Raw genomic sequence first — 41,779 nt, forward strand, 5'->3', positions numbered from 1 at the left:
AAAACGTTCATTACACATGCGCAGCTTTTAGCAGGTGGACAGATGGAAATCGAGATGAGTGCTACGCCACACAAAAACTTTGGTAAAAACAAAGCCGATTGGCCTTCAAGCATTGACAATAATTAACTGAAAAATTGTCAGTAAAACATTACTGGATTAATATTTGTTAATACCTTAATAACATATTTAAGGAGAAACAAAACATGGCAGATTACAAAAACATCAATATACAAGATATCCCTGATGGAGGTGATAATCCAAAAGACTTCTATGAAACTTTTAAAGAGCGTTTGGAAGACTTAGAAACATTTCCAAAGGACTATACGTATAAATTTATCTTACCAAAAGATCAGGACCACTTCAATCAGATCCAGAGCGTATTTGATGACACAGGTGCACAGTTTGATTTTAAGGATTCCAAAACAGGTAAGTATACTTCAATTACGGTAAACTTGAACGTAAAAGACGCCGATCAGGTAATCTACTTCTACAAAGAAGTAGCGAAGATAAAAGGTGTTATCATGTTATAGGTGTTATCATGTTATAAAAGAATAAATCAGGCTGTCGAATTGACAGCCTGATTTGTTTTCTGATCTACATATTAACCTAACTCCTCCCTATTTCAGCATAACGACATCAAGCCAATAATCGCCGCTAAATCTTTTACTAGCATAGTGCAGCTTGAATAGATTAACAGCAGTCTCCTCATTTAAAAAATCCAAAATTCGTTTGACATCCCGCCGGGCAGCAAACAGTTCCTAACAGCATTTTCCATAAAAAAAGCCCGCGTAAAGCGAGCTTTTCATATCATTTAAAGAATAAACTTATTCTTGACCAGCACCAGCTACAGGAGCTTCGCCAGCAGGTTTATCCTGCTTTGGTTTGTCTTCTTTCGGCGGACGAGGCAATAAAGCTTTACGGGAAAGCTTCATTTTACCTTGTTTGTCGATATCCAACAATTTAACCGTTACTTTATCACCTTCTTTGAAGATACCGTCCATTGTTTCAAGACGTTTCCAGTCGATTTCAGAGATGTGCAATAAACCGTCTTTACCAGGCATGATTTCAACGAAAGCACCGAATGGCATAATTGATTTCACTTTACCTTCGTAAGTTTCACCAATCTCTGGTTTAGAAGCAATCGCTTTGATACGACCTACTGCATCATCAATAGCCGCTTTATTATCTGCGAATACTTGAACAACACCTTTATTATCAACTTCTTCGATCGAAATTGTAGCACCGGTCTCACGTTGCATTTCTTGGATAATTTTACCACCTGGTCCGATTACAGCGCCAATAAATTCTTTATCGATCAACAATTGAACGATACGTGGTGCATGTGGTTTGTAATCTTCGCGAGGAGCAGAAATTGTTTTCTTCATCTCACCCAAGATGTGTAAACGCGCTTCTTTTGCTTGATCCAAAGCTTGCGTCAATACTTCCCATTTCAAACCATTGATTTTTAAGTCCATTTGACAAGCAACGATACCTTTTTCTGTACCCGTTACTTTAAAGTCCATATCACCTAAATGATCTTCATCACCTAGGATATCCGATAAGATCGCATATTTACCTGTTTTCTCATCAGAAATCAATCCCATGGCAATACCTGAAACTGGCGCTTTCAATTTCACACCGGCATCCAAAAGTGCTAATGTACCAGCACATACAGTTGCCATAGAAGAAGAACCATTTGACTCCAGAATATCAGAAACAACACGGATAGTATATGGATTTTCACTGTCTGCAGGAAGTACCTGTTTCAATGAACGCATTGCTAAGTTACCGTGACCAACTTCACGACGGCCTGGACCTCTGTTAGGTCTTACCTCACCTGTAGAGAATGCAGGGAAGTTGTAGTGAAGAATAAACTTGTTATAACCGTTGATAAAAGCACCATCGATCATTTGCTCATCGTCTTTAGCACCTAAAGTAACCGAAGTCAATGATTGTGTTTCACCACGTGTGAATACAGCTGAACCGTGTGCAGCAGGCAAGTAATCTATTTCTGACCAGATTGGGCGAACTGTACGTACGTTACGGCCATCTAAGCGAATTCCTTCATCTAAGACAAGATTACGAACAGCATCATACTGAACATCGTGGAAATATTTTTTAAATAAGAATGCGGTATCATCATCCAATTCCTCTGGCATTGTTGCTCTGTACTCTTCCGCGATTTTTGCGAAGTTTTCAGAACGGTCATGTTTTGCAGAAGCAGATTTTGCAATAGCGTAAACCTTATCGTAAGTAGCTGCAAAAATAGCATCTCTCAATTCAAGGTTTTCAGGCTCATGGTTATACTCACGTTTAACCGTTTTACCAACTAAGTTAGCCAGTTCTACTTGAGCAGCAACTTGTTTTTTGATCGCTTCATGAGCAAAAGCAATTGCTTCTACCATTTCAGCTTCAGAAATCTCTTTCGCTTCACCTTCAACCATACCGATATCTTGTGCAGAACCAGCAACAATAAACTCTAAAGTTGCATTTTCAAGCTCAGACAATTTTGGGTTGATGACCAACTGACCGTCAATTTTCGCAACACGCACTTCAGAAATCGGTCCATTGAAAGGAATATCAGAAACAGCAATAGCTGCAGAAGCAGCCAAGCCCGCTAAAGCATCAGGCATAATATCTTTATCTGCAGAGATCAAGCTGATTGCAACTTGTGTATCTGCGTGATAATTTTCAGGGAACAAAGGACGTAATGCACGATCTACCAAACGTGAGATCAATACCTCATAATCTGACAATCTAGCCTCACGACGTAAGAAACCACCTGGAATACGGCCAGTTGCCGCATATTTTTCTTGATAATCTACAGAAAGGGGTAAAAAATCAACACCAGATTTCGCTTCTTTAGCTGAAACAACTGTTGCAAGCAACATCGTATCACCTTGTTTTAATACTACAGCCCCATCAGCCTGTTTTGCCAATTTACCTGTAGACAATTCGATCTGGGTGCCATTACCCATATCGATGGTCGTTTTAATTTCGTTGTAATTCATTTAATCTTGTTTGCGACATGCTTTTCATCTTGTTGGCAGCATGCCAATATTTTAAATACATTAGATTTCAGCACAAAGGTAAATTAAAATATTAAGATTAGTGCAATTAACAGCAGGCTAAATCATCAAACCATCGTAATACGGCAGCAACCGCCTTAATCTGTCAAGCAATGAATCAATTGAAGTCTTCTCAAGTTCTCTTATTTCTCGAAAAAGGCTTCCAAAGGCTTATCAATTATAACGAGGAATCTAGCCTGTCGCGTAGTATAAAACAATATAAGACAAGTATAAAACATGGCTATCATTTTCGGAGATTCCTCGGTGCTTCTTCGGTACTTGTTCGGAGCTTGTTCGGTACTTCTTCGGTTGGAAGCGAAGAAATAGCGAGCAAGCTCCGAGGAAAAAGCGATTAAATAAAGACTAAATAGTGAAACTGAAGTAAGGGATAAATAGGCCAATGTCGTCCGCTAACCTAAGAAAGTCCTGAACAACTACAAAAGGCCATGACGAACAGAAAACGACCATGCTGACGCGAAAAATACAATAACAATTCGGGCACGATAAACACAATAAAAAAAGCCATCCAAAAATTGGATGGCTTTCTTAACACCTTTGTATTAAAGCTTATTTGATAATATCACGTAAACCTAGACCTTTAATGATCGCACGGTAACGGTTGATATCTTTTTTGTAAAGATAAGCTAATAATGAACGACGTTTACCTACTAACATTTGTAGGGCACGTTGTGTACCGAAATCTTTTCTGTTTTTTTTCAAGTGCTCAGTTAAGTGAGCAATTCTCTTAGTGAATAAAGCAACTTGACCTTCAGTAGATCCTGTGTTTGTAGCTGATCCAGCAAATTCTGCGAAGATATCAGCTTTGTACTCTTTACTTAAATACATTTCCTGAATAATATTAAAGCGTTAAAAATTTTATTAATTGGCTGCAAAGATAGCAAAAATCTTCGGTTGCCAAAATAATTTAATAAGCAAAGGTTCAGCCACTATTAAACCTTTACGTAGATTTTCTTCTTATCCAACCAATAGCAGATTACCCACATCAACGTTAAGAAACATAGTGAATAAACAAAAGAACCAACTTCTGGTATCCCAGGCACTTTCGCGCAAACATATTTATAAAACCAGGCAAAAGCGTCGAGGTATTTTTGTGTACCATCCTCTTTTACGCCATCAGGAATGCGGAACAATCCCAAAAAGCGTGGTAGAACACCGCTCAAGACAAAGATGAATAACGGATTTTTACCAAAAACATCAAAAAACTGTGTCAATTTATTTTTCACCCCCTGCACTTCAATAAACCAGATCATACCACCTAGTGTCATGGTTGCCAAACCTGTTGTATAGAGCACATAGGAACTCGTCCATATTTTTTTATTGATCGGAAAACCCAAGGCCCATATCCAAGCCAATACGACCAAAATAAATCCGGTCACAAACATTCCCGCCAGCAATTTAAAATGAGGCTCATTAGAGGGCGGTACTTTAGACCACAACCAATCCACCTGACCTTGTTTTTTTATAAATACACCAACTAAATACCCAAAGACGACCTGAACAATCGTCGGTAATGTGCTCATCAGTCCTTCGGGATCGAAGGGTACCCCCTCCCCTTTGTAAACATGCGGTAAACCTAAAATGGCAATATCATATTGTGTACCGAACCAACCTTCTAAGCTATAGGGATCTGGTCCTCCGGCTATTGCACAAATTGCCCAATATAACAACAGAATAATCGTCGAGATCCAGATTATCGTTTTTTCCTTAAAATAATAGGCGAGAATTGACGCAAAGCAGTAGGCTACGGCAATGCGCTGCAGTACTCCGAAAATCCGAATTCCACGGCTCGGGTCCGCTCCGTCTACCCATTGCTTCAACACAAGGGCTGCGCCATCCCATTTCACGAAAGGCCACCAGTTTATAAAAAGTCCGATCGCAAAAATTAAGACCGTCCGTTTAATTACTTTTTGCCAAAATATCGCCGGACCAGCTTCCTGTAATCGTGGGATAACAAAAGACATGGCATTACCCACTGCGAAAAGAAAAAAAGGAAAAACCAGGTCTGTAGGCGAGCAACCATGCCATTCTGCATGTTTTAGCGGCGCAAACATATGAGCCCATGTCCCCGGATTATTCACCATAATCATCAGTGCCACAGTAGCCCCACGAAAGACATCCAAGGAGTAATAGCGTTGTTTCATAATCAGATTGTATAATTAAAAGGTAAATATAAGCTATTTGATATTCATTTTTATGCATAATCTATGATTTAATGGCACAAACAGGAATACAAATTGTTACACAAAAACAAAAAAAACAAAGCATAGCCGCAACTTTTTAAATTTTTTTAAAAAGTATTTTGATCTTACATGCGATTTAACATATCTTTAACAAAAGTTTAATCAACTTTTAGAAACCACACGAACTAATGGAAAAAGAAATATTGAAAAACCTTTATTTTGATTCTGCGCTTTCTATTGCAGAGTTGGTCAAAAAACTCGCTAAGAGTACACCTTCCATTACAAAAATAATCAATCGTTTACTTGAAGAAAAAATAATTGTTGAATGTGGTTTTGCAGAATCTACCGGCGGAAGACGTCCTTTGCAGTTCGCAATTAATCCAGCACTGAATTTTTATATCTTGACGATTTCAACCGATCAGCATTTTTCCACATTTACATTAACAGATCTTAATCAACAGACGATTATCGAACACCGTGATGTTCCCCTAGAATTGAAGTCCAGCAACTCTGCTGATTTACTATTGGACGAAATTGAATCGATTTTGGAACTATCGGGAATCCAAAGGGACAAAATAATTGGTATTGGTCTAAGTATACCAGGATTTGTCAATTCTGAATTGGGTGTCAATGAATCTTATCCCCATAATCATCCTTTATACCGTATCAAAAGTAGCATAGAAGCAAAATACCAAATATCAACTGTGATAGAGAATGACTCCAGATGTATTGCTATCGCAGAAAAAGAGTTTGGATCAGCAAAAGATATTGATCATTCACTCATCATCAATTTAAATTGGGGTGTCGGATTGGGCATTATTATCAATGGCTCTGTTTTTAAAGGCGAATCAGGTTTTGCTGGAGAATTTAGTCATATCCCACTTTCGGATGACAACACGTTATGTTCTTGCGGAAAAAGGGGATGCCTGGAGGTAGAAGCCTCCTTAGACGCAGCCATTCGAAGTACGGAAACTGATATCCAAAACAACGAATATTCGATTTATAGCACCTTTGTAAAAAGTAAACTCAACAAAATAGACGCCTTAATTGAAGCTTCGAATGTGGGCGATCAAATCGCTATCAATAATTTAGGAAAAATAGGTTATATGCTAGGTAAAGGCATATCAACACTTATCCATATTCTGAATCCAAAACAGATCATCGTTAGCGGAAGAGGTGCAGAACTGGGACGAATTTTGAATCCACAAATACAAATTGCCATCAATGAATTTTGCATTCCTGAAATTGCAAAAACAACGAATGTTCAAATGTCATCTTTAAACAAACATGCACAAATCAAAGGTACTGCAGCGATTGTAGTCGAAAATCACATTAATAAAATTTTAACAAAATAATAACCACACTAATCATTTACTTATTGTAATTCATACTAATCATTAAAAAATGAGTCTATTTTACAAAAAAGCAGCGGGTATAGCATTGTGTACGCTATTTAGCGCCACTTCGCTTTACGCACAACAAACCATTACTGGTACAGTAACTGACGCCAAAGGTCCAGTTTCAGGAGCGACAGTTTCTGTTAAGGGTACTGCCAAAGGAACGCAAACAAATGCAAGCGGAACCTTTACGATTCAAGCCGCTCCAGGAGAAGTATTACGTGTTTCTATTGTCGGTTACCACACGCAAGAAATTACGGTTACTTCCGCTAAATCGATTAAAGTCTCCTTAACTGAGGACGCTTCAGCTTTAGATGAAGTTGTTGTAACTGCGATGGGTATCAAGCGCGAATCTAAGGCGCTAGGATATGCAGTTAGCAATATCAAAGCAGAAGAAATTACCAAAGCGGGTAACACCAACTTTGGATCAGCACTATACGGTAAAGCCCCAGGTGTGAAAATTACCACTGCTCCGGGTGGTTCTGCCAGTGCGGTTAACGTTCAAATCCGTGGTATCAATTCATTAAACTATCAACGCCAGCCCCTCTATGTTGTCGATGGTATCATCATCCGTAACGATCAACAAGGTGGTGCGACTGGTGCAAACAATAATAATTATTGGGACGATCAACGTATTAGAGGTAATGGTATGCTGGACATCAACCCAGCTGATATCGACAATATTTCCATCTTAAAAGGTGCCGCAGCCAGTGCACTATACGGCTCGGACGCTGCAAGTGGGGTAATTGTTATTACAACAAAGAAAGGCACAAAAGGAAGAGGTCTAGGAATTGACTTCAACTATAATGGATCAATCGAAAGAGCAGCCTTTTTACCGAAGTTCCAAAATATTTATGGACCCGGTTACGACGCAGCGACAAACATCGCTAACGGCGCATCTGCCGAAGGTTGGTTTACAGATGCTAATTCTCCATCAGGAAGAAGACCATACTATAGATCCTACGGAAGTTTTGGTCCAAAATTCACTGGCGAAGATGTTATGTGGTGGGACGGACAGGTACGTCAATACAAAGCACGTGAAAATAACTACTACGACGTATTTGACAAAGGCTACAATTCCAATATTAACGTTGGTATCTCAAACCAAACAGAGAAAATTAACTACCGTTTGAGTGCGACCAGAATGGACTATAAAAGTACGAGCCCTGGTAGTAAACAAAACAGAAATACCTTCAACCTTAATAGCACGCTAAAACTTAGCGACAAATTGTCGACCGATATCGTCGCTAACTTTATCAATACCAATACCCACAACAGAACCTATCTGTTGGGTCAGGTACTTGGAAGTTTCGACGGGTTTTTCAGCAGAACAGAAGATATGTCTGCCATGAAAAATGCGTATCAAACCACTGACGGCTACAAATATTCCAAATTTGGAACAGGACGTCCTGAAGACTTCAAATACACGATGAGGGCTTCCAACCTCTTAGATTATTTTTGGAATCAATACAAAAACAGTTATGATGAGACCGAAAATAGGATTTTAACAAGTGCCACATTAAACTGGGATGTTGTAAATCACTTGAAACTCCGCGGAAGAATCGGTAATGACTTAACTTCTGCAACGAGCATCAACAAGCAATACAACGAATATGCAACGGCTTACAATTCAACTACCAGCAGTTCTGGAGGCTTCGCAACTTCAAAAGGAGTCTATTCGATCCTGTATGGTGATGTAATGGCAACCTATAGCAACAAAATCAATGCAGATTTCGACTATTCAGCGAGCGTGGGTTTCCAATCGAGATCAGAGCGTTATGATGATCAATCGTCAAGTACAGCAGGTGGTCTTGTCACAGAAAACTGGTTTAGCTTAAGCAACAGTTACGCGCAGGCAACAACTTCAAATAGCAGAAAGGAAATGCTAAAATATGCCTACTTTGGTTCCTTAAATATTGGCTATAAAGGATTCGCTTACTTAGACGGTACTTATCGTTCTGAATATTCTTCTACACTACCTTCATCGAACAATAATTATCGCTATGGTTCGGTTAGTGGTAGCTTTATTTTCAGCGATGCTTTCGATATAAAGTCTGATAAGTTCTCCTACGGTAAACTTCGCGCTTCCTACGGTATTGTTGGTAATGATGCAGCAATCTACGAAGCAAATATCGCTTACAACCAGAATCCATTATTGACGATCAATGGCGCTGTTCCATCATTGACCTACAGAAACAATTATGGAAATCTCAATCTACGTCCTGAGCGTAAATATGAGGTTGAGGTCGGTATGGAATTGAAGTTTCTAAAAAATAGATTAGGATTGGATGTTAGTTACTACAACAACTATATCGACGACCAGATCTTAGGACTTACAACACCAGCCTCTACAGGGGCTACTTCCCAAATTTTGAATATAGGAAAAATTGCCAATAACGGTTTGGAGCTTTCTATCAACGGTACCCCAATTCAAAATGAAAACTTTACCTGGAATTCTAGACTAAACTATTCATTTAATAAGTCGACAGTTAAAACCCTAGCACCGGGCGTTGAAGAATTGGTATTCTACTCTGCCGATGAAAACTCTTTGAAGATTACGGCAAAAGAAGGTGAGAAATTAGGAAATATTTACGTTTATGACATTGCCAAAGATCAAAACGGCAATAATTTGATCTCTGACGATGGACTCTATGTGATCGACAAAACCAAGTACAAATATGCTGGCAACATTATGCCAAAAGCGATAGGCGGTTGGACCAATACATTTACCTATAAAAACTTTATGTTAGACTTTACTGCTGATTATCGTTTTGGAGGTAAAATGGTATCCGAAAACCTCAAATACGGCATGAGTGCTGGTCTATATGAAAACACCTTACCATATCGCGAAAATGGAGTGACTTTGCAAGGTGTTAACGCCAATACAGGAAAAGCAAACGATGTACATTTGAGTGCTGCAGAATATTACATGAACACATTCGGATGGGGTGCAGATTCTTGGACTGAAAAAGGTGCCGTTTACGACAACAACTTTATCAAATTAAGAGAATTGTCTATTGGTTACCGTATTCCAGACAGTTTCACCAAAAGACTTAAAATTAACAACTTAAAGGTTTCTTTATTGGGCAGAAATCTATTCTACTTCTACCGTACATTGAAAAATCTTGACCCTGAAGCTCCAGTAGGTAACAAATGGTGGGCACAAGGTGTAGACGTTGGTTCATCTGCTGCTACCCGAAGTTTCGGTTTTTCATTGAATGCTAATTTTTAATTTTTTACCCACGAGAATCATGAAAAAAACTTTTCTTTCTATATTAACTTTGGTTTCGGCCCTATCGACGATGGTCGGCTGTAAATCACAACTTGACGACAAGTTTCAAAACCCAGATGCATCGACAAAAGCAAATATTCCGGCGTTCTTTGCCGAAATGCTAAATAATGATCGTGTAAGACCAGCTTATTACCACTACCGTACATTTATTCTGTCCAATCAGGCAGTATATACGCAGACAGCGTCTTTTTATCCGTCAAATACCATGTATCAGCCGAACGATAGCTACTCTTATGCATATTGGACGGATTTTTATGCTCCTGGTGTACTGGGTATCACAAGAAGCATGGAAAAAGCATACGCTGAACTTCCTGAAGCGGAGAAAGCAAGTAAAGAGATCTTTATCCAAACGGGCAAAATTGTATTGTTTGACGAAGCATCTAAACTTGTTGACAACTTTGGAGATATCCCTTTCAGTGAAGCCGGTAGTCTACCAACAACAAGTACGATTATTAAGCCAAAGTTTGATGCGCAAAAAGAATTATACAATCAGTTCATCAGCGAATTGAAAAATATCAACACGTATTTATCAACAGCAACGACCAATCCCGATTTTTCAAAATACGATATCTTGAATAGCGGGAATGTTGCGAAATGGCGTAAGTATGCCAATTCACTTCGCCTGCGTCTATTGATGCGCATTTCTTTTGTTGATGAGGCAAAAGCAAGAACTGAAGTACTTGAAATGCTGAATAACCCAACACAATATCCATTGGCAGATGGTGGCGCAACGGCAAACTATAACCCCAGAAATGAAGACATCTTATTGCAGCCGCTAACCAACTATACCGGAACATTGAGACAGGCTTTGATTGAAGGTCCTAACCAATTCGCAACAGATCATATGTTGAACAAAGTGATGTTACCAGCGAATGATCCACGTATTCCGGTACTTTATGATAAATTCGGAAAAACAGTAGACGGTAAGTTTGTTCAGAACAAAGAGTATAGAGCAATGCCAATTTCCTTTACTTCAGCGGATATGGAGAAGAATTATCAAGACTACGCTGTGTTGGATTCGGCAACTATCTTCGACAACAATGCTTTGCCGGGAATTGTCATTACCGCTTCTGAAACCAATTTCAATAAAGCTGAAGCGTTATTAAGATGGGGAGCAAGTAATGCAGCCAAAGATGCTTACGATGTCGCTGTTAAACAATCCGTTTCTTTCTATTATTATTTAAATAATTTAAATACTTCAGGACTGAAAACAGAGAAAAAACCTACCGATGACGTCATCAATGACTTTGTAGACAAATCGACTATCAGCTTTTCAACAACTCAAGCAAAGAACCTAGAATTAATATGGACTCAAAAATGGTTACATTATGGTTTTTTACAGGCACAACAAGCTTGGGCTGAATTGAGACGTACAGGATATCCAATATTGACATATCCTGTGGCTGGATTGGCTAATTACGCAAATCCTCCTAAACGTTTATTATATCCTACCCAAGAGATTTCAAATAATAGTTCTAATTACGATGCTGTTAAAGCAAATGATACAAGAACAACTAAAATCTTCTGGGACGTCAAATAGATGATCACACATTAAACGAATGAAATCTCGCGAGCAATTGTCCTGAGATTTTGAAAGAGCCTGGTAATACCAGGCTCTTTTTGTTTTGCTATATCATAAATAATCGAAGATAGAGTCGGTTATAATATTACAATCTCCCCTAAAAAAACGGATAATTTCGAGATACCATTCGGAGCTTCTCCCCAAAAAACCTTTTAATATTATAGCAATTTCGTTACAATACTGACCCAACCTTTCTTTAATCGATAAAAAAAAGAGCCTTCTTTTGAGCAAAAACACATTATCATCAAATTCTTTTTAAAAATTTTAAAAAGAATTTTGAACTTAACACAAAGTGTGTTTATCTTTAACATACAATGCTTATGAGAATCTAAACATATTGATGATCTATAAGCAAGTTACTATGAAAAACCAAGGCGCGATGAAATGATTTTTATCAGCCATTATGAAACTTAGAGAAAACCAATAGTTATACTAATACAATTGAACTAAATTATGGGCGGCGAAATTTTGAGAATTTTGTATTACAGGCCGATGCAACCGATTGCAGACATTGCAAACTCTTTATCGAAAAGCATCCCCTCTGTCACCAAGCAGATCAATGATCTTTTGACACGAAATGTTGTTGTCGAAAAAGGTTATGCAGCATCCACAGGTGGAAGAAAAGCTATACAATACATGCTTAATGAAAATTTACAGCAAAGTATTATTAGCGTGTCTATTGATCAATTCTATACATCCATATCTTCCTCAAATCTCAAGGCTGAAACAATTTCGTCGCAAAATAATATTCCAATCGACCTTAGAGATAAGAAGGCAACGGAGTCCATTCTGGAAGCATTGAACAATTTCATCATTTCCAACCAGATCAACATTACACAAGTAATCGGTATTGGAATTAGTATGCCTGGTTTTGTTGATTCGGAAACAGGTCTCAATGAATCGTACAATGAAGATTCGCCCTTATATAACATTCGAAAACTATTTGAGCAAAAATTTAAGGTTCCGGCCATCATTGACAATGACTCACGTTGTATCGCCCTAGCGGAACGGAAATTTGGTGAAGCAAAAGATTCATCCCACTCGCTCGTGATCAATCTAAACTGGGGTGTAGGCTTAGGAATACTCATCAATGATGATATCTTCAAGGGAACATCAGGTTATGCCGGCGAATTCAGCCATATTCCACTTTCCGATACATTAACCTTATGCTCATGTGGCAAACGCGGCTGTCTTGAAGTCGAAGCTTCCATTAGTGCAGCCATTCGAAATACCGAGCGGGATATAAAGAATGGAGAATATTCCATTTATGATAAACTAGCCCATGAACACATCAATAAAATCGACGCATTAATTGAAGCTGTCCAAATCGGAGATCAGGTAGCAATCAACAACATTGGGAAAGTTGGCTATTTACTTGGCAAGGGAATTTCGACGTTAATACACATCCTCAATCCGGATAAAATAATCATCAGTGGCCGGGGAGCCGAAATCGGGGACATTTTGGCGCCTCATATTCAAGTAGCCATTAATGAATATAGCATTCCGAAGATTTCAAGGAAGACAACATTGGCAATTTCCACACTGCATAAAAGGGCGCAACAAAAGGGGACAACTGCCTTAGTCATCGAAAAATATATTACTAACATAATTAACTAACGTTTTACACAAACACCTAAAACATGAGTCTATTTTACAAAAAAACTGCAGGATTGGCGCTATGTACACTTTTCAGTGCTACATCGCTCTACGCGCAGCAAAGCATTTCTGGAATAGTTTCAGATGCTAATGGACCAATTTCTGGCGCCACTGTCTCCGTAAAAGGAACCAGCAGAGGCACCCAAACTGGCGGCAATGGATCTTTCACAATCCAAGCTTCAACAGGTGAAACTTTGCGCATCTCCATGGTGGGCTACAAATCCCAAGAAGTTGTGGTTGGTTCCAACAAAACAATCAACGTAAGCTTAACCAGCGACCAATCCAACCTGGAAGAAGTTGTTGTTACTGCCATGGGTATCAAAAAAGCCCCGAGAGAGCTTGGTTATGCCATGAGTACGATTGATTCCAAAGAACTAACAAAAACCGGTTCACCAAACTTTGCGGGGGCATTATATGGTAAAGCACCGGGCGTACGCATCACAACTGCTCCAGGGGGAGCAACCTCAGGGGTAAATATCAATATTCGTGGTATTAACTCTATCACAGGAGGTTCACAACCGTTAGTCATTATTGATGGGGTACCTATGCGCCAAAATAAATTTGATAACTCCAATTATTGGGGCGACCAACGTGCTCGCGGTAATGGCCTTGAGGATTTAAACCCTGAGGATATCGAAACAGTATCCATTTTAAAAGGAGCTTCAGCTGCTGCATTATATGGATCTGAAGCGATGAATGGTGTTGTCCTTATCACAACAAAATCAAATAAGGGGGGGACAGGCTTTTCAATTGATTTTAATGCAAACTATACGCATGATCAAATTGCATACCTACCCAAATTCCAAAATGTACGGGGGCCAGGCTATAGCTTAGCTTATGCAAATGGAGGACAGGCTGAAGATAAATTTTTCTATTATGGCGCTGATAGGGCTGTTGATGGAGTTACAAGAGGTGTTCTACCCGCAACGGTAAACTTCGGGCCTAAATTTGATGGACTACCAACGGTAACATGGGATGGTAAGGTGCGTCCTTATGAAGCTCAGAATGCTTACGGAAAGTTTTTCAACAATCCCAACAATACATCCCTTAATCTCGCGTTAGGCCACGCAACAGAAACGTCAAATGTTCGTTTCTCCCTTACTCGTCAAGATAATCAGATGACGTCGTTCGATTCATATAACAAAAAGAACATTGTCAATTTTAACTCAACATTTAAATTGTGGAATAAACTAACAACCGATGTTGTCGTTAATTATATCAATCAGCATACGCATAACAGACCATTTATGACGGATCGCTTGATTAACAATTTTACGGGGATGATTTCCACGTTTGATAACCCAGACTGGTATGCAGATCGCTATCAAACGAGCCTAGGGTATAAATATGTAACTGGAACGAATCAAAGTCTTACCCCAGGTGAAAATCTAATACACAACGGATATAAAGTCGATGTATTAGATTACTATTGGAATACTCGAGCTAAAACAAGTGATGAATATTCAAACCGTCTAATTGGTTCATTTACGAATACTTATCAAATAACAGACGATTTATCTGTTCGCGCTAGATTCTCTGCTGACGTTACATCAGCACGATTTGAAGATCGCAGCCCTAATCGCTTCCCATTACTTTACGGTTTTGACACCGAATCAGGATTTACGACAAAAAATCAAAATCAAAACATTTATTACACCGACCTTCTTGCCTCCTATAAAAAACAAATTAATAAGGACATTAAGTTAGGAGCTGCAGTAGGCTATACTGCGACAAAAAATCAGGACTTTTCGGTTAGTGGCTGGACTAACGGTGGATTATCTCAACGCAATTGGTATGATCTATCAGCCTCCGTTAATGATTCCAGAAGCTCACAAGCTAGGGTTTGGTCATTAAGAGATGCAACTTTTGGAACTTTAAATTTTAGTTTTAAAGACTATTGGTATGTAGAAGGGACATTACGTCGTGAGCTTATTTCACAGATGCACCCAGATAACAATGTTTTGTATTATCCATCGGTCAATTCAAGTTTAATCTTATCTGATGCGTTTAAACTTCCGGAAATCTTCGATTATGCGAAATTAAGAGGCTCATGGGGAATTGTGGGAAATTATCCTAATATTTTCCAAAGCGCCTTGAGCTTCTCTCAAAAAACACTGGGCGATCAAGGAACAGGATCTGTGATTTATACACAGGTTCCAACCTCCGGCTTCGGAAATGAGCGCATTAAACCTGAGACCAAGCATGAGATCGAATTTGGTTTAGAAACTAGATTGTTAAAAGGCCGATTAGGATTTGACATTACTTATTACAATGGCCAGATCAAAGATCAGATCTTAGATTTCTCTTTACCAATGACGACAGGTGCTAGCTCTATTGTTGCAAACGTAGGTACATTACGTAACAAAGGATGGGAATTTGTTGTTAACGGTACACCAGTTCAAAGTGAAAACTTCAAGTGGAATACAACCGTTAACCTTGCGTTCAACAGAAACAAGGTCGAGCAATTAGCAGGCGGTGCGACCGAATTAGAGCACCGATTTATTGATGGTGATGCAGCTAAGATTATTTCGAGAGTTGGAGAACCATTGGGTGATATCTACGCTCGGCCGGTAAAAACAGATGATCAAGGACGAATGATTGTTGACGCAAATGGTTTATATCAATTGGACAACACAACGTACAAAAAAGTTGGTAATGCCATGCCTAAAGCAATTGGTGGGTTCATCAACTCCTTTAGTTACAAAAATTTCACTTTGGACGCTCTAATTGACTTCCGCTGGGGAGGACATATTATGCCTACCGGTATCAACTGGATGAAAAGTAGAGGTTTGCTAGAAGAAACCTTAGAGGGTATGGACGCCGAACATGGTGGATTGAGTTACTACTTGTTTGGAGGAAAAGGAATTGCTACTACTGGTTCCACTGGACCTAATGGAGAAACGGTTTATCATGATGGTATGTTATTGGACGGGGTTTTATTAGATGGTACTAAAAACGCGAATATCATCTCCCAAGCGACCTACTTCAATTCAACCTATAACTGGGGTGGCCCACAATATGGCGGAAACTCTCGTTATGAACTTTATGTAGAGAAAAACAACTATATCAAGATGCGTGAACTTTCGCTCGCTTATAGACTTCCGAAAGATTTCGCTCGCAAGTTAAAAGCGAAAAACATCAGTTTATCGGCCTTTGGAAGAAACTTGTTCTTCATCTACAGAACCGCCAAACACCTCGATCCTGAACAAATGACAGGTGGTTCACACTGGTCACAACAAATTACCAATGCTGGTTCAGGTCCAGCAACAAGAACTTATGGTTTAATGTTACGCGCAAGTTTCTAAAATTATGAAAATCAAAAAACACATCTTACTTGCTGGTCTATGTGCCGCGGGTATTACAGCAATAACCTCTTGTAGTAAATCATCTTTTGATGAGTTATATAGAGATCCAGGAAAAATAAGTGAAGTGTCAGCCGACAAACAGTTCGCAGGAATTACCTATTCCTACAGAGAACTGGTTGTACCAAGTTACTGGAATTACTTTGTTATCCTCCGATCGACTGCTAATCGCTATGTTCAAGCTACGGGATGGGCAAACGAGAATAATCAATTGATACCTGGAGGTGCTTCTATCCAGGATCGTTGGAATACTTATTATGCAGGTCTTGCACAATATCGAGAATTTGAAAAAGTATACACAGCTTTGCCAGAAGCAGAGCGAACTCAGCTACGCATATTTTACCTTGCAGCGAAAATTTTCTTTTATGATCAAACGCAACAAGTTGTTGATTTACATGGAGACATCCCTTGGTCGCAAGCAGGCATGTTGAGTACCAATGGCGGAAATTATCCGAGCTCGTATGCTAAATATGATACTGCAGAAGAAATATATAAAGCTATGCTGGATGACCTAAAATCCATCAGTACCGAGCTTAATACGTTGCCAGCACTAACTTCAGGTGTTTCCACGTCTTTTAAAACCCAGGATTTAATAAACAAAGGTGATATTACACTATGGAAAAAATATTGTAATTCCCTTCGCCTACGTATGTTGACTCGCGTCAGTGCTGCCTCTACTTTTACAGCAAGAGCAAACCAAGAGCTGGCCGACATTGTTGGAAATCAATCAACTTATCCTTTAACTCTCACCAATGCAGATAATATCGACATCAGTGTCTTCAATTCAGGATCTGATATCAATGCGAGAGGATTTAGAGATGGTTTAGAAAGCTGGAACGCCAATATTGCCGGGAAAGTAATGATCGACAACATGGTGTCAAAGGCAGACCCGAGATTACCATTTATTTTTGAACCTGGACAAGGTGCAAATGGGGCTTATATTGGGCTAGATCAGTCTCTAACGAGTGCAGAACAAACTGCTTTGATTTCCGGAACACCAGCTAATCCAAGTAAGATTGCCATCTATAATCGTTCTACTTACTCGAGAAATGAATATTTCCCAGGGTTACTGATCACGGCATCGGAAGTCAATTATTTACTTGCTGAGTATTACAACAGGACTGGAAATAATGCTGCTGCAAAATCAGCCTTCGAACAGGGTATAAAACAATCCATCGCACTATTCCCTGCAATCAGAGCATTGAGCAAAGATAATACGACTACTGCCGCAACTCAACCAACAGAAGATCAGATTAATACCTATATTTCAAATATTGGTTGGGGAACAAATAACATTCAATTAATCGCTACTCAAAAATGGCTACATTTCAATGTTATTCAACCTTTACAATCCTGGGCGGAAGTAAGAAGATTAAATTACCCTGTATTTACTTTTAGAACAGAAGTATCTGATATTCAAAAAACTGTCCCTGCGAGATGGAATATCCCCGCAACAGAAGTGAATTTAAATGGCGCAAATTATGACGCTGTAAAAAGCAAAGATAAGCTTGACACCAAACTTTTCTGGGACGTTAATTAACGCGTAAACTACATCTATCTATAAGAAGGCCACCTAAGGTGGCCTTCTTTTTATCATTTTCATTATCTTTAGAAATGCAAACACTAAAAACCATTATATCCACTGCGCTGATCGCTTCAAGCGCAACACTAGCGTTTGGTCAAGCGCACAACGTATCTAATGGCTATCAAAAACCGACAGATCCCTTAGTAATTGAAAACCTCGAACAATGGCAAGATATGAAGTTTGGTCTTTTCATGCACTGGGGTACCTATAGTCAATGGGGAATCGTTGAAAGCTGGAGTATCTGTCCTGAAGACGAAGGCTGGACCCAACGCAAACCCGAACATGGTAAAACTTATTTTGAATACCTCAAGAACTACGAAAATCTACAGACCACCTTTAACCCTACGGATTTCAATCCACAAAAATGGGCCGATGCCGCAAAAGCTGCCGGCATGAAATATGTTGTCTTTACAACAAAACATCACGATGGATTTGCCATGTTCGATACCAAAGAGTCGGATTATAAAATCACCTCCGCTAAAACGCCATTTTCGACAAATCCAAAGGCCAATGTAACCAAAGAAATCTTTAACACATTTCGCAATGACGGCTTCAAAATTGGCGCCTATTTCTCCAAACCGGACTGGCACTCCGATTACTACTGGTGGTCCTACTTTCCACCAAAAGACAGAAATGTAAATTACGATCCTAAAAAATATCCGGATCGTTGGCAAAAATTCAAAGACTTTACCTACAATCAAATCAACGAGCTGACCTCAGCATATGGCAAAGTCGACATTCTTTGGTTGGATGGTGGTCAGGTGCGCCCCTTAGAAACCGTTGACAAATCTGTTGACTGGCAACAGACAATCAAAATGGATCAGAATATTGACATGGACCGCATTGGGGGCATGGCAAGGAAAAATCAACCCGGCATTATCGTTGTCGACCGTACAGTACCTGGAAACTGGGAAAATTATGTCACGCCTGAACAAGCGATTCCTGAACATCCCTTGGATATTCCATGGGAAAGTTGTATCACCATGGGAAATTCGTTCAGCTATGTGCCCAACGACCAATACAAACCGACCAAAAAGATTGTTGAAACATTGGTGAAAATTATTTCCCGCGGTGGAAACTACCTATTGAACATAGCCCCTGGCCCAACAGGAGATTATGACCAGGCAGCATACGATCGCTTGAACGAACTGGCAGCCTGGATGAAAATCAATCAAACTGCAGTGTTTGCAACACGTACGATTGCTCCATATCACCAAGGTGACTATTACTACACTAGAAGCAAAGACAGTAAAGTGGTCAATGTATTCCATCTTTCTGAAGGTGATACTTACCAGCAGCCAAATGAATACGTCTTTCAAGTACCTGATAATTTTAGCGTAAAGAAAATCGCTATTTTGGGTCATAAAGGTAAATTAGACTGGTCTCAACGTGGTAACCAAATTACCTTGAGAAGCCCTAGTACACGATTTAGTTATGCGACTGCAATTCAATTACAAAGCAAATAATATAAAATTCCGTTGGATATAATCTAACGGAATTTTATCATTTAACAAGGTCATTGTTTACCGATCACCGCCTGAACATCTCAATATTCCCAGAGCCTCTGCTCAGGAATAAGAAAATAAGTCATCAACAAACTATGGGGTTTTTAGAACCTTAAATTCCAATGAAAAAAATCAACCTATTTCCACTATTTATCCTTTTTTTTCTATCCTCGTGTGCAACGTATAAACCTCAGATCCTGGTATCAGAGCAAATTTTTAAAACAGGCCAGGTTCCATTCCAACAATGCCATGCTTCCACGATTCAAGTCATCGGAAAAGACAGTTTATTGGCAGCCTGGTTTGGTGGTACACATGAATCTAACCCCGATGTTGTCATATGGAGTTCACTGTATAGCCATGGACAATGGCAGCGTCCTGTACAGATTGCAGACGGTATCCTTGGTGACAACCGCTTTCCAACATGGAATCCTGTCTTCTATCAATACCCGCACAGTGACACCCTATCTTTGTATTATAAAATAGGGCCCAATCCCAGAGAATGGAAAGGCTATGTCAAACATTCACTGGATAAAGGAACGACCTGGTCTGCAGAGCAGCAGTTGCCTGAAGGTATTTTGGGGCCCATCAAGAATAAACCGCTCACCTTGACAAACGGACTGCTTCTCTCCCCTTCCAGCACGGAGTCCAAAGAAGAAATCTGGAAAGCACACCTGGAAATCAGCCGCGATCATGGCCGCTCCTGGTCCGTCAGCGCAATACGCCCCGATACCAGTATCCAGGTTATTCAGCCAAGTGTGATCCAACATACAGATGGACGCATTCAGGTGCTCTGTCGAAGTAAAGAAAATAAAGTGATGGCAGCATTCTCAGCAGATGAAGGCCTTACCTGGGGCCCCTGGCAATCCACAAACCTGCTCAATCCCAATTCTGCCACCGACGCCATCCGTTTAAATAATGGTTTATTGATGATCGTCTTCAATCCGGCTATCGCTGGCAACGACTGGTGGGAAGGACGCACAAAACTGCATGTCGCCATATCAAAGGATGGCTTACAGTGGAAAGATGTTCTAACCCTTGAAGATGGGGTAAAGAACGATGAGTATTCTTATCCGACAATTATTCAGGACACAAATGGTCTTATCCACATCACCTATACCTGGAACAGGAAAAGTATCAAACATATTGTGCTCAAATAAAAAAAAGGACTGTCCAAAATTGGGCAGCCCTATAGTATTGTTTGCGGTTTAGGATTAATAATCTCTCGTTAATTCCATTTCGCCCTTCAGTCGGATATCATCAGAAGATGCTCCAACCAAGAATTTAAATTTTCCCTTTTCTGTCTTCCATGCGTTGCTTGAACTCCAAAGTTTGAGGTCTTCCTTAGTCAATTGAAACGAATAACGTTCTTTCTTTCCTGCGGCAATGTTTTTGCGTTCAAATCGCTTCAATTGCATAACCGGTGTCACTACCGAACTTACTTCATCCACAACATACAACTGAGCGACTTCATCGCCAGCCAATTTACCGTTATTGACGACATCGAATGACACTGTGCAAGCAAAATCATTGCCATTCTCCTTCAAAGAGATCTGTAAATTGGAGTAATCGAAGCTACTATAACTCAACCCATAACCAAATGCATACAATGGCTTAGCCGACATCTCCACATAATCGTGATGTTTGGGTTTTGTATGGTTGTAATGTACAGGAAGCTGGCCGACCGAACGAGGTACCGAAATCGGTAATCTTCCAGCGGGATTATAGTCACCGAACAATACATCGGCAACTGCCAAGCCTCCCTCCTGTCCGGGGTACCAGGCATTCACGATCGCAGGCACATGTTCAGCTGCCCAATTTAAGTTCAATGGTCTTCCCATAACCGTAACAAGTACAAGAGGTTTTCCAGTCGCCTGTATCGCTTTCAGCAACTTGATCTGATCGCCCATCATATCCAGGGAAACGCGGTCAAATCCTTCTCCGCTTTCCATATCACTTACCGTGTTGGGATCAACATTGGCCGCTCCAGTTGCTTGATACGACGTTTTAAAATCACGTGCGCTTGAACCTCCGAGGACTAAAACCACTGCATCGGCCTGCTTTGCAGCAGCGACAGCGGCAGCAATATCGGAATTGCTGGTATCACGGATCGCACATCCTTTGACATAATCGATCTTGGTATTTTTATCCACTGCCGCCCGGATTCCGGTCAGCAAAGTCTGCACTTTACCATCGGCCTGTGGAGCAGTATAATCGCCCAGCTGATTATAAGGATTATCGGCATTTGGCCCTATAACGGCGATTCGTTTCAACGATTTACTTAAGGGTAAAATGTGCTGATCGTTTTTAAGCAAAACAATCGACTCGCGTGCCACTTGTCTTGCCACCGTTTTATTTTGCGTCGTAGCGACTTTTTGCGCTACCATTTTTTCATCCACATAAGGATGATCAAAAAGACCAAGATTGAACTTCATTCGCAGTACACGGGCCACTGCTGTATCGAGAACAGCAGGTTCAACGAGCCCCTGTTGGACAGCCTTAAGCAGATTTGAACCATAACCAGTCCCGCTTAGATCGACATCCAATCCGGCATGTATACTTTGTGAAGCCGCTTCTTCTGCAGTCGCTGCTGTTGCATGCCCGCCATTGAGCCCTGATATACTCAGTAGATCCGATACGACAAATCCCGTAAATCTCCAGTCTTTCCGTAGAATATCATTCAACAGCCAGGAATTGGCAGAACAAGGAATACCATCAATGCTATTATATGCCGTCATAACCGACCCAGCTCCCGATTTCACAGCACGCTCAAAAGGCGGGAGAAAATACTGTCTCAGGCTTCGCTCGCCAAACGACACGGACTCACCATTGTGACCGCCATCCGGAGCCGCATAGGCAACAAAATGCTTTAGAGTACCTATTATTTTATCCCGCTCACCGATCTTTTCCCCTTGAAAACCACGGATCATTGCGCTTCCCATTTGTCCAATAAGATAGGGATCCTCCCCATAGGTCTCTTCAGTACGCGACCAACGTGGATCTCGTGCTAAATCTAATACAGGACCGTAACCGTTTTTACCACCCACGGCATAAGTCTCCATGGCGATTGTTGAAGCCATGTCCTGAATCAACTGCGGGTTCCATGTACTCGCCTGCCCAATTGCGGTAGGAAATACCGTTGCACCAATAGCCATATGTCCATGTGGCGCCTCTTCAGACAATAACAATGGAATTCCAAGGCGCGTGCTATCCACCATATAACGTTGGATCGCATTGGTAGCGCGCGCAGCTTCTACAGGGCTCAAACCATTCAGCAAGGTTTTTTGTGTCCAGGGATCGGCACGTAAGGTTGCCCATAATAATCCGATATGCTGTTCTTTTACCGCCTTTCGCAATTTATTGCTGATTGTAACCTGCTTTCCGTTCTTGCTATACATGTCCCAGCCCAGCAATTTGCTCAATTGCCCGACTTTCTCTTCCACAGTCATTCTTCCCAATAGATCACTTACCCGTTTTTCAATTGGTAAGGCACTATTCTTATAGGGCAATTGCTGGGCTTGAAGTTGTGGGCAGAGCAATGTCGTCATTGCCGCCATCAGTAATATACGGACTTTCATAAGTGGATTATTATTTATCTAGTTTTCTTCATTAATTGGATCCGGTTTTATTAGTTCACGCCATCTATGCAACCGGTTTCCAAACCACTAAATTAACGATTTAGCCTAAATAATCAAGTTAAATTTTGATTCCTGATTCTTTTAATAATCATAGGGCGGCGGCATTGGTTTGAACAGCGTTCATCTAAATAACCTAACAAAGGGTCTACTTTATGTATTGAAGTAGAGGAGAGCAAATGGCAAATATCCACGAAATTCATTCTTGCACGTTGGGCCACAACAAAACAGGTAGACAAAGAAAAAAGTAATGTGGAATATTCAATTGCAACTTCATCAAAACAGAATTGAATAAAAACAGGAAGACGGCTAGCCGTCTTCCTGTTGAATGTTAAAGGAAATATACTACTTATTTTGTTGCAGCCGTTCGCTTACCTTGAAAATAGTATTCAAATGGTATCACGTATGCTGCAGGATTATTATTGCGTGAAATTAATATAAGCTGATCACCATCAAGCTGTACCTCATAACTTTGGGAAGGATCATCATCAGCAAACTTGATACTTTTCTTCTCTTTATCATAGATAAAAGCGCGATGCTGTTGTTCAGCAAAAATCAAACTTTCAAATGTTAGCTTATCATCCCCACATAGTTCCTTACCACGATTGACAGTGAACTTATTCGCTGATTCAGCAAATGTGAACGTATACACATTATCCTTTTCACAATCTTTCAGTTTATACTTATGCTGCTCATTTGCCGTACCTTTCACAGACATGATAGGGCTCCATTCAAAACTTTCCAGCTGTTTTTGAACATCCATAGGTACAGTCACTTCATTTTCCTTACTGCAGCTCGTCAGTAAAAAGAGGATAGCAAAACTTCCCGTAAATAATTTATTCATTGCGGTTTCCATTAGTTATAGCTGTATGACGATCATCCTACCAATATCGCTACAATAAATTAATTATTATTAACTAAACAGATAAAAATAGACTAAGAGCCGGAAAGCACTTCGCGCCACTAGCGAGGATAGGCATACATCCACGCAATAATTGTTAATAAACATGTTAACTTTCTAATACAGAGCAGATCTTTTGTTAAAAACATCGAGGATCTCCTGCTTTTTTCCAATTACGCATTCAGTCCAAAAACGGCAACCCAAAATGTTAACAACAATGTTAATTAACTTATAATCAATAGACTTTATGTTAACAACTACTTATAGAAAAAGCGTATAAAATTTCCTGTAATGATAGGCAAACTAACGTTGGATCAAGCATCCAGTGGAGTGAAAAATAAAAAATCAAGTAATAAGCTAAGGGTAAATTGAATGCCAGCTGTCATAAAGATAAAAACTAATCTTTTATGAAACTATCGCCAATCTTACTCATTGGATTATTGCTTCAAGCAGGGATTACATCAGCCCAGCAACCAGCATCGCCTAAGCAAAAAAATCAGGTTGTGACCGAAACCGTCAAAGGAACCGTGATAGATAAAAATACCAGATTACCGCTTACAGGTGCCACAATTGTTATTTCATCCAGTGACGGGACAAAGTCTGTAAGTACAGACACACAGGGTATATTTCGCCTGCAGCAAGTTCCGGTTGGGCGTCAACAGCTTCAAGTCCGCATGGCCGGATATAAACCAGAAGAATTTACGGAATTACTGATCACCAGTGGCAGGGAGAATATGGTCAGTGTGGAAATGGAGCCGCAAATTAATGCATTGGGTGAGGCTGTCGTTTACGCCAATGCTGGAAAGCAACCACTCAATCAGATGGCAATGACGAGTGGACGTTCCTTTTCTCCTGAGGAAACAAATCGTTATGCAGGAGCTTTTTTTGATCCTGCCCGTATGGCACAGAGTTTTCCAGGTGTCGCTGCCGGCGGCGATGACAATGAAATTATTGTTCGCGGAAATTCCCCCAAAAGCTTACAATGGCGACTTGAAGGTATCGAAATTGTAAATCCCAATCATTTTGGGGCCGAAGGCGCTGCGGGCGGCGGAATCAGTATGCTCAATACCATGGTATTGGGAAAGTCTGATTTCTATACCGGTGGACTTGCAGCGGAATACAGCAATGCAACGGCTGGTGTTTTTGACCTGAGGTTTCGTAAAGGAAATACAGACAAACGCGAATACACGTTCAACGTCGGAGTCCTGGGCGTAGGAGCAACGTTAGAGGGGCCTTTCAAAAAAGGAAGTGACGCCTCCTATTTAATTAGTTACCGCTATTCTTCCTTGAGCCTCCTGGAAAAAGTTGGTGTAAAAGTTTCAGACACAGGCGTCCCAAAATATCAGGATCTTTCTTTTAATTTTGTATTTCCCACAAAAAAGGCTGGAACTTTTTCCTTATTCGGTATAGGCGGCTTAGGAAAACTCCAACAAACTGCTGAACGTAATTACGAAAAATGGGAGGAACGGACAGATGCCCAGGATCTGGATGTAAAATTTAATGCCGGAAGTGCCGGAGTAAAACATCAGTACATTGCGAACGACAGATTATATTTTACAAACATTGTTTCCATGTCCCTTAGCCGTAATTCCAACCGAACCGATACATTAACACGGGACTATATTTCCAGCCTATATCACAAGGACAAATTTACGAATACGGCTCTTCGTTATGCAGGTACATTAAACTATCGTGCCAACAATAAAAACACAATTAGAGCGGGCTTAAATGCAAGTTTATTACATTATGACCTCTATGCGCTGTCCTACGACACCGAGCTAGCGGCATTGACAGAGCGGATTAATGAGACTGGAAATACAAGTACTTATGATGCTTTTGCACAGTTAAAAACAGTATTAAACGAAAAATTGACGCTCAACACCGGCGTACATACAAATTACTTTGCACTGAGCAAGAGCTGGTCTATCGAGCCACGGCTTGGCCTCAATTGGCATGTTGCTGCAGACCAAACGATCTCCTTCGGAACCGGCTTATATAACCGACTGGAGCCCTTGGTTTATTATTTTGCAAAAAGCGGAATTCAAACAAGCCTTGAACCAAACAAGGCTCTCTCGCCAACCAAATCTGCCCAGGCTGTTATTGGCTATGAAAAGAACCTCAGCAGAACACTCCGATTTAAGACAGAAATATATTATCAACATCTTTATGATGTCCCAGTATCGACCGATTCCGACATCAACTTCTCCTTACTCAATGTATCGGATATTGCAGCCATTGGTACATCAAGCTACCGTCAGCTTATCAATAAAGGTACCGGTAAAAACTACGGCATTGAGCTCACGCTTGAGAAGTCTTTGAGCAAGGGCTATTATTTCATGGCAACAACCTCCCTTTTTGATTCGAAGTTCAAGGCGCTTAATGGTAAAGAGTACAATACCACATTCAACACACGTTATGTAGGAAATTTGCTGATGGGGAAAGAATGGACCGTGGGAAAGAATAAAAATAATCTGTTCGGTCTGAATGCCAAATTTATTTATGCCGGCGGAAGAAAATATTCCCCTGTTCTGGAAGAAGAATCGCTTCGTTTAGACGAAGAAGTTATTGACCAAGATCGCATCAATACCCTGACTGCCGATCCCTACGTACGTGTTGATTTCTCATCGAGCTATCGGGTTAATCGCAAAAAAGTAAGCCATCTGTTTATTTTGGATATTCAGAATCTACTTAATAGAGAGAACACGGTAGGCATGCACTATAATTTCAGCAAACGCATCATTGAACCCCAAAAATGGACTGGTATTATTCCAACCATTAACTACCGGATTGAATTCTAATTCGCAAGAGTAGCAAGTACAACGGAAAGATTTATTTCCAGTCGTTTGTCTCCAGACAGCAGGCGCTGAAGGCAAACGACTGGATTGATGAGACGCGCTCATGCTTCCTACAACGTCAACTAATTATTCGCCGTTTTCAAGTCACTAAAACCGATAGCCAACTGAAATACCCAAAGAGCGGTTACGTATAGCATCTCCAGATTTATAATCCCCCCATTTGGATTCCAAATTGGCAATTCCTTTCTGAACTTCTATGCCGACAAGATAATGTTCCCTAAAAAGATAATTCACTTTTGCACGAGCGCCGTAATCAAAAGGTCTCCCAAGATTATAGCTTCCATATTCACCTTCACTGGCATCGTTCGTAAATTTAATATCGCCCTCCTCACCAATGGCAATATCACCTAAGTGGACAGGGCCTGAGGTTTTCCATTTCCCACCTAATCCATAACCGATATAAGGGCCTATACCGACCTCCAGTTTACCTGCACCAATCGTAGCATTAAAAACAACATCGATAGGCATTTCGATATAAGACGTATGTGCTTTAAAATCCTTACCCCAGCCTATAACATTTCCCTCATTTCGTTCAAATCCACGTTTAGCGAATATAAAGGCCGGTTCTAAAGAGAAATACTCACTGAGCTGTAATGTGGGACCGAGCCCCAAATACAGGCCTGCAACCGCGGCCGTGCTAGCCTTATCGCCCGCTTTATTTTTAGCATCCACATTTGAAAAGGCAACTCCAGCTTTTACATTCCATTTTGTCTGCGCATAGCCTGTATATGCTCCAAGTGACAGACACAACAATAACGCGGTTTTTTTGATATTCATCATACGAAAGAAATAGGTTTACATAATTTCCTTATTTAACGATAATTACTTTTAAACGCTACACCGACTTTTGAACTAATGATCCAAAATACTCCCGGCAGTCATACATTTTTAAACAAATATTAACCAAAAATCTTTCGGTTTTTCGGCGCGCTGTTACGAAAACGATTGCGAGAAAACGTGCTTATTGTTTTCTGCCAATACTGTAAATTCACTTCATAGAAAATTTATTTTTCAGACCAATTAAATCTAAAAGCCTATGATCAAGATCAAAAACGCATCCGTTTCGAAGAATCGTTGGATGTATCCGGCAATACCATTATCCTGCTTGTTGGTCGTATCTAGCCTGACAACACAAGCGACTCCATTTGCACCTGTTAAAACAAACAGCAAGCTTTCACTGGCCATGCAGCAGACAACCATTCGGGGTAAGGTTGTAGACAAAGACGGCAAAGGCATTGCCAATGTCACCGTTCAGATTAAAGGAACGAATCTAGCAACATCGACCAATGCAAGTGGTTCATTCGAACTCAAAAGTCAACAGAACGATGCAATATTAATTTTCACCAGCGTCGGTTATAAAAGTATCGAGACTAAGGCGCAAGCCGGCAGCCCCCTTACAATCACCTTGGAAAATGAATCCAAGGGACTTGACGAGGTTGTTGTTGTCGGTTTTGGTACACAGAAAAAAGAAAATGTAACCGGTTCGGTCTCTTCCATCCAGATGTCTGAGGTGGTAGAAAGCAGACCTGTAACCTCCTTGTCAGCTGGCCTAGCTGGGCAGGCGCCGGGATTATATGTTAATCAGGGCTCAGGTAGACCGGGAAGTGATGGGGGAACACTGCGTGTTCGTGGACAGGGAACACTCAATAATGCCAACCCACTTGTCGTGATCGACGGCGTTATTGGCGACATGAACCTAATCAACCCACAAGATGTAGAAAGCATATCGGTGTTGAAAGATGCTGCCTCAGCGTCAATTTATGGTTCAAGAGCCGCAAATGGCGTTATCCTCATTACTACGAAAAAAGGTAAATCAGAGCAATTTAAAGTTATTTACAACAATTATTTCTCAAGTCAAAAACCATCCAACACCATTGGAATGGTTTCCCACTATGCTAACTATATGGAGCTGATCAATGAAGGCTATCGCAACGGCGATCCAAATGCCAAGCCCATATTTTCGCAGGAAAAAATCGATCTCTGGCGTCAGAACGCGGGTCAGGATCCATTGAAATACCCCAACACAGACTGGGTTTCGGAGCTTTTCCAGAACAAAATCAGCCAAAACCATAACCTTTCCTTTACGGGTGGTAGTGACAAAATCAAGTTCTTTGGCTCCTATGGTCTTCTCGACAACCCTGGAATCATTGAACAGGCAACGTACAAACGTCATACCGGCCGTATCAATCTAGAAGCGGATGTGAAACCCTGGTTAACCTTGGGAGCCAACATCAATGGGGTCGTTTCCAAAACCGATATCGGCACCAATATCATCAATGATGTATTTACCTTTGCTGCAGCAAGCACTCCGGGCATGGTACTGCGTGCGCCAGATGGCAGATTTGGTTCACCAAATAATCCGGAAGACGACCCACAGTCCAACAACGTACTCCACCGTTTGTATGCGCAGAAAGGTAACATCAACAAAAACCGCTTTGTATCACGATTCTACGGAAAACTGAAACCGATAGAAGGCCTTTCCATTGAGGGTTCTTACACGTATACCTATGATGATGATTTCGTCTATTCGCAACCCGTGTTTAATGACCGCTGGAACTTTCTAACCAATACAGTTGCAACAGCTGGCACAGGACGTTCTTCGGTAACCAACGAATCGATCAAATCGTACCGCTATTACATGGACGGAATTGCTAAATATAAGAACAAACTGTTTGAGAAACTGAACTATGAAGTCATGGTTGGTGCCAGCCAGGAGTATTTTAAGGACGGTTGGTTTGCAGCATCCAAACTCGATCTTGTAGATCCATCCCTGACTGTTCTCAACGCGGCGACAATGGATGCCTCAGCTTCTGGCAATATGACCGACTGGGCTATGCGGTCGTTTTTTGGCCGGATCAACCTGTCCTGGGATGACAAATATCTCTTGGAAGCCAATCTGCGTACAGACGGTTCATCGCGTTTCATGAGCGGAAAAAGCAGATGGGGAACGTTCCCTTCGGCTTCCTTTGGCTGGAAGGTTTCCTCAGAAGACTTCTATGACATCAAATGGATGCCCAACCTGAAATTCCGCGCATCGTATGGTGCCTTGGGTAATAATGGAACCACTGATGACTCTTTCCGCAGAAACGCCGACATTAACAATTATGAATATTTGGCGCTTTATAATCCCACAAACTATGTATTAAATAACCAGCTCTATGTGGGCTTTGCGCAAACAGTGCTGAGTAATCCTTTCTTGACCTGGGAAAATACCTATATCCTGAATGCTGGTTTGGATTTTGACCTATTCAATTACAAACTGGGCGGCTCGATCGATGTCTTTAACAAAGTAACGGACAATATCTTAATCAATCTTCCCGCTCCGTTGGTTGTCGGAAATGCAACAATACCACGCACCAATGCGGCCAAAGTACGTAATAATGGTGTCGAGCTGAATTTAACTTACCGCGATAAAATTGGCGATAACTTTAAATTCAATATTGGCGGCAACTTTACCTTTATTGACAATAAAGTAGTCAAGTTTAAAGGCAATGACAAGTCTATCAGTGGTTCCAATTTGCTTCAAGAAGGTTATGCCATCAATACCCAATATATCCTGTTAACCGATCGCATATTACAGACGGATGCTGATATGCAGCTCGTACAGCAGATGATCGATAATGCGCCAATCGATCCGAATACCAATCAAAAAGTCAATCCATTCGCATCCTATGGTACACCTAAAAAAGGAGATCTTTTGTATAAAGACACCAATGGTGATGGCGTCATCAACGACAATGACAGGGTTCCGGTAGGCCATGGTACAGCGCCTCGCATGACCTATGGTTTTAACATGGGATTCGATTATAAAGGATTTGATTTCTCGGTCTTCTTGCAAGGTAACGCGGGCAACAAAGTGGTCTGGACGGATGGCTATTACACACCTACTGTTCGCTGGGGCTACCAGATCAATCAGGAAATTGCTGATGGCCGATGGACTGAAGGTGCTACAGATGCTAAATTCCCACGATTGCTGCCTTATACAGATACAAGAAATACCAAAAACAGCGATTTCTGGTTACAGAATAAGGCATTCGTCCGTGTAAAAAATATCCAGCTGGGCTATACAGTTCCAAACGATATTACGAAGCGGATACAGGTGCAAAATCTACGTGTTTTTGCATCGCTTGAAAATTTCTGGACCATAACCAAATATAAGGGTTTCGATCCGGAGGTTAGCGGCACCAACTATCCAACCATGAAACAGGCTGTTTTTGGTGTGAGTTTATCCTTTTAAGGAGAAAGGTGTGCGACAGAGGATATGTTCCCGACCTGTAACAGATAAATTATGAACAAAAGTTGAAAAGAGCTTTTAATTAATTAAACCTCATGAAAAAGATTTCACTACTCATAGCCGGATGCATTGCTTTATCATCTTGTTATAAGCTTGACACGACACCATATAGTCAGGTAAGTGCTAGCACATTCTGGCAAAATGAAGACCAGGCCTTAGCTGGCGTACTGGGCTGTTATAATGACTTAAAAAAAGAAGCCACCTTCGGCTTGCAATTTTCCTACGATGGTCTTACCGATATTGGTCTGGGCTATGATCCCCCGGGTTTGGGCGAAGTCATCAGCGGTACTTTTACGGACCGTTCGTTAATTATTGTGGATAGATGGCAAGCGGGTTACGATCTTATCCAACGTTGTAATCATGCAATCGCGCATATCCAGCCCATGACCATAGACAAGGCCAAACAGGAGGGCTTTATTGCGGAAGCGAAGTTCTTACGTGCGCTGATGTACTTCCAGCTCACCAATCTATATGGCGCCTTGCCGATATACGATGAAACTGTCGATTTAAACAAAGATTTCGCTGATCTTAAAAATAGTCGCTCTTCGGTAGAAGATGTCAATAAGTTTATCCTCAATGACCTGAACTATGCAATTGAGAAATTGCCGGTAAGCTATGATGCAAAGTATTATGGAAGGGGCACCAAAGGAGCTGCGTATGCTTTGAGAGGAAAAGTAGCCCTTTACAATAAAGATTGGGCTGGAGCAATCCGGGATTTTGAAGAGATTGTTTACAACAAGACCAACACGTATGGCTATAGTTTAAACACAAGCTACTCGGCCTTATTCACCATGGATGGTGATCAATCGCCGGAGATGATTTTTGCCATTCAGAATATGGGTGGTACGGGCTTCCCTTATGGTATGCCCATGGCCTTCTATATGGGAACGCGTTCAACCTTTGGTAGTGACTGGAACAACTGTATGCCGAGCACACGCCTTGCAGACCGTTACGAAAACCGCGATGGAAGCCCCTTTAACTGGAATGATTATTTCCCCAACTATACAACGGATAATGCGGTTAAAAAACAGGCGATGGAGTCGACACAATCAGGTGGAACGCTAACCAAAGTACCTGATACGGCGAAATTACGTCAGATCTATGCCAACCGCGACCCTCGTATGAATCAAACACTTATCGTACCTTATTCACATTACTTAGGATGGAATGCCAATAAAGAAAGAGATATGCAGTTGATTTTGGCAACCGGAGTCAACGAAAACTTTGGTCAGATCCGCAACAATCGGGGTTGGTACACCTACTTATGGCGGAAATTTGTTCCTGAAGGGAACCTAAAAGGCGCCATTACCGATCGCGCACATACACCGATCAATTTCCCTATCATACGCTTGGGCGATGTACTTTTGATGCTTTCCGAAGCGTACAACGAGTCCAATCAATTGGACAAAGCGATTACTGAGCTTAACAAAGTACGTACCCGTTCAAAAATGCCGGCGCTAAATAGTGGCAGTTCATTTTTGGCAGTCGGTAGTAAAGCAGATATGAGTAAACGTATCCAGCACGAACGGGCCGTAGAACTAGCAGGTGAAGGATGGCGTTATTTTGATCTTAAGCGCTGGAACCTCTTAGAAAGCGTTTCCAAAGACTACATCGAAAAAAGTATTACCGGAGACAATCTCGTCACCCGGGGTTACCAAAGCCGTCATAAGCTTTGGCCAATACCAGGACAAGAGATTGAAATGAACCCGGCATTACTACCACAAAATCAAGATTGGTAATCATGAGAATGTATGTAATTCTATTTCTTTTCCTGAGCAGTTTTTCTTCCCAAAGACTGCTTGGGAAAGATCTGAACCTCCTGACTGGCGCCTTTAAGCAGGATAACCTGAAAGCGAGTCTAGGAAATGACAAATCGTGGGTCCCCTATCCGGCTTATTCGGATCGGGCGGCCTGGGATAAGCTGATGGCTCCTTTTAAAGACCGTATAATCAAAAAGGGAAATGAGGCCCTTAGCTACCAATGGCAAGTCGTTAAAGCAACAGATTATCTCGAATATGAGCGTTCAGGCAACCGCAGCATCATGGAAAAACCCATGAATGAAAATTGTACTGCACTGACCAACCTACTGTTGGCGGAGCTTGCAGAAGGACAGGGGCGCTTTGTTGACCAAATCCTAAATGGTAGTTGGCAATTGACGGAAATGGCAACATGGTCGCTCTCGGCACACCTTGGGGCCTTTCAGTCCAGTAAGCGATCATTGCCGCAAGAACGAACACAAGTGGTCGATCTGATGGCCGGTGATGTAGGCTCCCTCCTCTCCTGGGTTCATTATTTCTTTCGCGATACATTCAATACAATAAACCCCGAAATCAGTATCCGTCTTAAACAACAGATTCAACAACGCATTATACAGCCCTACCTAGACCGCAACGATATGTGGTGGCAGGCATTTGAACTCAAGGAAGGACAGTTGGTCAATAACTGGAATCCATGGTGTAACTTTAATGTTCTTACGGCCTTACTTTTGGTTGAAGACAATCCCGATATTCAACTGGCGGGGATTTATAAGACGATGTCTTCTGTGGATCGCTTTATCAACTATGTTAAGACAGACGGTGCCTGCGAAGAGGGCCCCTCCTATTGGGGACATGCTGCGGGTAAGCTGTACGATTATCTGAAAATACTTTCGCTGGCCACCAAGGGTAAGATCAATATTTTTGATAAACCTGTAATTCGCGATATGGGCGAGTACATCGCACAATCCTATATTGGCGGAGATAAATGGGTAGTTAATTTTGCCGATGCTTCGGCCAAAGGGGGTGGCGATCCGCTATTGATCTACCGTTATGGACAGGATGTCAATAGTAGTGAGATGATGCAATTTGCCCGATATATGGAAAATACCGGCGACAAAACTGCAAATTTCAAACCTTCAAGGGATATTTTCCGTGCCTTCGAGGACCTGAGATGCTATCCGGAATTAGAGAACGTTACCGCTGCGCTCCCTCAAAATAATGCGAAGTGGTATCCGGAAACACAATTTATATATCTAAAAAAGGGTCCGTTTTTCTTTGCCGCCAAAGGTGGTTTCAATAATGAAAGTCACAACCATAACGATGTCGGGAGTTTTATCTTATACCAGGACCAACAACCACTGTTTATTGATGCCGGTGTTGGCACCTATACAAAGAAAACATTTAGCGATGACAGATACAGTATCTGGACGATGCAGAGTGCTTACCATAATGTTCCGATGATCAATGGAGCCGACCAATCTTTTGGAAAGGAATATAAAGCTGAACATGTGGCATTTCTGCCTGCACAAAATAGATTCCAGCTTGATATTGGAAAAGCATATCCGAAGTCGGCCAATGTTGAGCACTGGAATAGAAGTTATACCCTCGTACAAAATGGGCTGGACATTCAGGATGAGTTTAAAATCACAGGTCCTAAGCAGGCCAATATCATTCATTTTCTGGTTGCTCAGGAACCAAAAATTGGCAAAGGGGAAATCCTCCTCAATAATGGGCACGCCACCTTGCACTTTGATGCGGGTCAGTTCACAGCGAGCTACGATGTCATTCCTCAGGATGACCCGCGTTTGAGTCAAGTCTGGGGTAAGGAACTTTATCGCATCAAGCTCACAGCTAAAAGCATCAAATCTACTGGAAAATACACCTTTACGATTCGCCAAGAGGCTATAAAATAAAAGGAATCGAAATTATTATGTAACTTACTAAGAATATAAGCCGTTATGAAAAAAAGAAAACCTGGTCTAAAAGCGCTTTTTGTTATCGCTTCTAGTCTGATCGCATTGAGCTTTACGGATCAAAAACCAAGCTTTATTGACACAAGTTTTAAAGCAGCAGAAAAGCAATATCAGTTCTTGGAACAAGCAGCAGAAAAGCAGCACAAGTTCCCGCGTACATTGAGCCCTTCGGGACAATTGGTAGGCACAGACGAATGGGATTGGACCGGCGGTTTCTTCCCAGGATCACTGTGGTATATCTACAACCATACCCATAACAAAGAAACCGAAGCCGTAGCGATCAAATGGACGGAGGCGCTTGAAAAAGCCAAAGACCTTGATCAACATCATGATATTGGTTTTGTGATGTATTGTTCCTATGGCAATGCCATCAAATACCTCAACGATCCCAAAAAGGTTGCCGCTTACAAGGATATCCTCATCCATTCCGCTAATACTGCGCTCAAGCGTTATAATCCGCAGGTGGGCGTCATCAAATCATGGAACGAAAAAAAATCTTGGGACGGCAAGACCCTATGGAAATATCCAGTCATTATCGACAACATGATGAACCTGGAAATGCTGTGTTATGTGTCCGACTTGACTGGAGATGCCAAGTACAAGGATGCGGCCATCAGTCATGCCACCCAAACCATGAAAAATCATTTCCGTAAAGATTATAGCACCTATCATGTGGTGGACTACGATGCCAAAGGAAATGCAATCCATCAACAGACCAACCAAGGCTATGCAGACAATTCAACCTGGGCACGCGGTCAAGCTTGGGCTATTTATGGATTTACCATGATATACCGGGAGACCAAAAAACCAGAATTTCTTAAAACAGCAAAAGCGGCGGCAAAGTTTTACATGACCCATCCGAATCTTCCAAAAGATAAAATTCCGTATTGGGACTTTAATGCCGGAAAGCCAGGCTATAAATCGGATGCCGATTTTTCCTCCTTGAAATTGAATTTTGTTCCGCGCGATGCCTCAGCTGCAGCCATTGTTGCGTCTGCACTGATTGAACTCTCAACATTGACCACGGGCACCGAAAGCAAATCCTATTTGACATTTGCTCAGGAAAGCCTGCAAACATTATCAGGAAGCACCTATTTTGCCAAATATGCGACCAATGGTGGTTTCTTACTGCAACATAGCGTCGGAAGCTTACCCCATCATTCGGAAATCGATGTTCCGCTGACCTATGCAGATTATTATTATCTGGAAGGTTTGACACGGTTGGAACAACTCAAAAAATAAAAAATACCAAGGGGAGATATTTAACATCTCCCCTTGGTATTTTTATAAGCTTTCCAATTGTATTCGGATTATTTCTTCCCGATAGTGATTCGGTTGCTTACAGTACTTCCAGCGTACTCGCCCTGTGGAAGCGAAAGCTCCAAAGATTGATTTACTCGAAGCTGTTTATTGACAAGCTGAACCTTCACTATTTTGGCTTTTTGCAGTGGGTCTGCTATATCAAGCTGAATCTTTTTAGGTTCCAGCAGGTTCAGTTGCATGATAGCAGGTTGATCGAGCTTAATAGACCAATCGCCAACTTGGTACGTTCCCGCTTGATAACAAACCAGCTGTAGAATCCCGCTCCCTTTATGCTCCACGGCCTGTATATCCGGAGTATTCTGCCAAATTTTTATGCGCTGCATTACTTTTTTATCAACAGTTTTGGTGCCAGGCAAAACAATATAGGCATAGCTCGCATTGTTCGGAGCAACAGCATGATCAAACCAGAGCTTGAAGACCTTTCCATGTACAGCATCTTTGGAACGGGAACGGTTGATACGATACCAGGAGCCGACCTGATCCTTTGTTGTCAATCCAACGTTCATCGCTGTTGGAAAATAATACAGGACATTATTATGGGTTATAAATTCGCCTTTTTTGACAATTCGCTGTACTGAATCGAGCATCGACGTTTCCTTTCCATTCCAGACAACGGGTCCATTAAGCCAGGTTTGGTTTAAGGTTGTTACCACAGCTTCTGGCGCTGCACAATGAATCCCAGCCCCCAAACAAACAATTTCCCGATCGAAAAAGAACCAGGCTTTTTGAGCCTTGACCCCGTCGTAATCGACCGACATAGCTGAAGCCCCTGTCTTATCGTTGCTTACGCCGCCTGCAAAGTTATTTGCAGCAAGTGCTCCCCATTGTTCTTTCAGCTCCAGGTCGCCCGGATAATCGCGCGTTGTCGTTCCAGGAATTTTATCCCATTCCCATACAGGCATAATGTTATAATATTCCGGTCCAAACACCTGAATATTGGTCGCACCATCTGACATATTACGACCAAGCATATTTTCTCCATTTCCAGACTCCGATTTATTGGTACGGCTACTGGCCAATCGAACATTAAAATGAAATTGCTTACGTAAATGAGTGGTGTAGTCACCTTTCCAGTAATGACGGTGGGCCTCGATATTTTCGGCGTCAAAAGGCTGCACACTATCCAATTTTGCCAGCGCTTTATTCCAAACAGCATTTTTAGCTGGATCGATCAGCTTCATTTGTTTTAATATGGCAGTCTCCTGTGTCTTTTCCAAGATATTGGGGCGTGAGATCCCACGGCCATGTACATTAAAATCGATATAACGCGAACGTATAATTGGTAAATATGTTTCTGTGAGAAAACGTTCAAAAAGATCCAGTTTTTTCTGATCAACAGCATACGGTGTCTCGCGCACATAAGCCATAACTTTTGAGATCCCCTTCAGAAATTCCTCCCCATAGCCTGCAATGTATAATTGAGGGCCATGTTGTAAGTAAGAGAAATCATATTGCAGTCCTTCCTTGCCATTCACAAGCTGTATCGGAAAAAGCAGCTGCTCCATAGCAGCAGCTAAAAGATTTTCATCTTCCAAGATCAATGCACGATAAAAATAGTGCATGGCAATATCACTTTTATTCGCTCCTGTTTTTGTGTAAGGATCACCACGCTTCATCAGCTCAACAAGTGGAGTCTCTAGTGTAGTAGGAATTTTTTCCTTTCCAAATTTCATCAGGATCAGACAAACACCGATGGCCTTTGGAGAAGCGATTTCGTTATGCCACCAATTCGAAGATTCAAAACGATTATTCGCCCAATATTGTGCCGCAAGCAGGATTTTATCGTAAAGTAATTTTTGCTGATAAGATGCACTTTGCGGAGACACATAGGCAACAATAAGTGTCCTTAATCGATCCAAATGTTCTCCCGGAGGCCAAAGCGATATTGACTTACTGCTGTAATCGATATCTGCCCAGATACCGTCCGCACGCAGTTGATTACATAGGCTTCGTGTTTTATCTGCACCGGGCAATGGGCCACTTAATTCATCATCGTATATATGCTTTTTAATACGCACAAACATATCGCTGTTCTGCGCCTTTGCCATAACTAAGGCAAAGGACAATAAAAATAGGATTAGTCCTTTCATCTGTTTTTAGTATTCTTTACTTAAGGATATTGTCGTTCTGCGGCTCGTCCGACGACATCCATCCGGTGTTTCATCAGTTGATTTTGATCATTGTCCAATACAGAGCTTAGCCATTTTGGATTCTCCAGTCCCTTTTCCCATTCCGTCAGTTTATGCAGCATCTCCTTTACACGCTCAGGATACTTCGTGGCCAGATTGTGCTGTTCCCGAAGGTCATCCCTAAGATTGAACAATAATATCGGATCATCTTTAACCACAATCAGTTTCCACTCTCTATGTCGCACAGCACGTGCAATCCCTCGACGCCAGAATAAATAGTCGTGCCCATTTTTCACATCCTTATAGGAAGATAGCAAACTGATGCCATCGATTTGCTGCCTAGGGATTTTCTTACCTTTTATTGCCTCGATGCTCGTGGGTAAAATATCCATACCCGATACCATGGCATCGGATGTTATCCCTTTCGGTAGCTTGGCTGGCCACTGCATAATAAGGGGAACCCGAATTCCACCTTCCCATTTTGATCCCTTTAAACCACGCAATTGCCCATTGTCTGCACCATTATTTGTTGCCGCACCATTATCATTCATAAAAATGATTAAGGTGTTTTCATAAAGTCCTTCTTGCTTTAAATGGTTGACCAGACGTCCAATATTTTCATCCATATTGTCCAACATAGCCAGATAAGCCCGTCGCAATGGATCGGCTACATTTTTATACTTTTCAATGGTCTTCAGGGGTGCTTCGACGGGTGTATGCACAGCATTGAATGCTAAATACATAAAAAAAGGCTGGCTTCTATACTGATGAACATACGAAATTGCTTTATCAGTCAATGTTTCTGTCAAATAACGAATCGAATCTTCGGGGACTACACGTTGATCGTCATAAAGCAGCTGCGTTGGCTTAACGGCTCCCTGGATTGGGAAGTAAGGACGGTCGCCGCCAATAAAACCATAGAAATGATCAAATCCACGTTTAAGCGGATTGAATTGTGGACCATCCCCCTGATGCCATTTGCCAATGGCCACAGTTTTATAGCCGTTATACTTCATAAAGTCGGCGATGGTGGCTACCTGTGTATCCATCCCGATGTCCTCTGGTGCGACACCCGCTGTTGGACGTTTGGAAATATTATGTTCAAAACCAAAACGCTGTTGATATCGGCCAGTAAGTAATCCCGCGCGAGAAGGGGCGCACACCGACGCTGAGGCATATGCCGACTGAAAACGCACCCCATTTTGTGCAAGTGCATCAATATTTGGGGTGTAGACCTCCTTCCCGCCGTAACAACCAAAATCATCATAACCTCCATCGTCGCTCAAGATGACAATAACGTTAGGATGTTGCTGCCCAAATACAGGAATCCCAAACGTAAAGAGTATATTCACAAGGGTTAATATACTATAGCACGTAAATCGGTAGAACATAACATTAGATTTATCCTTAAATGTATCGTTAAATGTATAGGATTTTTTGTTAAAAAACCGCAAACGATTTCGTTAGACTATTATCAGAAGATTAAAAATAAAGGTCAGTGATGAAAACAGATGAAAAAAAATTGGTCGGTACACTTGCGCATTTTTTGGTCAGTGATTCGGATAGCACTGCGTTAAGGTCATTTTTGTCTTCATTGACCTATCATTCCAGTACCATTAGAACCGAACTCGTTCAATTGTTAAACAAATGGCAAGATAAAGAGGATGACTTAATATTTCCTGCGAAGGATCTTTGGACGGATTTTAAGCAACTTGTGGGGAGCAATCCCGATCTCGGCGTGGCTGTGGTTGATGGCTGTAACATTAACGATATTGCAAGTTTTTACGATGAAATTAATGCCGTCTACATGTCCAGCGAAAGCTGGAAGATAGGAAGCCTAGACGGCTTTGACGACCTGCTTTACGGTGGATTTGGGACCTTCAAAGACGCAGCTTCACATTGCATTGTTTGGAAGGATATTGCACATAGCAGGACGTCATTGGGCCTTGAAACAACTTTGGCCTATTATCAGGGAAAGCTTGGCGCACAATCACCATTCAATCAAACGCATTTTCAAAAGAAACTCGATGAGCTAAAAGCTGGCCGTGGAGAAACCTATTTTGACATTGTTGCCGATATCATCCGATCGCACCGCAAAGTAACCTGGGTTTACAAGGGATATCCTCAGAACAAATCGGTATATTTATAATGACTAAACTTAACATATGAAGCATTTTATCCGCCTAGTTTTCCTGCTCCTATTCTTCCAGCAAACCGCACTGGCCAGTGAACGACTTAAAGTGGCTGTTGCAGGGCTCAACCATGACCACGTATTCTTGCTTTTAAATTTATATAAGGATAAAAAAGTCGATATTATCGGTATTGCTGAACCGAATGAAGCTTTATCAAACAAAATACGAACGCAGTATAATTTACCGGACGCAATCTTCTATCATGACTTGCCCAGTTTATTGAAACATGTTAAACCGGATGCAGTTCTTGCCTACAATCCAACCGATGAGCATATCCGCGTCGCAGAAACCTGTCTCCCGCTTAAGATCCCTGTCATGGTAGAGAAACCTCTTGCTCCAACTCTTTCTGACGCAAAACGTATTGCATTTTTGTCCAAACAGTTCGAAACTCCATTTTTGGTCAATTACGAAACGACCTGGTATAAAAGCAATCAACAACTGAAACAACTGGTCGACAAGGATGAAATTGGAAAAATCACACGCATACTTGTAAAAGACGGGCATGAAGGACCAAAAGAAATCGGCTGTAGCAATTATTTCCTGGATTGGCTTACCGATCCGAAAAAAAACGGTGGTGGTGCAATCATGGACTTTGGCTGTTATGGCGCCAATTTAATGACCTGGCTCAAAAATGGTGAAAGACCAATTTCGGTAACGGCCTTTACACAACAGCTCAAGCCAGAGGTTTATCCCAAGGTAGACGACAACGCCACCATCATACTGAGCTACCGTGACGGCAGCACAGGCATTATTCAAGCTTCTTGGGCTTGGCCATACAGTGTTAAAGATCTGCAGGTATTTGGCACAAAAGCTCAGCTCTATGCCAAAAATGATAAAGAGCTTTTAAAATATAAACAACAGAATGATCCACCTACAAATGTACCAACTACGGTCCCCTATTTTGAGAACCATATTGCCTATCTGGAACAGGTCCTGAAAGATGCCATGATGCCGGAAAATGATCTTGGATCGATCCACAATAATGTCACGGTAGTCGAAATCCTGGAAGCGGCAAAACGCTCGGCTAAAGAAGGGAAGTCCATTATTTTAAAATAAAAAAGAGGCTGTCTCAAAA

Annotated in this window: 26 protein-coding genes (1 of these 26 only partly in view); 18 read left to right on the forward strand and 8 right to left on the reverse strand. The window is 41.4% G+C overall.

Annotated features, from left to right (window positions below; translation table 11 throughout):
* On the forward strand, positions 1-126 hold the 3' portion of the coding sequence (locus B3H30_RS04020; RefSeq protein WP_286833347.1) for a GH92 family glycosyl hydrolase. Its footprint begins 2,157 nt before the window's first position; only the last 126 of its 2,283 coding nucleotides appear in the window; the start codon falls outside the window, past its left edge; the stop codon is at positions 124-126.
* Between the two features lie 77 nt (positions 127-203).
* A complete protein-coding gene (locus B3H30_RS04025; protein WP_070563528.1) occupies positions 204-530 on the forward strand; it encodes a DUF493 domain-containing protein in 327 nt (108 codons plus the stop codon).
* Positions 531-824: 294 nt separating this feature from the next.
* Here the strand turns inward: B3H30_RS04025 and pnp are convergent, their stop codons facing one another.
* Complete coding sequence (gene pnp, locus B3H30_RS04030; RefSeq protein ID WP_112373826.1) at positions 825-3,011, reverse strand: polyribonucleotide nucleotidyltransferase; 2,187 nt, start codon at positions 3,009-3,011, stop codon at positions 825-827.
* 170 nt (positions 3,012-3,181) lie between these two features.
* Here pnp and B3H30_RS04035 point away from each other — a divergent pair, with 170 nt between their 5' ends.
* Positions 3,182-3,424 carry a hypothetical protein gene (locus B3H30_RS04035; RefSeq protein WP_139144929.1) on the forward strand — a complete coding sequence of 81 codons (243 nt, stop codon included), beginning with the start codon at positions 3,182-3,184 and terminating at the stop codon, positions 3,422-3,424.
* Between the two features lie 211 nt (positions 3,425-3,635).
* Here B3H30_RS04035 and rpsO read toward each other — a convergent pair whose 3' ends face one another.
* Positions 3,636-3,914, reverse strand: coding sequence for a 30S ribosomal protein S15 (rpsO, locus tag B3H30_RS04040; protein WP_046674145.1), 279 nt, complete (start codon positions 3,912-3,914; stop codon positions 3,636-3,638).
* Positions 3,915-4,018: 104 nt separating this feature from the next.
* Positions 4,019-5,230, reverse strand: coding sequence for an acyltransferase family protein (locus tag B3H30_RS04045; protein ID WP_286803454.1), 1,212 nt, complete (start codon positions 5,228-5,230; stop codon positions 4,019-4,021).
* A gap of 227 nt (positions 5,231-5,457) precedes the next feature.
* Here B3H30_RS04045 and B3H30_RS04050 point away from each other — a divergent pair, with 227 nt between their 5' ends.
* The 8 genes from B3H30_RS04050 (at position 5,458) to B3H30_RS04085 (ending at position 20,805) form a co-directional block, all read left to right on the forward strand.
* On the forward strand, positions 5,458-6,624 hold the full coding sequence (locus tag B3H30_RS04050) for an ROK family protein (protein ID WP_286752304.1): 1,167 nt from the start codon (positions 5,458-5,460) through the stop codon (positions 6,622-6,624).
* Between the two features lie 49 nt (positions 6,625-6,673).
* On the forward strand, positions 6,674-9,898 hold the full coding sequence (locus tag B3H30_RS04055; RefSeq protein ID WP_286803453.1) for a SusC/RagA family TonB-linked outer membrane protein: 3,225 nt from the start codon (positions 6,674-6,676) through the stop codon (positions 9,896-9,898).
* Positions 9,899-9,917: 19 nt separating this feature from the next.
* Positions 9,918-11,498 (forward strand): SusD/RagB family nutrient-binding outer membrane lipoprotein, encoded by a 1,581-nt coding sequence (locus B3H30_RS04060; protein ID WP_156167642.1) that lies wholly within the window; start codon positions 9,918-9,920, stop codon positions 11,496-11,498.
* A 534-nt stretch (positions 11,499-12,032) separates the two neighbouring features.
* Positions 12,033-13,157, forward strand: coding sequence for an ROK family protein (locus tag B3H30_RS04065; protein ID WP_286752302.1), 1,125 nt, complete (start codon positions 12,033-12,035; stop codon positions 13,155-13,157).
* Between the two features lie 23 nt (positions 13,158-13,180).
* The gene (locus B3H30_RS04070) at positions 13,181-16,501 is read left to right on the forward strand and encodes a SusC/RagA family TonB-linked outer membrane protein (protein ID WP_286803452.1); all 3,321 of its coding nucleotides are present in this window, start codon (positions 13,181-13,183) and stop codon (positions 16,499-16,501) included.
* 4 nt (positions 16,502-16,505) lie between these two features.
* The gene (locus B3H30_RS04075; protein ID WP_286752300.1) at positions 16,506-18,098 is read left to right on the forward strand and encodes a SusD/RagB family nutrient-binding outer membrane lipoprotein; all 1,593 of its coding nucleotides are present in this window, start codon (positions 16,506-16,508) and stop codon (positions 18,096-18,098) included.
* A gap of 74 nt (positions 18,099-18,172) precedes the next feature.
* Positions 18,173-19,609, forward strand: a complete 1,437-nt coding sequence (locus B3H30_RS04080) for an alpha-L-fucosidase (RefSeq protein WP_204990937.1) — start codon at positions 18,173-18,175, stop codon at positions 19,607-19,609.
* A 161-nt stretch (positions 19,610-19,770) separates the two neighbouring features.
* The gene (locus B3H30_RS04085; protein ID WP_286833355.1) at positions 19,771-20,805 is read left to right on the forward strand and encodes a sialidase family protein; all 1,035 of its coding nucleotides are present in this window, start codon (positions 19,771-19,773) and stop codon (positions 20,803-20,805) included.
* 54 nt (positions 20,806-20,859) lie between these two features.
* Here the strand turns inward: B3H30_RS04085 and B3H30_RS04090 are convergent, their stop codons facing one another.
* Both B3H30_RS04090 and B3H30_RS04095 read right to left on the reverse strand, forming a co-directional pair.
* Positions 20,860-23,223: a glycoside hydrolase family 3 N-terminal domain-containing protein gene (locus B3H30_RS04090; protein WP_201639744.1), complete on the reverse strand. Its 2,364-nt coding sequence runs from the start codon at positions 23,221-23,223 to the stop codon at positions 20,860-20,862.
* A 406-nt stretch (positions 23,224-23,629) separates the two neighbouring features.
* Positions 23,630-24,124 carry a hypothetical protein gene (locus B3H30_RS04095; RefSeq protein WP_286778517.1) on the reverse strand — a complete coding sequence of 165 codons (495 nt, stop codon included), beginning with the start codon at positions 24,122-24,124 and terminating at the stop codon, positions 23,630-23,632.
* Positions 24,125-24,588: 464 nt separating this feature from the next.
* Between B3H30_RS04095 and B3H30_RS04100 the strand changes: the two genes are divergently transcribed.
* Positions 24,589-26,979 (forward strand): TonB-dependent receptor, encoded by a 2,391-nt coding sequence (locus B3H30_RS04100; protein WP_286778516.1) that lies wholly within the window; start codon positions 24,589-24,591, stop codon positions 26,977-26,979.
* A 144-nt stretch (positions 26,980-27,123) separates the two neighbouring features.
* Here the strand turns inward: B3H30_RS04100 and B3H30_RS04105 are convergent, their stop codons facing one another.
* Positions 27,124-27,816 carry an outer membrane beta-barrel protein gene (locus B3H30_RS04105; RefSeq protein WP_201639747.1) on the reverse strand — a complete coding sequence of 231 codons (693 nt, stop codon included), beginning with the start codon at positions 27,814-27,816 and terminating at the stop codon, positions 27,124-27,126.
* Positions 27,817-28,072: 256 nt separating this feature from the next.
* On the opposite strand from B3H30_RS04105, the gene B3H30_RS04110 reads away from it, so the two are divergent.
* From B3H30_RS04110 to B3H30_RS04125, 4 genes are all read left to right on the forward strand, one after another.
* On the forward strand, positions 28,073-31,273 hold the full coding sequence (locus tag B3H30_RS04110; RefSeq protein ID WP_286778515.1) for a SusC/RagA family TonB-linked outer membrane protein: 3,201 nt from the start codon (positions 28,073-28,075) through the stop codon (positions 31,271-31,273).
* Between the two features lie 92 nt (positions 31,274-31,365).
* Positions 31,366-33,069, forward strand: a complete 1,704-nt coding sequence (locus B3H30_RS04115) for a RagB/SusD family nutrient uptake outer membrane protein (protein WP_286833358.1) — start codon at positions 31,366-31,368, stop codon at positions 33,067-33,069.
* A gap of 2 nt (positions 33,070-33,071) precedes the next feature.
* Positions 33,072-35,000 (forward strand): heparinase II/III domain-containing protein, encoded by a 1,929-nt coding sequence (locus B3H30_RS04120; protein WP_286833360.1) that lies wholly within the window; start codon positions 33,072-33,074, stop codon positions 34,998-35,000.
* 45 nt (positions 35,001-35,045) lie between these two features.
* On the forward strand, positions 35,046-36,302 hold the full coding sequence (locus B3H30_RS04125; protein WP_286778513.1) for a glycoside hydrolase family 88 protein: 1,257 nt from the start codon (positions 35,046-35,048) through the stop codon (positions 36,300-36,302).
* A 68-nt stretch (positions 36,303-36,370) separates the two neighbouring features.
* On the opposite strand, the gene B3H30_RS04130 is transcribed toward B3H30_RS04125, so the two are convergent.
* The gene (locus B3H30_RS04130) at positions 36,371-38,473 is read right to left on the reverse strand and encodes a polysaccharide lyase 8 family protein (protein WP_286778512.1); all 2,103 of its coding nucleotides are present in this window, start codon (positions 38,471-38,473) and stop codon (positions 36,371-36,373) included.
* Between the two features lie 20 nt (positions 38,474-38,493).
* Positions 38,494-39,903: a sulfatase-like hydrolase/transferase gene (locus B3H30_RS04135; protein ID WP_286778511.1), complete on the reverse strand. Its 1,410-nt coding sequence runs from the start codon at positions 39,901-39,903 to the stop codon at positions 38,494-38,496.
* 107 nt (positions 39,904-40,010) lie between these two features.
* Here B3H30_RS04135 and B3H30_RS04140 point away from each other — a divergent pair, with 107 nt between their 5' ends.
* Both B3H30_RS04140 and B3H30_RS04145 read left to right on the forward strand, forming a co-directional pair.
* On the forward strand, positions 40,011-40,661 hold the full coding sequence (locus B3H30_RS04140) for a hypothetical protein (RefSeq protein WP_286833365.1): 651 nt from the start codon (positions 40,011-40,013) through the stop codon (positions 40,659-40,661).
* Positions 40,662-40,677: 16 nt separating this feature from the next.
* The gene (locus B3H30_RS04145; protein WP_286833368.1) at positions 40,678-41,760 is read left to right on the forward strand and encodes a Gfo/Idh/MocA family protein; all 1,083 of its coding nucleotides are present in this window, start codon (positions 40,678-40,680) and stop codon (positions 41,758-41,760) included.
* The last annotated feature ends 19 nt before the right edge of the window (positions 41,761-41,779 follow it).

This window comes from Sphingobacterium sp. UBA7038, assembly GCF_002494055.1.
Lineage (GTDB): Bacteria > Bacteroidota > Bacteroidia > Sphingobacteriales > Sphingobacteriaceae > Sphingobacterium > Sphingobacterium multivorum.

Bases quoted from the DNA above. Each gene is read 5' to 3' on its own strand.
- B3H30_RS04090 (WP_201639744.1), bottom strand. From the start codon at position 23,223: ATGAAAGTCCGTATATTACTGATGGCGGCAATGACGACATTGCTCTGC.
- B3H30_RS04070 (WP_286803452.1), top strand. From the start codon at position 13,181: ATGAGTCTATTTTACAAAAAAACTGCAGGATTGGCGCTATGTACACTT.
- B3H30_RS04100 (WP_286778516.1), top strand. From the start codon at position 24,589: ATGAAACTATCGCCAATCTTACTCATTGGATTATTGCTTCAAGCAGGG.
- B3H30_RS04035 (WP_139144929.1), top strand. From the start codon at position 3,182: ATGAATCAATTGAAGTCTTCTCAAGTTCTCTTATTTCTCGAAAAAGGC.
- pnp (WP_112373826.1), bottom strand. From the start codon at position 3,011: ATGAATTACAACGAAATTAAAACGACCATCGATATGGGTAATGGCACC.
- B3H30_RS04135 (WP_286778511.1), bottom strand. From the start codon at position 39,903: ATGTTCTACCGATTTACGTGCTATAGTATATTAACCCTTGTGAATATA.
- B3H30_RS04075 (WP_286752300.1), top strand. From the start codon at position 16,506: ATGAAAATCAAAAAACACATCTTACTTGCTGGTCTATGTGCCGCGGGT.
- B3H30_RS04095 (WP_286778517.1), bottom strand. From the start codon at position 24,124: ATGAATAAATTATTTACGGGAAGTTTTGCTATCCTCTTTTTACTGACG.
- B3H30_RS04055 (WP_286803453.1), top strand. From the start codon at position 6,674: ATGAGTCTATTTTACAAAAAAGCAGCGGGTATAGCATTGTGTACGCTA.
- rpsO (WP_046674145.1), bottom strand. From the start codon at position 3,914: ATGTATTTAAGTAAAGAGTACAAAGCTGATATCTTCGCAGAATTTGCT.
- B3H30_RS04065 (WP_286752302.1), top strand. From the start codon at position 12,033: ATGCAACCGATTGCAGACATTGCAAACTCTTTATCGAAAAGCATCCCC.
- B3H30_RS04025 (WP_070563528.1), top strand. From the start codon at position 204: ATGGCAGATTACAAAAACATCAATATACAAGATATCCCTGATGGAGGT.
- B3H30_RS04085 (WP_286833355.1), top strand. From the start codon at position 19,771: ATGAAAAAAATCAACCTATTTCCACTATTTATCCTTTTTTTTCTATCC.
- B3H30_RS04125 (WP_286778513.1), top strand. From the start codon at position 35,046: ATGAAAAAAAGAAAACCTGGTCTAAAAGCGCTTTTTGTTATCGCTTCT.
- B3H30_RS04105 (WP_201639747.1), bottom strand. From the start codon at position 27,816: ATGATGAATATCAAAAAAACCGCGTTATTGTTGTGTCTGTCACTTGGA.
- B3H30_RS04050 (WP_286752304.1), top strand. From the start codon at position 5,458: ATGGAAAAAGAAATATTGAAAAACCTTTATTTTGATTCTGCGCTTTCT.
- B3H30_RS04080 (WP_204990937.1), top strand. From the start codon at position 18,173: ATGCAAACACTAAAAACCATTATATCCACTGCGCTGATCGCTTCAAGC.
- B3H30_RS04060 (WP_156167642.1), top strand. From the start codon at position 9,918: ATGAAAAAAACTTTTCTTTCTATATTAACTTTGGTTTCGGCCCTATCG.
- B3H30_RS04130 (WP_286778512.1), bottom strand. From the start codon at position 38,473: ATGAAAGGACTAATCCTATTTTTATTGTCCTTTGCCTTAGTTATGGCA.
- B3H30_RS04120 (WP_286833360.1), top strand. From the start codon at position 33,072: ATGAGAATGTATGTAATTCTATTTCTTTTCCTGAGCAGTTTTTCTTCC.
- B3H30_RS04145 (WP_286833368.1), top strand. From the start codon at position 40,678: ATGAAGCATTTTATCCGCCTAGTTTTCCTGCTCCTATTCTTCCAGCAA.
- B3H30_RS04115 (WP_286833358.1), top strand. From the start codon at position 31,366: ATGAAAAAGATTTCACTACTCATAGCCGGATGCATTGCTTTATCATCT.
- B3H30_RS04045 (WP_286803454.1), bottom strand. From the start codon at position 5,230: ATGAAACAACGCTATTACTCCTTGGATGTCTTTCGTGGGGCTACTGTG.
- B3H30_RS04110 (WP_286778515.1), top strand. From the start codon at position 28,073: ATGATCAAGATCAAAAACGCATCCGTTTCGAAGAATCGTTGGATGTAT.